Raw genomic sequence first — 57,671 nt, 5'->3', positions numbered from 1 at the left:
GGATGATGCCGGCCGCGCCGTTGGTGGGGGCGGTGACGACCCGGCCGCCGGCCGCGTTCTCCTCGTTCACCGCCATCGCGTAGAGCGTGATCCACTCCATCGCGCGGGCCGCCGGGTCGCCCTCCGCGCGCAGCTGGCGGGCGGTGACGGCGGCGCGGCGGCGCACCCGCAGGCCGCCCGGCAGGATGCCCTCGCGGGACATGCCGCGCGCCACGCACGCCCGCATCACCCGCCAGATCTCCAGCAGGCCCGCGCGGATCTCCTCCTCGGTGCGCCAGGCCCGCTCGTTCTCCAGCATCAGCGAGGAGATGGACAGGCCGGTCTCCTTCGTCAGGCGCAGCAGCTCGTCACCGGTGCGGAAGGGGTACTTCAGGACCGTGTCGTCGAGCCGGATGCGGTCGGCGCCCACCGCGTCCTCGTCGACGACGAAGCCGCCGCCCACCGAGTAGTACGTCTTCGACAGCAGTTCCGCGCCCGAGGCGTCGTACGCCCCCAGGGTCATGCCGTTCGCGTGGTAGGGGAGGGCCTTGCGGCGGTGCAGCACCAGGTCGGCGTCGAAGTCGAACGCGATCTCGTGCTCGCCGAGGAGCCGCAGACGGCCCCGGGCCTTGATCGCCTCCACCCGTTCGTCCGCCGTCTCCACGTCCACCGTGCGCGGCGAGTCCCCCTCCAGGCCGAGCAGGACGGCCTTGGGGGTGCCGTGGCCGTGGCCGGTCGCGCCGAGGGATCCGTACAGCTCGGACCGCACCGAGGCGACGGAGTCCAGGAGCCCCGCACCCCGCAGCCGGCGGGCGAACATGCGGGCCGCCCGCATCGGGCCCACCGTGTGGGAGCTGGACGGGCCGATGCCGATCGAGAACAGGTCGAAGACCGAGAGGGCCACGGTGGACTCCTGGGGACGGGGGGTGGCGGGGCGCCCGGCCGGAACGCGGGCCGGGCGCCCCGTCGGGGACTTACTTGGACAGGCCGGGGTACAGCGGGTGCCGGTCGGCCAGCGCCTTCACCCGGGCCCCGAGCGCCTCGGCGTCGTAGGACGGCTTCAGCGCCTCGGCGATGACGTCCGCGACCTCGGCGAAGTCCTCGGCGGTGAAGCCGCGGGTCGCCAGGGCGGGCGTGCCGATCCTGAGGCCCGACGTCACCATCGGCGGCCGCGGGTCGTTCGGGACGGCGTTGCGGTTGACGGTGATGCCGACCTCGTGCAGGCGGTCCTCGGCCTGCTGCCCGTCCAGCTCGGAGCGGCGCAGGTCGACCAGGACCAGGTGGACGTCCGTGCCGCCGGACAGGACGGACACGCCGTGCCCGGCGACGTCGTCGCGCACCAGGCGCTCGGCGAGGATGCGCGCGCCCTCCAGGGTACGGCGCTGCCGCTCCTTGAAGTCCTCGCCCGCCGCGACCTTGAAGGCGACCGCCTTGGCGGCGATCACGTGCTCCAGCGGGCCGCCCTGCTGGCCGGGGAAGACCGCGGAGTTGATCTTCTTGGCCAGGTCGGCCGTGGACAGGATCACCCCGCCGCGCGGGCCGCCCAGCGTCTTGTGGGTGGTCGTGGTGACCACGTGGGCGTGCGGGACCGGGTTCGGGTGCAGCCCGGCCGCCACCAGGCCCGCGAAGTGCGCCATGTCGACCATGAGGTACGCGCCGACCTCGTCCGCGATCCGGCGGAACGCGGCGAAGTCCAGCTGCCGCGGGTAGGCCGACCAGCCGGCGACGATCAGCTTCGGCCTGTTCTCCTTCGCCAGCCGCTCGACCTCGGCCATGTCGACCAGGCCGTCCTCGCCCACGTGGTAGGCGACGACGTCGTACAGCCTGCCGGAGAAGTTGATCTTCATGCCGTGGGTCAGGTGCCCGCCGTGCGCGAGGTCCAGACCCATGATCGTGTCGCCGGGCTTCAGCAGCGCGAACATCGCGGCCGCGTTGGCCTGGGCGCCCGAGTGCGGCTGGACGTTGGCGTGCTCGGCGCCGAAGAGCTCCTTGACCCGGTCGACGGCGATCTGCTCGACCACGTCGACGTGCTCGCAGCCGCCGTAGTAGCGGCGGCCCGGGTAGCCCTCGGCGTACTTGTTGGTCAGGACCGAGCCCTGCGCCTGCATGACCGCGACCGGGGCGAAGTTCTCCGAGGCGATCATCTCCAGGGTGGACTGCTGGCGGCGCAGCTCGGCGTCGACGGCGGCGGCGACCTCCGGGTCGAGCGCGTGCAGGGGCGTGTCGAGGACAGTCATCGGGGCGGGCTCCTCAGCCGGCGGTGTGGGCGGCGTACTCGTCGGCGGAGAGCAGGTCGGCCGGCTCGTCGGTGACGCGCACCTTGAACAGCCAGCCGCCCTCGAAGGGCGCCGAGTTCACCAGCGACGGGTCGTCGACCACGGCCTCGTTGATCTCGGTGACCTCGCCGGAGACGGGGGAGTACAGGTCGGAGACGGACTTGGTCGACTCCAGCTCGCCGCAGGTCTCGCCCGCGGTCACGGTGTCACCGACCTCCGGGAGCTGGACGAAGACGACGTCACCGAGCGCGTTGGCCGCGTGCTCCGTGATGCCGACCGTCGCGACGCCGTCCTCGGCGGCCGACAGCCACTCGTGCTCCTTGCTGTAGCGCAGCTGCTGGGGGTTGCTCATGGCCTGAATTCTCCTGTACGCGAGGGAGTGATGGTGAATGGAGGGCTGCAAAAAGCGCACATGAACAGGGACGATGTGCCCGACATCACCTCCGGGACGGTGTCCCGGGCGCTTACGGCGGTGTCACCGGCGCGTCACGCGCGCCGCTTGTAGAACGGCAGCGCCACGACCTCGTACGGCTCGTGGGTGCCCCGGATGTCCACGCCGACGCCGGGCGTGCCGGGGGCCGCGTGCGCCGCGTCGACGTAGGCCATCGCGATCGGCCTGCCGAGGGTGGGGGAGGGGGCGCCCGAGGTGACCTCGCCGATCACCTCGCCGCCGGCGACCACCGGGTACCCGGCGCGCGGGACGCGGCGGCCCTCGGCGACCAGGCCGACCAGGACGCGCGGGGGGTTCTCCCGGGAGCGGGCGGCGGCCCGCTCCAGCGCGGCCCGCCCCACGAAGTCGCCCTCCTTGCCGAACTTCACCACCCGGCCGAGCCCGGCGTCGAAGGGCGTCAGCGAGGCGGTCAGCTCGTGCCCGTACAGCGGCATGCCCGCCTCCAGGCGCAGGGTGTCCCGGCAGGACAGCCCGCAGGGCACGAGTCCGGCGCCCGCGCCCGCCTCGGTCAGCGCCCGCCACAGCCGCACGGCGTGCTCCGGGCTCACGAACAGCTCGAAGCCGTCCTCGCCGGTGTAGCCGGTGCGCGCGATCAGCGCCGGGACGCCGGCGACGGTGCCCGGCAGGCCGGCGTAGTACTTCAGGCCGTCGAGGTCGGCGTCGGTGAGGGCCTTGAGGACGCCCGGCGATTCGGGGCCCTGGACGGCGATCAGCGCGTAGGCGTCGCGGTCGTCGCGCACCTCGGCGTCGAAGCCGGCCGAACGCTCCGTGAGCGCGTCCAGCACCACCTGGGCGTTGGCGGCGTTGGCGACGACCAGGTACTCCGCCTCGGCCAGCCGGTAGACGATCAGGTCGTCGAGGATGCCGCCGTTCTCCTGGCAGATCATGGTGTAGCGGGCGCGGCCCGCCCCGACGCCCCCGAGGTCGCCCACCAGGGCGTAGTCCAGCAGCGCGGCCGCCTGCGGGCCGGTGACGGTGATCTCGCCCATGTGGGACAGGTCGAACAGGCCGGCCCGGGTGCGCACGGCCTGGTGCTCGTCGCGCTCGGAGCCGTAGCGCAGGGGCATGTCCCAGCCGGCGAAGTCGGTCATCGTCGCGCCGAGCTCGCGGTGCACGGCGTCGAGCGCGGTACGGCGGGGGGATTCGGTACTGCTCATCGGACGGTCGTCTCCCAGGGCGATGGGGCCCCCGCGCACGGGCGGCGCCGGGCGCGGGAAAGGGCGAGGAAAGGTCCTCCCCATCTGTCATCGGAACCTGAGAGGTTCGCCATGACCCCGCGGGGTCCTGGCTTGCACCTTGGGTGGGGCCGCCGCGGCGGCCCGCTTTTCAGATGTGCCTCGCCCGCGCGGTAACGGGGCCTGAGAGATTCAAGGGAGGGACTTGCTCCTTCGGCGCCCCGGCATTCGCGGTGCCGGGAACTCTCCCGCGCGGATTCAAACGGCCGGTATGCAGTTGGCGCGCACATCATTGCACGCATCGGACCGGCACGGCAGGGGGACCTTTCCCAGGGGGCGCGCTGTGTCCACAGGCGGACACAGCACCCTGTAGCAGGCTTGTTGCGGGAAACGCACGAAAACACGAGACATCCGGCATTACCTTCTCTTTACACTCGGCGGGGATGGGGACTCCGTACCCGGCTCCAGGGGAGGACGATCACGGTGAACAGGACCACGGCGTACGCCACCATCGCGGGCAGCGTGCGGGCCGGGCGGCACGCCGCCCTGGCCGGGGAGGCGTGTGGCCCGTCGCCGGCACCCGTCGTCCGCGATCTGCGCGACCGCGCCGGCCGCAGCCCGCACGCCCTGCTGTTCGGGCCCCGCGACATCGTCGCGGTCACCGGTCTGCCCGGCAGCGGCAAGTCGACGCTGATGCGGCGCACGGTGCGCGGCCCGCGCGTCGACTCCCAGGACACCCGCGACCGCTGGGACCGCCGCATGCCCCGCTTCGTGCCGTACGCGGTCTACCGCCCCCTGGTCCGCCTCTCCCACTACGCCGGACTGCGCCGGGCACTGCGCTCCGGCGAGGGCGTCGTCGTCCACGACTGCGGTACGCAGGCCTGGGTGCGCGGCTGGCTGGCCCGCGCGGCCCGCCGCCGGGGCGGCGCGCTGCACCTGCTGCTGCTCGACGTCACGCCCGAGCAGGCGCTGGCCGGCCAGCGCGACCGCGGCCGCGGCGTGTCGCGGTACGCCTTCCGGCGTCACCGCACGGCCACCGCCCGTCTGCTGAGCGCCGCCCAGGAGGGCCGGCTGCCCGCCGGCTGCGCCTCGGCGATCCTCGCCGACCGGGACGCGGCGGACACGCTGCGCCGCATCGGGTTCACGGGCTGAGCCGGCCGCGCGGCCGCACGGGTAGCCTTTTCAGCCCCAGCAGTGGTTCCAGGCAGGCGGTGGCAGATGGACTTCCCGGCGGGCTTCTCCGCGGACTTCCCGGCGCAGGCGCACCCTCACCCGCACGGGGGATGGCCCGGCAACGAGCTGGAGGAGGTGCTGTCGGCCTCCCTCGGCGCCGGCCCGGCGGCGGGCGGCCGGATCATCGAGGTGCTGGGCCGGAGCTTCGTGTGGGTCCCGCTGCCCAACGGCGGCGGCCCGCACAGCGGCCCCCTCGACCTGCCGGCGCTGGAGATCGAGGGCCAGGCGTACGTGCCGGTCTTCAGCTCCGAGGAGCAGTTCCGCCAGGTCGTCGGCTCCCACATGTCGTACACCGTCGCCCCGGCCGTGGAGTTCGCCCGCGGCCTGCCCCCGCAGGTCGGCATCGCCGTCAACCCGGACGGCGTCGTCGGCGTGCCGCTGCCGCCGCCCGCCGTGGCGGAGCTGTGCAGGGCCGGCCGCGGCCCGCTGGAGGGCCCGGCGAGCGGTGGCCGGGTCCGGCTGTTCGAGCCCGACTGGCAGGACGACCCGGTGGACTTCCTCTCCGCCGCCTCCGCCGAGTTCGACGGGGCCGGCGTGGTGCTGACCGCCCGCCGCTGCCTGGCCGCGATCGAGACCGCCGATCCGGTGATGTTCGTGGGCGTCGAGCTCTCCGACTGGCAGGGCGACCTGCGGGAGCGCCCCCTGGACGCGCTCGGCCGCGCCCTGGGCCGGGTGCCGGTCCGGTGGCAGGTCAACCTGATCCTCATGGACATCGCCCAGGACCCGGTGGCCGACTGGCTGCGCGAGCGGGTGCGGCCCTTCTACACGCGGGCCCGGTGAGCCGCCAAAGGGGCGCGGGGACCGCACGCCCGGCCACGGCAAGTCCCCGGCTCCCGGCCGGGCTTAAGCTGGACGTCCACAGGCACGTTTCGTGAAGGGGCGGTAAGAGGTGAGCGCGAGCGGCACCGCCGCGACCGGGCAGGTCGAGCACATGCTGCGCCAGGTCACGCCCGGGCGCTACGACGCCTACGAGGCGCTCCTGCGCGCCCTCGCGACCCCGTCCTCCGGCCAGGTCTGGATGCTGCTGTGGCACGGCCAGGCCGGCTCCCCGGACGCCCAGTACGGGACGATGGAGGTCGACGGCCACGGCTACGCCCCCTGCGTCACCTCCGCCCAGGAACTCTCGGCCAGCGGCTGGAACCGGTCGTACGAGGTGGTCGACGGCCTGGAGGTGGCCCGCGCCCTGTACCCCGACCACTACGGGCTCTGGCTCAACCCGCACGCCCCCGGCGGCGGCGTCGGCATCCCCTGGCTCGACCTGCGGCGCATCGCCACCGGCCTCGACCGCCAGCCCGCCGGGCCGCTCCGGCTGTCCGAACCGGCCATCGAGATCCCGCAGTTCTACGCCCTGCTCACGCAGAACGCCCACCGCACGCCGGCCGTGCGCTCCCTGCGCCGCGCCTGGGTGCAGCCCGCGCTCGGGGCGCCGTACCTCGCCATCGGTCTCGACGTGTACGACACCTCTCCGCCCGCCGTCGACTCGGTGCGCGCGATGATGCAGCAGTCCATCGGCGCGGTCCCGGACGGACTGCCGGTGTCGACCGTGGCGATGTCCGACGAGCACGACCCGGTCGCGATGTGGCTGCGCGCCAACGCCCGCCCCTTCTACGACCGCGAGGCCCACGCCGCCCCCGCCCAGGCTCCCGGGGCCGGGTACGGCTTCCCTCCGGCGGCGTCCGGCCGGTACTGACGGCGTCTCACACATCCGCCGTCCGCCGTCCGTCCGGGCGGTTCTTCGCGCGTAGAGAGGGCCGGATGGTCCTGATGCGCCCTCAATGCCCCAACTCGTTTGCGTCCGAACCCTGTTACCCGCTGTCCGGATAACGGATCTCCCCAGACAGCATCACGTTTACGCATCCTTTCTCCATGAAGTCTGGCAACAGATCGCCGAAGCGTTGAAGACTCCCGCAGCAGGGGGTGGTTCGCCCCTGTGTACGACGGACGGATCACGCCGCCACAGCGGCAAGTGCGGGCCGGCGACCGCCGGTTGAGAGGGGTCTCTGCCAGATGACGGCACCATTGCACGAGCCGACCGCGGAGACGGCCCCCAGTGCGGCCGAGGAAGCGGCGGTCATCGGAGCCGAGGCGAAGGCCGTCCAGGGCCGTTCCCTGGGGCGCATCGCCTGGGAGCGCCTGAAACGGGACAAGCTCGCCCTGGCGGGCGGTGTCGTGGTGCTCTTCCTCATCCTGGTCGCGGTGCTCGCGCCGGTGATCACGAAGCTGTACGGGCAGGACCCCAACGCCTACCACGAGGACCTGATCGACCCGCTGTTCGGCACGCCCACGGGCTCCCTGGGCGGCATGAGCGGCGAGCACTGGCTGGGCGTGGAGCCGGTCAACGGCCGCGACATCTTCGCCCGCATCGTCTACGGCGCCCAGATCTCCCTGCTGGTCGGTTTCCTCTCCGCGGTGGTCGCCGTCGTCCTCGGCACCGTCCTGGGCATCCTGGCCGGCTTCTTCGGCGGCTGGGTCGACTCCGTCATCAGCCGCGTCATGGACGGCCTGCTGGCCTTCCCGCAGCTGCTCTTCACCATCGCGCTGGTCTCCGTGATGCCGAACCAGATGCTGGGGCTGACCGGCACGGGCGTGCGCGTGTTCGTGATGATCCTGGTCATCGGCTTCTTCGGCTGGCCCTACATCGGACGCGTGGTACGCGGCCAGACGCTCTCGCTGCGCGAGCGGGAGTACGTCGAGGCGGCGCGCTCGCTCGGTGCCGGGCGGTTCTACATCCTCTTCAAGGAACTGCTGCCCAACCTGGTCGCGCCGGTCATCGTCTACACGACGATGATGATCCCCACCAACATCCTCACCGAGGCGGCACTCAGCTTCCTGGGCGTGGGCGTCAAGCCGCCCACGGCCTCCTGGGGGCAGATGCTCTCGAACGCGATCGACTACTACGAGTCGGACCCCATGTACATGGTCGTCCCGGGTCTGGCGATCTTCATCACCGTTCTTGCCTTCAACCTCTTCGGCGACGGCGTGCGTGACGCGCTGGACCCGAAGGGCTCCCGCTGACCTGCCGTACCGCACAAGCGTCCCGTGGCACCTGCACGGGGTCTCTCATCTAATCCGGAGGATCCGAGAATCGTGACTACCCAACGCACCTCAGGGCGGCGCAAGCAGGCTTTGGCCGCTGCCGCCGTGGTCGCCGCGCTGCTGACCACGGCGGCGTGCGGTGGCGGCGACGGCGGCGGCGACGAGGGCTCGAAGAACGGCGCGGCCGGTTTCGACGCGGCGAACAACAAGGTCGCCCAGGCCTCGCTGGCCAAGAAGGGCGGCACGCTGAAGTTCGCCGGTACCCAGGACGCCGACTCGTGGGACACCACGCGCGGCTACTACGGCTTCATGTGGAACTTCTCGCGCTACTACAGCCGCCAGCTCGTCACGAACAAGACGGAGCCGGGCAAGGCCGGCGCCGAGGTGACGCCGGACCTCGCCACCGGGCTCGCCAAGGTCTCCGACGACGGCAAGACCTACACGTACACCCTGCGGGACGGCATCACCTGGGAGGACGGCAAGCCGATCACCTCCAAGGACATCAAGTACGGCATCGAGCGCGTCTGGGCGCAGGACGTGCTGTCCGGCGGCCCGGTCTACCTCAAGGACGTGCTCGACCCCAAGGGCGAGTACCCGGGCCCGTACAAGGACAAGTCCAAGGACAAGCTGGGCCTGAAGGCGATCGAGACGCCGGACGACAAGACCATCGTCTTCAAGCTGCCGAAGCCCAACTCGGACTTCGAGTCGATGCTGGCGCTCACCTCGGCCTCCCCGGTCCGCCAGGACAAGGACACCAAGGCCAAGTACGGTCTGCGGCCGTTCTCCTCCGGCCCGTACAAGTTCCAGTCGTACGAGCCGGGCAAGTCCCTGACGCTGGTGCGCAACACGGAGTGGAAGCAGTCCTCCGACCCGGTCCGCAAGGCGTACCCGGACAAGATCACGATCAACTTCTTCTCCAACGCCAACGACCTGGACGCCCGTCTGATCGCGGGCGACTACGACCTGGACATCAACCAGACCGGCATGTCGCCGCAGGGCCGCGCCACCGCCCTGAAGCAGCACAAGGACAACCTGGACAACCCGGTCTCCGGCTACATCCGCTACGCGGTCTTCCCGCAGAGCGTGAAGCCGTTCGACAACATCCACTGCCGCAAGGCCGTGATCTACGGCGCCGACCACGTCTCGCTGCAGACCGCGCGCGGCGGCCCCATCGCCGGCGGTGACATCGGCACCAACATGCTGCCGCCGTCCGTCCCGGGCGCCGAGGGCCAGAAGTACGACCCGTACGAGCTCGCCGGCGCCAACAAGAAGGGCAACGTCGCCAAGGCCAAGGAAGAGCTGAAGGCCTGCGGCCAGCCGAACGGCTTCAAGACCACCATCGCCGTCCGCAACAACAAGCCGGCCGAGGTGGCCACCGCCCAGTCCCTGCAGGCCTCGCTGAAGAAGGTCGGCATCACCGCCGAGATCGACCAGTACGACGGCTCGCAGTCCCCCGGCATCATCGGCAGCCCCTCGAACGTGAAGAAGAAGGGCTACGGCATCATCATCATGGGCTGGGGCCCGGACTTCGCGTCCGTCCAGGGCTACGGCATGCCGCTGTGGGACAGCAACTACATCCTCGAGAGCGGCAACAACAACTACGCCCTGATCAAGGACAAGGAGATCGACGGCCTCTTCGACGAGTACGTCACCACCCTCGACGACTCCAAGAAGACCGAGATCTCCAAGCAGATCAACCACAAGGTCATGGAAGGCGCGTACTACCTGCCCTTCGTCTTCGAGAAGTTCGTCAACTGGCGTTCCAGCCGGCTGGCGAACGTCTACTCCACGGACGCGTACAACGGCACGTACGACTTCGTCAACCTCGGCCTGAAGTCCTCGAAGTAAACCCGGCACACCCGCCGTACGGCACGAAAGGCAGGTGAAGGCCGGCGCGGCGTGACCGCGGGCCACCGTGGAGGCGCCTCCCACGCCCTTGGGGCAGTGGGGGAGACCTCCGGTGGCCCGCGGTACCGCGGCGGGCCGTAGCTGTGCTCGCTTACCTCATCAGGCGGCTGCTCGCCGCCGCAGTGATGCTCGTGGTCATCGTCATGGTGGTCTTCAGCATCTTCTTCCTCGTCCCGAAGTGGGCGGGCGTCGACATCGCCGCGAGTTTCGTCGGCAAGCAGGCGGACCCCGCCGCCGTTGAGGGCGTGCGGCAGAAGCTGGGGCTGGGCGACCCGATCTACGTCCAGGTCTGGGAGTTCTTCAAGGGACTCTTCGCGGGCCGTACGTACGTGGGCGGGGGCGACGTCACCCACTGCTCCGCCCCGTGCTTCGGGTACTCCTTCCGCAGCGAACAGGCCATCTGGCCGGTGCTCACCGACCGGTTCCCGGTCACCCTGAGCCTCGCGCTGGGCGCCGCGGTGCTGTGGCTGCTGTTCGGTGTCGCCGCCGGCGTGCTCTCCGCGCTCAAGCGGGGCACCCTGTGGGACCGCGGCGCGATGCTCGTCGCCCTCGCCGGTGTCTCCCTGCCCATCTACTTCACCGGCCTGCTCAGCCTCGCGATCTTCTCCTACGGACTGGGCTGGCTCGACGCGCAGTACGTGCCCGTGGGCGACAGCTTCGCCGGCTGGCTCGGCGGCATGATCCTGCCGTGGATCACCCTCGCCTTCCTCTACGCGGCGATGTACGCCCGGATCACCCGCGCCACCATGCTGGAGATCCTCGGCGAGGACTACATCCGCACCGCCCGCGCCAAGGGCCTGCGCGAGCAGACCGTCATCGGCAAGCACGCCATGCGCTCCACGATGACGCCCATCCTCACCATGCTCGGCATGGACCTCGGCGCCCTGATCGGCGGCGCGATCCTCACCGAGTCGACGTTCAACCTGCCCGGCCTCGGCCGTGAGGTGCTCAACGCCATCAAGACCCAGGACCTGCCCGTCATCCTCGGCGTCACCCTGATCACCTCCATCGCCGTGCTCATCGCCAACCTCGTGGTGGACGTCCTGTACGCCGTGATCGACCCCCGAGTGAGGCTCGCATGACCGAAGTCAGCAAGAGCGACGCGGCCCTGGGAGAGCCCATCTCCGCCTCGCCCGCGTCGCCCGCCCCGACCGCCTTCCTGGAAGTGCGCGACCTGAAGGTGCACTTCCCGACCGACGACGGCCTGGTCAAGTCCGTCGACGGGCTCAGCTTCCAGCTGGAGAAGGGCAAGACCCTCGGCATCGTGGGCGAGTCCGGCTCCGGCAAGTCGGTGACCTCGCTCGGCATCATGGGCCTGCACACCGCCGGACAGTACGGCAAGCGCAAGGCGCAGATCTCCGGCGAGATCTGGCTGGACGGCACCGAGCTGCTGTCCGCCGACCCCGACCACGTGCGCAGGCTGCGCGGCCGGAAAATGGCGATGATCTTCCAGGACCCGCTGTCCGCGCTGCACCCGTACTACACGATCGGCCAGCAGATCGTGGAGGCGTACCGCACCCACCACGACGTCGACAAGAAGACCGCCCGCCGACGGGCGGTCGAGATGCTCGACCGGGTGGGCATCCCGCAGCCGGACAAGCGGGTCGACAACTACCCGCACGAGTTCTCCGGCGGTATGCGCCAGCGCGCGATGATCGCGATGGCGCTGGTCAACAACCCCGAACTGCTCATCGCGGACGAGCCGACGACCGCCCTGGACGTGACCGTCCAGGCGCAGATCCTCGACCTGATCCGGGACCTGCAGAAGGAGTTCGGCTCGGCGGTCGTCATCATCACCCACGACCTGGGCGTGGTCGCCGAGCTCGCCGACGACCTCCTGGTGATGTACGGCGGCCGCTGCGTGGAGCGCGGCCCGGCGCAGGAGGTGTTCTACGAGCCCCGCCACCCCTACACCTGGGGTCTGCTCGGCTCGATGCCCCGCCTGGACCGTGAGCAGCAGGACCGCCTCATCCCGGTCAAGGGCTCCCCGCCCTCCCTGATCAACCTCCCGTCCGGCTGCGCCTTCAACCCGCGCTGCCCGTACGCCGATGTGCCCAAGGACAACGTCACCCGCACGGTCCGCCCCGAGCTGACCGAGGTCGGCAGCCGGCACTGGGCCGCCTGCCACATGACGCAGGAACAGCGGGAGCGGATCTGGGCCGAAGAGATTGCGCCGAAGCTGTGAGCGAGGAAAAAGCGGTGAACGTCCCTGCGCAGAGCGCCGGCGCCACCCTCACCGAGGACGCCGCCCCCGGCGAGGTCCTGCTGAAGGTGACCGGGCTGCAGAAGCACTTCCCGATCAAGAAGGGCCTGCTCCAGCGGCAGGTCGGCGCGGTGCGCGCGGTCGACGGCCTCGACTTCGAGGTCCGCTCCGGCGAGACCCTGGGCGTGGTGGGCGAGTCCGGCTGCGGCAAGTCGACGATGGGCCGGCTGATCACCCGGCTGCTCGAACCGACCGCGGGCAAGATCGAGTTCGAGGGCAAGGACATCACGCACCTCGGCGTGAGCGGGATGCGCCCGCTGCGCCGCGACGTGCAGATGATCTTCCAGGACCCGTACTCGTCGCTGAACCCGCGCCACACCATCGGCACGATCATCGGGGCCCCCTTCCGGCTCCAGGGCGTCGAGCCCGAGGGCGGCGTCAAGAAGGAGGTCCAGCGGCTGCTGTCGGTGGTCGGGCTCAACCCCGAGCACTACAACCGCTACCCGCACGAGTTCTCCGGCGGCCAGCGCCAGCGCATCGGCATCGCCCGCGCGCTCGCGCTGAACCCCAAGCTGGTGGTGGCCGACGAGCCGGTCTCCGCGCTGGACGTGTCGATCCAGGCGCAGGTGGTCAACCTGCTGGACGACCTCCAGGCGGAGCTGGGCCTGACGTACGTGATCATCGCGCACGACCTCTCGGTCGTCCGGCACGTCTCGGACCGGATCGCGGTGATGTACCTCGGCAAGATCGTGGAGCTGGCCGACCGCGACCAGCTCTACCGGACGCCGATGCACCCGTACACCAAGGCGCTGATGTCGGCGGTGCCGATCCCGGACCCCCGGCGCCGTACGGCCAAGAGCGAGCGGATCCTGCTCAAGGGCGACGTGCCCTCGCCGATCTCCCCGCCGAGCGGGTGCCGGTTCCACACCCGGTGCTGGAAGGCGACCGAGATCTGCCGGACCACGGAGCCGCCGCTGGCGGAGCTGCGGCCCGGCCAGCGGGTCGCCTGCCACCACCCGGAGAACTTCGAGGACCAGCAGCCGCAGGACACGGTGCTGCTGTCCGCCGCCAAGGAGGCGGCGGAGCTGGTGGCCGAGGAGGTCCTCGCGGAGTCGGCGGAGACGTCGGCGGCGGTGGCGGCGGAGATCGCCAAGGATTCCGCGGAGGCCGCCGGGGCTCCCGAGAGCCCGGAGGTCTCCAAGACGTCCGGGGTCTCCAAGACCTCGGCAGTCTCCAAGACCTCGGGAGTCTCCGAGGTCTCCAAGGTCTCCGAGGACTCCGGGGACTCGAAGGGCTCCGGGGCCTCCGAGGACCCCGCAGGCTCCACCGACAAGTAGCACCTGAAGACCGGATCGGGCCCCTGCCTTCCAACGGAAGGCGGGGGCCCGCCGCTGCGTAAGAATGTAAGGGTGCTCCAGCAACTCTTCAGCCCCTCCGTCCAGCACACGCTCGACCTGGTCGGGATCTTCGTCTTCGCGATCTCCGGCGCCCTGCTGGCCGTCCGCAAGAACTTCGACGTCTTCGGCATCGCCGTCCTCGCCGAGGTCACCGCGCTGGGCGGAGGACTGATCCGGGACCTGATCATCGGGGCCGTGCCGCCCGCGGCCTTCACGGACCTGGGCTACTTCGTCACCCCGCTGCTCGCCGCCCTCCTGGTCTTCTTCCTCCACCCCCAGGTGGAGCGCATCCAGACCGGCGTCAACGTCTTCGACGCGGCCGGCCTCGGCCTGTTCTGCGTCACCGGGACGACGAAGGCGTACGAGTACGGGCTCGGCCTGACCGCCTCCGCCTGCCTCGGCCTGGCGACCGCGGTGGGCGGCGGTGTGCTGCGGGACGTGCTCGCCAACGAGGTGCCGTCGCTGCTGCGCTGGGACCGCGACCTGTACGCGGTCCCGGCGACGGTCGGCGCCGCCATGGTCGCCCTGTGCATCCGCTGGGACGCCCTCACCCCGCTCACCAGCGGCCTGGCGGTCGTCACGGCCTTCGTGCTGCGCCTGCTCGCGATGCGGTTCCACTGGCGGGCTCCGCGGGCGTGGAACCGGCGGTCGACGGTACGCGAGGAGGAGCACCTCCCGGTGTGAGGCGCGGCCCGGCCCGCCGCGGGCGCCGCCCGGGCAGGGAAGCCGCCGGCGAACGGCGGGCCCACCGGGCGGCGCCCGCCTCTCCCTTCTGCCCGCAACTCCAAGCTACCGCTTAGTAATTTTCTGTTGTACTGTGCGGCCCATGGCACAAGCAGCTACCGCCCGGGCCACGGTCGGCGACAGCGAGTTCGACCGGGACACCGCGCTCACCCGGCGCGAACCCGGCGTCTACGACATCGATCTCTCCGCCGGCTGGACCGTCTTCGGCGCGGTCAACGGCGGCTACCTGCTGGCCGTCCTGGGCCGCGCCCTCACGGACGCCCTGCCGCACCCCGACCCGTTCACCCTCTCGGCGCACTACCTGACCGCCTCCCGCCCGGGCCCGGCGATCGTCCGCACCGAGCTCGTGCGCACCGGACGCACCCTCTCCACCGGCCAGGCCTCCCTCCTCCAGTACGACGAGGAGGGCCGCGAGGTCGAACGCCTCCGCGTCCTCGCCTCCTACGGCGACCTGGACGCCCTGCCGGACGACGTCCGCACGACCGCCGAACCCCCCGCCATCCCGCCGCCGGACCAGTGCTTCGGGGCGGACGACGCGCCCGCCCCGGGCTCCGTCAGCTCGCCCATCACCGACCGGCTGATGCTCAAGCTCGACCCGGCGACCCTCGGCTGGGCGCTGGGCGAGCCGTCGGGCAAGGGCGAGATGCGGGCCTGGTTCGGCTTCGCCGACGGCCGGGACGCCGACCCGCTCGCCCTGCTCCTCGCGGTGGACGCGCTGCCCCCGACCGCCTTCGAGCTGGGGCTGACCGGCTGGGTGCCGACGGTCGAGCTCACCGTGCACGTACGGTGCCGTCCGGCGCCGGGCCCGCTGCGGGTGTCGGTCACCACGCGCAACCTGGCCGGCGGCTTCCTGGAGGAGGACGCCGAGGTCTGGGACGGCGCCGGCCGGCTGGTGGCCCAGTCCCGTCAGCTCGCGCGGGCCCGGCTCGGCTGAGCGGCCGCGGGCGCCCGCGGCCGTCGGACCGCAGGCGCGGACACGGCCGGGGCGGCGCGTCCGGTGCCCGGCGTGCCGCCCCCGCGCGCGGCCGGGCGGTCAGTCGAGCCAGTGGCGGCGGCCGAGGGTGATCAGCCGCATCCGGCGGGTCGCCAGCCGGGTGATCCGCCGCCGTTCCTCCTCCGGGGCGTCCAGCGTCTCCAGGAACTGGGAGGCCGTGACCAGCATCTGGTCGACGTAGAGGCCCGCGAGCATCAGCAGGTCGTCGTCGTTCCAGCCCTCGGCCTGCGGGTCCTTGGCCAGCTCGGTCCGCACCTCCTCGACGAACCGGTCCAGTTGGGCCCGTATGGCCTCCCGGACCGGCTGGACCCCGCCGTGCTGCTCGCGGGCGATGAACCGGACGTGCGCGGGGTGGGCGTCCACGTGACGGGCGATCAGCTCGACGGCGCGCGCGACGCGTTCGTCGCTGTCGCCCTCCGCGGACACCGTCGTCCGGATCATCGGGTGCAGGCTGCCCAGGGCCTCCTCGACCAGCGCCACGCCGAGGTCGGCCGTGGAGCGGAAGTGCCGGTAGAAGGCGGTCGGCGCGACGCCGACGGCGCGCGTGACCTCACGCAGGCCCAGGCTGCTCAGGCTCTGCTCCTCCAGCAGCCCCAACGCGGCGTCCAGGAGCGCCTGCCGGGTCTTCTGCTTCTGGGCCTGCCGGATACCGAGGGTGTGACTCATACCGTGCAGTCAACAGCCGTCCGCCGGAATGGGAAAGCCGTGCGGCGCGTTAGACTGGAAATTCAGTGAACAACTGTAACTACAAGCGTTCACCGAAAGGTTGGGGGATCCCGCCATGCTGTTCCTCGTCGCCGCGCTTCTGCTGCTGGGCGTCCTGCTCGGCACCGTGGCCCACGCCCCGCTCGGCCTCTCCGCCGCCCTCGGCCTCGTCATCGCCGTCTGGCTCGGCGTCTTCGCGCTCCGCGAGCGCCACGGCCGCCGCCGCGGCACGTCCGCGCACTGACCCCCCGTACGCCGGACCGACCCCGATCGCCGGGAGCTGATCAGCATGCGCCTCACCGCGCCGGCCGCCCACCGCACCGGCATCCGCGACACCGACGGCATGGCCGTCGCGTCCTTCGTCCTCGGCCTCGTCGGCCTGCTCGTGTTCAACGTCTTCCTCGGCCCCGTCGCCATCGTGCTGGCGGCCGTGGCCCTGCGGCGCGGCACCGCCCGCCGCGGCCGCGCCCGCCTGGGTCTCGCCCTCGGCGTGGCCGACCTGCTGGTCCTGCTGGCGCTCGTCCAGGCGGACCACACGGTGTCGTGGAGCTTCTGAGCCGGCGTGCGAACCCGCGGACGCGCACCCGGCACGGCGCCCGTGCGGCCCCCGGGCCGCCCGGCGCGCGCCCGGCACCGGCCGACGGCCCCGGCACCGGCTGGGGGTGCCGGCCGGCGGCGCCGACGGGGCGTCCCGGCCCGCGTCCGCCCCGGCCCCGTAGAATCGGCGTCACCATGGCTTACCTCGACCACGCCGCGACCACCCCGATGCTTCCCGAGGCAGTCGAGGCACTCGCCGCGCACCTGAGCGTCACCGGCAACGCCTCCTCCCTCCACGCGTCCGGCCGCCGCGCCCGCCGTGCCGTCGAGGAGGCCCGCGAGACCCTCGCCGAAGCCCTCGGCGCCCGCCCCAGCGAGATCGTCTTCACCTCCGGCGGCACCGAGGCCGACAACCTCGCCGTCAAGGGCCTGTACTGGGCCCGCCGCGACGCCGACCCGGCCCGCACCCGCGTCCTGGCCAGCCCCGTCGAGCACCACGCCGTCCTCGACGCCGTCCACTGGCTCGGCGAGCACGAGGGCGCCACCGTCGAGTACCTCCCGGTCGACTCCCACGGCCGCGTCCGCCCCGAGGCGCTGCGCGAGGCCATCGCCCGCAACCCCGACGACGTGGCCCTGGTCACGGTGATGTGGGCGAACAACGAGATCGGCACGGTCCTGCCGGTCCGCGAACTCGCCGAGACCGCCGCCGAGTTCGGCATCCCGCTGCACTCCGACGCGGTCCAGGCCTTCGGCCAGGTCCCCGTCGACTTCGCCGCCTCGGGCCTGGCCGCGATGACGGTGTCCGGCCACAAGGTCGGCGGCCCGTACGGCATCGGCGCGCTGGTCCTCGGCCGCGAGCACGCCCCCGTGCCCGTCCTGCACGGCGGCGGTCAGGAGCGGCACGTCCGCTCCGGCACCCTCGACGTCCCCGCGATCGCCTCCTTCGCGGTCGCCGGCCGGCTCGCCGCCGAGCGGCGCGAGTGGTTCGCCCGGGAGATCGGCGCCCTGCGCGACGCCCTCGTCGAGGCGGTCCGCGCGGCGGTGCCCGACGCGGTCCTGGGCGGCGATCCGGTGGACCGCCTCCCGGCCAACGCCCACTTCGCCTTCCCCGGCTGCGAGGGCGACTCGCTGCTGCTCCTGCTCGACGCGCAGGGCATCGAGTGCTCCACCGGCTCCGCCTGCACCGCGGGCGTCGCCCAGCCCAGCCACGTCCTGCTGGCCACCGGCACCGACCCCGACCTGGCCCGCGGCACCCTGCGCTTCTCCCTCGGCCACACCTCCACGCGGGCCGACGTCGAAGCGGTCGCGAAGGCCATCGGCCCGGCGGTGGAGCGGGCCCGGGCGGCGGGCCTGACGTAGGCGGCGCGGCTCACCCGGAGGAGGGGCGGGGCGCGTCCCCTCCGGCCCTCTGCGTCCGCGCCGCGCCGGCCCGCCGGACCAGCTCCATGTACCGGTCCCAGTCCCAGTGCGGCCCCGGATCGGTGTGGTCCGTCCCCGGCACCTCCACGTGGCCGATGATGTGCTCGCGGTCGACGGGGATGCCGTACCGCGCGCAGATCCCCGCCGTCAGGCGGGCGGAGGCGGCGTACATCGCGTCCGTGAAGTCCTCGGGCCGGTCCACGAAGCCCTCGTGCTCGATGCCGACGCTGCGCTCGTTGTAGGCGCGGTTGCCCGCGTGGTACGCCACGTCCAGCTCGCGGATCATCTGCGTGACGTGCCCGTCCTTGCGGACGACGTAGTGCGAGGCCGCCCCGTGCCCCGGGTCCTGGAACACCCGCACCGCGCTGTCGAAGCTGCCCTGGGTGACATGCACGACCACCATGTCTATGCCGTAGTCGTCGGGCCGGTCCGCGCGCCGCCAGTTCGCCTCCGAGGCCGCGACCCACCGGGCGCCCCGGTAGTCGACCTCGCCCGCCTTGCGCGGCTTGTCGACGCCGGGCGCCCGCCACCACAGGCGGCTCAGCTCGTCGCGGGCCAGCACGGCGGTGCCCGCGGCGGCCGCCGCCCCGCCGACGATCAGGGCCCGCCGCCCGATGCGCCGGTCCGTGCCCCGGGCACCCCCGGCGGCTCGGGTGTTCTCGGTCTTCTCGGATGCTCGTCTCGCCCCCACGTGATCGTCAACGGATACGCACGGGCTCCGGTTCCCGCCTCCCCGTACCCTGGAGGAGTTATGACTGACACCCCGCAGCGCACCCGCCCCCTCCGCGTCCTCGCCGCCATGTCGGGCGGCGTCGACTCCGCCGTCGCCGCCGCCCGGGCGGCCGAGGCGGGCCACGACGTCACCGGCGTCCACCTGGCGCTCTCCGCGAACCCGCAGTCCTTCCGCACGGGCGCGCGGGGCTGTTGCACCATCGAGGACTCCCGCGACGCCCGCCGCGCCGCGGACGTCATCGGCATCCCGTTCTACGTGTGGGACCTTGCCGACCGCTTCCGCGAGGACGTGGTGGAGGACTTCGTCGCCGAGTACGAGGCCGGCCGCACCCCGAACCCCTGCCTGCGCTGCAACGAGAAGATCAAGTTCGCCGCCCTGCTGGACAAGGCGCTCGCCCTCGGCTTCGACGCCGTCTGCACGGGCCACTACGCGAAGATCGTGACCCTCCCCGACGGCTCCCGCGAACTGCACCGCGCCTCCGACCTGGCCAAGGACCAGTCGTACGTGCTCGGCGTGCTGGACGCGAAGCAGCTCGCCCACGCGATGTTCCCGCTCGGCGACACGGTCACCACCAAGGAGGAGATCCGCGCGGAGGCCGAGCGCCGGGGCCTGGCGGTGGCCAAGAAGCCCGACTCCCACGACATCTGCTTCATCGCCGACGGCGACACCCAGGGGTTCCTGGCCCGGCGGCTCGGCCGGGCCGAGGGCGACATCGTCGACGAGTCCGGCACCAAGCTGGGCACGCACGAGGGCGCCTACGGCTTCACCATCGGCCAGCGCAAGGGCCTGCGGATCGGCACCCCGGCCCCCGACGGCAAGCCGCGCTACGTCCTCGACATCTCCCCGGTGACCAACACGGTGACGGTCGGCCCGGCGTCCTCCCTGGACGTCGGCGCCCTGACGGCGATCAGGCCCCGCTGGTGCGGCACCGCCCCCACCGGCCCCGGCACCTACACGGCCCAGCTGCGCGCCCACGGCGGCGAGACCGAGGTGCGGGCCGAACTCGTCGACGGCGAACTGCGGGTCACCTTCGCCGAGCCGGTCCGCGGGGTCGCGCCCGGCCAGGCGATCGTGCTGTACGACGGCACGCGTGTGGTGGGCTCGGCGACGATCGCGGCCACGACGCGCACGACGGCGGACGTGGCCTGACCCGCCGCACGCGCGCGTGCCCGCCGTCCGCCGCACGCGCGCGTGCCCGGCGCCCCGGTCAGCCCGCGAGGAACTCCGCCAGCACCGGCGCCAGCACCCCCGGCTCCACCGCGTGGGACTGGCCCTCCAGGACCCGGTAGGCGCCCTGCGGGACGGTCCGCGCGACCGTCCGGGCCGCCTCGCGGAACCAGCCGGGGCTCGCGCCGCCCGCCAGGGACAGGACGGGGACGCGGACCGAGGACAGCAGCGCGCGGGGGACCCGGGCGTCGCCCAGGACGGCGGCGTCGTGGGCCAGGCTCGGCGCGAGCGCCTCCAGGCCGGCCCACAGGGGGGACCGGCGGGCCCCCTGGATCATCTCCTCGCCCAGGCCGGTGAGGCGCAGGAACAGCTCCACCGCGTCCCCGCGCCGGCCCCCGGCGAGCGCCTCGGCCAGCCGCTCGGCGTACTCGGCCCAGGCCCGCGCGGCGCTCTCGTCCAGGGCGTAGGGCACCTCGTACACGGCGGCCCGGCGCACCGGCAGCCCGCTCGCCGCCGCCCGCAGCACCAGCGCGCCGCCCGACGAGACGCCGTACAGCGACGCCTCGCCGCCCACCGCCTCGATCAGCGCCGCCAGGTCCTCCACCTCGCGCTCCACCGCGTAGGGCGCCGTGTCGCCGCTCCGGCCGCGGCCCCGGCGGTCGTAGACCACGACCCGGAAACGCTCCGCCAGCGGCGCGGCCAGCGGCGCCACCGTGCCGCCCGTCGACATCGCGCCGCTGACGAGGACGACCGCCGGGCCCCGCCCGGTGCTCTGGTACGCGAGGGGGGTCCCGTCGCGCGAAAGGGTCTGCTTGTCCATGGCTGAGCAGACTGCCCTACGGCACGGGATTAGTCGCTCACGACACTTCCACGTCGTAGAAGCAGAGGTGGTCCTTGATCTGCGCCACGTCCGGCTCCGGGTCCGGGTACGCCCAGACGAGGTCCGCCGCGTCCGGCAGGGACCAGTAGGACGCCGTCCCCTTGAAGGGGCAGTGCGTCCGCGTCCCGGAGGGCGTCAGCAGGTCCAGCCGCACGTCCTCGGCGGGGAGGTAGTACCGGTCGGGACAGCCCGTCTCGCGCAGGAGCAGCGGCCGGTCGCTCTCGGCCAGGACCTGCCCGCCGTGCACCACGCGCACGTGCCGGCTGCTCCGCTCGATGGTGATGTGGTGCCCTGTGGTCACGATCGACCCTCCTTGGGTAGCCGCGTCCCCGGATACAGCGCACGCTGAAGCGGAGTTCTTCCTTCCCCGCCAGGAGGGCCCCCATGGGAGCCGCACAGCCCGCCAGGAACCGCAGCAGCCTCGCCCACCGGGTCCGGTACGCCCTGCGCCACCCGGAGCGCGTCCCCGCCCACGCGCGGCGGGCGGCGCGGGACGCCTGGCTGCGGCTGCGCCACCGCGACCACATCGCGTACTACCGGGCCGTGATGGCCTCCGACACGGCCCGCGGCGCCGAGGCGGCCGTGGGCCACAACCCGTCGCGGGAGCAGTGGGAGCGGATCGGCCGGATGCAGTTCGACTACCTGATGCGGCACGGGCTGAAGCCGCAGGACCGGATGCTGGAGATCGGCTGCGGCAACCTGCGCGCCGGGCGGCTGTTCATCGCCTACCTCAACCCCGGCAACTACTACGGCATCGACATCTCCCCGCACATCCTGCTCGCCGCGCAGGACACCCTGGTGCGCGAGGGCCTGCAGTCCAGGCTGCCCCACCTGGTGCTCGCCGACGACCTCACCCTCGCCTTCCTGCCCGAGGGCTACTTCGACGTCGTCCACGCGCACAGCGTCTTCTCGCACTCGCCGCTCCACGTCATCGAGGAGTGCTTCGCCCACGTCGGCCGGGTGCTCGCGCCCGGCGGTTTCTTCGACTTCACCTTCGGCCGCACCGAGGGCGCGGAGCACCAGGTGCTGCACGAGGACTTCTACTACCGGACCGAGACCCTGGTCCGGCTGGCCGCGCGGCACGGCCTGTCGGCCCGGCTCATGGACGACTGGGAGGAGCTTCCGCACCGGCAGTCCAAGATGCGGGTGACCGCGATGTCACCGGCGGCCCGTACGGTGGGCCCATGAACATCTGCGTCTTTCTCTCCGCCGCCGACCTCGACGAACGCTACACCCGCCCGGCCCGTGAGTTCGCCGGGCTGCTGGGCAAGGGCGGGCACACGCTCGTGTGGGGCGGCTCGGACGTCGGGCTGATGAAGGTGGTCGCCGACGGGGTGCAGGAGGCGGGCGGGCGGCTGGTGGGCGTCTCGGTGGAGTTCCTGTCGGACCGGGCGCGCCCGGGCGTCGACGAGATGGTGGTCGCCCGTGACCTGGCCGAGCGCAAGAGGCTGCTGCTGGAGAAGGCCGACGCGGTGGTGATCATGGTGGGCGGCACCGGCACCCTCGACGAGGCCACCGAGATCCTGGAGCTGAAGAAGCACGGCCACACCGACAAGCCGGTGGTGCTGCTGAACACCGCGGGCTTCTACGACGGCCTCAAGGAGCAGTTCCGGCGCATGGAGGACGAGGGCTTCCTGCCCCGCCCGCTGGCCGAGCTGGTGTTCTTCGCGGAGGAGCCGGTGGGGGCGCTGGCCTACCTGGAGGAGAGCCGGGGCGTGGTGTGAGCCGGCGTGGTGCGAGCATGGCGGGCATGGCTACACATGTGATCACCGGAGCCGGCTCCGGCATCGGCGCCGCCGTGGCCCGCCGTCTGCACGCGCGCGGGGACGACCTCGTCCTGCACGCGCGCGACGCGGCCCGCGCGAAGGAGCTGGCGGCCGCGTTCCCCGGCGCGAGGACGCTGGTGGGCGACCTGGCGGACCCCGACAGGCTCTCCTGGGCGTTCTCGCACCAGTCGCTCCCGGACCGGGTGGACTCGCTGCTGCACATCGCCGGGGTGGTCGACCTCGGCCCGGTCGGCGAGCTGACCCCGAAGACCTGGCGCCACCAGCTCGACGTCAACCTGATCGCCCCCGCCGAGCTGACCCGCCTGCTCCTGCCCCAGCTGCGGGTCAGCCAGGGCCACGTGGTGTTCGTCAACTCCGGCGCGGGCCTGAACGCCCACGCCGACTGGTCCGCGTACGCCGCCTCCAAGCACGGCCTGAAGGCCCTGGCCGACTCCCTGCGCCACGAGGAGCACGCGAACGGCGTCCGCGTCACCTCCGTCTACCCCGGCCGCACCGCCAGCCCCATGCAGGCCAAGGTCCACCAGCAGGAGGGCAGGGAGTACGACCCGTCCCGGTGGATCGACCCCGAGTCGGTGGCCACGGCCATCCTCATGGCCCTGGACCTGCCGAGGGACGCGGAGGTCAACGACCTGACGGTACGGCCGGGACGCTAGGGGACCTCGGGGGCGAGGGACGCGGGCCCGTCCGGGGCGCCCCCTGCGCCGGGGACGGGAGGACCCCGCGGACGAGGCCGCCCGGGCCGGGGCGGGGACCCGGGCGGGCGGCCCCGGGGGGCGCGGCCGCCGCGGCGCCGGGCACCGCGCGGCGGACGCGCCCCCCGGCCACCCCGCCCCTGCCCGTACGCTTCCTTCCGTGAGCGAAAACAGCCAGTTCAGGTTCGGTGCCGCCACCGGCGTCGGGTCGATGCCGGGCGGCGACGCCCGTGAGGCCGTCAAGACCGTCACCGGCACCTTCGAGGACTTCCCGTTCCTGCCCGAGCTGCCCGCCCGCGGGCCCGGCGCCGACATGATCGGGCGGACCGCCGGGATGCTCGTCGAGCTGTACGCGCGCGTGGAGCCCAGCGGCTGGCGGATCGGCGACCGGCCCGGCCGGGACACCCGGCGGGCCCGCTCGTGGCTGGTGGAGGACCTCGACGCCCTGGAGGAGTTCACCCAGGACTACGCGGGCCCGCTGAAGGTGCAGGCGGTCGGCCCCTGGACGCTCGCCGCCGCCCTGGAGCTGAGGAACGGCGAGGCCGCCCTCTCCGACCCCGGCGCCTGCCGCGACCTCGCCGCCTCCCTCGCCGAGGGGCTGCGCCTGCACCTGGCCGAGATCCGGCGCCGGGTGCCCGGCGCCCGGCTCGTCCTCCAGCTCGACGAGCCCTCCCTCACCGCCGTGCTGCGCGGCCGGGTGCGGACCGCCAGCGGCTACCGCACCCACCGCGCCGTGGACCGGCAGACCGTCGAGGCCACGCTCCGGGACGTCGTCGGGGTGCACGCAGACGGCCCGGTCGTGGTCCACTCGTGCGCGCCGGACGTCCCGTTCGCCCTGCTGCGCCGGGCGGGCGCGGCGGCGGTCTCCTTCGACCTCTCCCTCCTCACCGAACGTGACGACGAGGCGATCGGCGAGGCGGTGGAGGGCGGCACCCGGCTGTTCGCCGGCGTCGTACCGGGCACGGACGGCCCGTTGTCGGACCCTGCCGGTAGCGTCATGGGTGTCAGGACGCTGTGGCGCAGGCTGGGGCTGCCGCCGGGGCTTCTCGCGGAGACGGTCACGCTCACTCCGGCGTGCGGACTCGCGGGCGCTTCCCCGGGGTACGCGCGCAGAGCGCTCGCCCACTGCGTCCGGGCGGCGAGATCACTCGCGGACAACCCAGAGTAACGGGAGGACGACACGGTGGCCGGCGACAAGCAAGCGGAGACGACGAACGTGCCCGCCGAGGCGCGGGAGCAGCACCGGCAGCTCGCCGAACAGGTCGAGGAGCACCGCTTCCGGTACTACGTGAAGGACGCTCCCGTCATCAGCGACGCCGAGTTCGACCGGCTCCTGCGCTCCCTGGAGGCGCTGGAGGAGGAGCATCCGGAACTGCGCACGCCGGACTCGCCGACGCAGAAGGTGGCGGGCTCCTACGCGACGGAGTTCACCGCCGTCGAGCACCGGCAGCGGATGCTGTCGCTCGACAACACCTTCAACGACGACGAACTCGCCGCCTGGGCCGAGCGCGTCCACCGGGAGCTGGGCGACCAGGACTACCACTTCCTGTGCGAGCTCAAGGTCGACGGCCTCGCCGTCAACCTCACCTACGAACACGGCCGCCTCACGCGCGCGGCGACCCGCGGCGACGGCCGCACCGGCGAGGACATCACCCCCAACGTCCGGACGATCGCGGAGATCCCGGACCGCCTGGAGGGCGACCGCGTCCCCGACCTCGTGGAGATCCGCGGCGAGGTCTACTTCCCGATGGAGAAGTTCGAGGAGCTCAACCGCCGCCTGGTCGAGGCCGGCGACAAGCCCTTCGCCAACCCGCGCAACGCGGCCGCCGGTTCCCTGCGCCAGAAGGACCCGCGGGTCACCGCCACCCGTCCGCTGCACATGGTGGTCCACGGCATCGGCGCCCTGGAGGGCTTCCGGGGCCTCACCCGCCTCTCCCAGGCGTACGACCTGCTGGGGACGTGGGGCCTGCCCACCTCCCGGCACAACAAGGTGGTCGACGGCCTCGACGGCGTGCGCGAGTTCATCGCGTACTACGGCGAGAACCGCCACTCCGTGGAGCACGAGATCGACGGCGTGGTCGTCAAGCTCGACGAGATCCCGCTCCAGGGCCGGCTGGGCTCCACCTCCCGCGCCCCGCGCTGGGCGATCGCGTACAAGTACGCGCCGGAGGAGGTCAACACCAAGCTCGTCAACATCCGCGTGGGCGTCGGCCGTACGGGCCGGGTCACGCCGTTCGCCCAGGTCGAGCCGGTCACGGTGGCGGGCTCGGAGGTCGAGTTCGCCACGCTGCACAACCAGGACGTGGTCAAGGCCAAGGGCGTGCTCATCGGCGACACGGTCGTGCTGCGCAAGGCCGGTGACGTCATCCCGGAGATCCTCGGCCCGGTCGTCGACCTGCGCGACGGCACCGAGCGGGAGTTCGTGATGCCGTCGGAGTGCCCCGAGTGCGGTACGCCGCTCAGGCCGATGAAGGAGGGCGACGTCGACCTGCGCTGCCCCAACGCCCGCACCTGCCCCGCCCAGTTGCGGGAACGCCTGTTCTACCTCGCGGGCCGCAAGGCGCTGGACATCGAGCACTTCGGCTACGTCGCCGCCACCGCCCTCACCAAGCCGCTGGAGCCCGGCGAGCCGCCGCTGAAGGACGAGGGCGACCTGTTCGACCTCACCGTCGAGCAGTTGCTGCCCATCAAGGCGTACGTCCTCGACCAGGACAGCGGCCTGCCCAAGCGGGACCCGAAGACCGGTGCGGAGAAGGTCGTCACGGTCTTCGCCAACCAGGAGGGCAAGCCCAAGAAGAACGCCCTCGCCATGCTGGAGAACATCCAGGCCGCCAAGCAGCGCCCGCTCGCCCGCGTCCTCACCGGCCTGTCGATCCGTCACGTCGGCCCGGTCGCCGCCGAGGCGCTGGCCCGCGAGTTCCGCTCGGTCGAACGCATCGAACAGGCCTCGGAGGAGGAACTGGCGAACACCGACGGCGTCGGGCCGATCATCGCCGCCTCGCTCAAGGAGTGGTTCGCCGAGGAGTGGCACCAGGAGATCCTCCGCAAGTGGCGGGCGGCCGGCGTCCGCATGGAGGAGGAGAGCACCGGGGAGGACGAGGGGCCGCGTCCCCTCGAGGGCCTCACCGTCGTCGTCACCGGCACCCTCGAACACTTCACCCGCGACGGCGCCAAGGAGGCGCTGCAGAGCCGGGGCGCCAAGGTGACCGGTTCGGTGTCGAAGAAGACGTCGTTCGTCATTGTGGGTGACAACCCCGGATCGAAATACGACAAGGCGATGCAGCTGAAGGTTCCGGTACTGAACGAGGAAGGTTTCGGCGTTCTGCTCGAACAAGGGCCCGAGGCCGCGGCCGGCGTCGCACTTTCGGCCGAGGAATAGCGGTTGAAGACCACCTGATCGGCGCATATCAGATGCATATGGGTGGCTGGGGCGCATTCGGGCAACCGTCGGCGACCGCTGCCCCTGGAAGCCTTCTGCGGCCTAGTGTTGAGATGTGCGCCTGCCGTGCCCAGCTGCGGTCGGGGCATCCCCGCGCTCTCCTGGAGCGGGGGGAAGGGTTTTCCAACGCGGTGCCGTTGACGGCAGTCGGGCATCGGGCCGCGGGGCGTGGGCACCGCCGGCTGTGAGAGGGACGGGAATGGAACCGACCGAGAGCGCCGCCCCGGACTCACGGCTGCGCCTGCGCCGTATGGCCGGCGTGTGGCGCGCGAGCCGGTGGGCCGGGCGGTCTTCGGAGCAGGGCGGCGCGCGGGGGCGCGCCGGGGCGCGGACAACCCCCGCGGACGGCCGCGGCCCGGCACGGCCGGGTGCCGGGCGCGGCCCCGGACTGCCGCCGGGCGCCGATCCGGAGCGCCACCTGTCGTGGCCCGCGCTGCCCGCGGCGATCGTCGCGGCGGGCGGGTTCGTCCTGGGCGCCGGTTTCTACCGGGCGTTCACCGGCGGCCACGCCCTCTTCCCGTCCGGCGCGGTCGGCTGGTCCCTGGCCGTGCTGAGCGGCATCATCGTCGGCCACCTGGTCATGCTCGGCCGCTCCCGCTGGTGGGGCGGCACCGGCTCGGGCGCCGCCCTCACCCTCGCCGTCCTGCTGCTGTACGGCTGGGTTCCGGCCGGCATGGTCAGCCTCACCGTCGTCGTCCTGGTCGGCGTCGCCCGCCGGGGCCGCTGGCGGCAGGGCGTGCTGCACGGCGCGGTGGACATCCTCGGCATCGGCGCCGGAGCGCTGGTGCTGGCCGCCTTCGGCTCCGTGCCGTCCGTCGAGCGGCCGTCGCACCCGGACACCTGGACGGTCTACACCGCGCCCGAGGTGGTGCTGGTGGCCGTCGGCTACCTCGCGGTCACCCGCACCCTGCTGTGGTACCTGCACGCGCCGCGCGGCGGCCTGCCCACCGTCGCCCGCACCGCCCTGGTCAGACAGGGCCTGGTCGCGGTCGCGCTGCTCGGCATCGCCCCGCTGGTCTGCGTCGTCGCCGGCGCGCAGCCCGTGCTGCTGCCGCTGTTCGCCATCCCGCTGATCGCCCTGGACTCCACCCTGTGGATAGCCCGCGCCCGGGCGGAGGAGCAGTTGCGCGACCCGCTGACCGGACTCCCCAACCGCCAGTGGCTGCTGGAGCGCATCTGGACCGCGCTGGACGACGCCGAACGCATCAACGCCCGCGCCGCCCTCATGCTGATCGACCTCGATCGTTTCCGGTCGGTCAACGACACCCTCGGTCATCTGGCCGGCGACCGGCTGCTGCTGCAGACAGCCGACCGGCTGCGGCTGGCGCTGCCGCGCGGAGCGGAGGCCGCCCGGCTCGGCGGCGACGAGTTCGCCGTCTTACTCCCGGTCGCCGACTCCACCACGTCCGCGACCCGCATCGCCCGCAGCCTCGTCTCGGCCCTCAGCTCCCCCCTCGACCTCGACGGCCTCACCCTCGTCCTGGAGGCCAGCGCCGGCGTCGCCGTCTTCCCCGACCACGCCCTGGACGCCGAGGGGCTGCTCAGGCGGGCGGACGTGGCGATGTACCAGGCCAAGCGCGACCGCACGGGCGTGGAGGTCTACGAGTCCAAGCGGGACTCCAACACACCGGACCGGCTCGGCCTGCTGGGCGACCTGCGCCGGGCGCTCGACGCCCACGAGGTGCAGCTGCACTACCAGCCCAAGGTCCGCTTCGACGGACAGGTCGCCGGCCTGGAGGCCCTGGTGCGGTGGGTGCACCCGGAGCGCGGCAAGGTGCCGCCGGACGAGTTCATAGCGATCGCCGAGTCCTCCGGGCTGATGCCCCAGCTGACGGAGTACGTGCTGGAGACGGCGCTCGGGCAGGTCGCCCGGTGGCGCGCCCAGGGCCTGTTCGTGCCGGTCGCCGTCAACGTCTCCCCGCGCGACGTGCACACCCCCGGCTTCGCCGGCTCGGTGGCCGCGCGGCTGGCCCGCCACGGGGTGCCCGCGGGAGCGCTGCAGCTGGAGATCACGGAACACGTCCTCCTGGAGGACCCGCAGCGCGCCGCCGACACCCTGGCCGGGCTCACGGGACACGGCGTGAAGATGTCGCTGGACGACTTCGGCACCGGCTACTCCTCGCTGGTGCACCTGCGGCGGCTGCCGGTCAGCGAGCTCAAGATCGACCGCTCGTTCGTGGCCCGGCTGGCCGTCGACACCGAGGACGCCGAGATCGTGCGCTGCACGGTCGACCTCGCCCACTCCCTCGGCCTGCTCGTCGTCGCCGAGGGCGTCGAGGACGACGAGACCTGGGAGCGGCTGCGGGACCTCGGCTGCGACGCCGTCCAGGGCTGGCTGGTCGCGGCGGCGATGCCGCCCGAGGAGACCACGGCGTGGCTGCGGGCCCGCGGCTCACGCGGCTGGCAGCGCCCCGCCGCCGCGCTGCCCGCGGCGGCCGCCGACGAGTGACCGCCCCGCACACCCGCCCCCGGACACCCCGCCCGTCCGCCCGGACGCGCAGCGGCGCCGGCGGCCACCGGACCCCGTGAACCGCCGGGACCGGCCCGCCGGGGGACGCGCCCCGCGGCCGGGGCGCGCGGCGGTCCCGGCGAACCGTTTCACGGGCACGCGGCCCCGCCCCCTAGGATTGGGCCCAAACCGCACACACTCACCCCAGAGGATCGCTGCATGCCTGGCATCACGCGCGAGGAGGTCGCCCACCTCGCCCGGCTGGCGCGTCTGGAGCTGAAGCCCGAAGAGCTTGATCACTTCGCCGGCCAGCTGGACGACATCATCGGCGCGGTGGCCCGCGTCAGCGAGGTCGCCGACCGAGACGTACCGCCGACCTCGCACCCGCTCCCGCTGACGAACGTCATGCGCCCGGACGAGGTCCGCCCGTCGCTCACCCCCGAGCAGGCGCTCTCCGGCGCCCCCGCCCAGGAGCAGCAGCGTTTCAAGGTGCCGCAGATCCTGGGGGAGGAGTAACCGCCATGACGGACAGTCCCATCATCAAGCTCACGGCCGCCGAGATCGCCGAGAAGATCGCCGCCGGTGAGCTCACGGCCGTCGAGGTCACCGAGGCCCACCTCGCCCGGATCGAGGCCGTCGACGAGAAGGTGCACGCCTTCCTGCACGTCGACCGCGAGGGCGCCCTCGCCCAGGCCCGCGCCGTCGACGACAAGCGGGCCCGCGGGGAGAAGCTCGGCCCGCTGGCCGGCGTCCCCCTCGCGCTCAAGGACATCTTCACCACCGAGGGCGTGCCCACGACGGTCGGCTCGAAGATCCTCGAGGGCTGGATCCCGCCGTACGACGCGACGGTCACCCGGAAGCTGAAGGCCGCCGACGTCGTCATCCTCGGCAAGACCAACATGGACGAGTTCGCCATGGGGTCCTCCACCGAGAACAGCGCCTTCGGGCCGACCGGCAACCCCTGGGACCTCACCCGGATCCCCGGCGGCTCCGGCGGCGGCTCCTCCGCGGCCCTGGCCGCCTTCGAGGCCCCGCTCGCCATCGGCACCGACACCGGCGGCTCCATCCGCCAGCCCGCGGCCGTCACCGGCACGGTCGGCGTGAAGCCGACGTACGGCGGCGTCTCCCGCTACGGCATGGTGGCGTTCTCCTCCTCCCTCGACCAGGGCGGCCCCTGCGCCCGCACGGTCCTGGACGCGGCCCTGCTGCACGAGGTGATCGCCGGCCACGACCCGCTCGACTCCACCTCCATCGACGCCCCGGTCCCGCCGGTCGTCGAGGCCGCCCGCAACGGCAGCGTGGCGGGCATGCGCGTCGGCGTCGTCAAGCAGTTCCGCGGCGAGGGCTACCAGGCCGGCGTCGTCCAGCGGTTCGACGAGTCCGTCGCGCTGCTCAAGGAACTGGGCGCCGAGATCGTCGAGCTGGACTGCCCGTCCTTCGACCTGGCCCTGTCGGCGTACTACCTGATCGCGCCCTCCGAGTGCTCCTCCAACCTGGCCCGCTTCGACGGCCTGCGCTACGGCCTGCGGGTCGGCGACGACGGCAGCCGCTCGGCCGAGGAGGTCACCTCCCTCACCCGTGAGGCCGGCTTCGGCCCCGAGGTCAAGCGCCGCATCATGCTCGGCACGTACGCCCTGTCCAGCGGCTACTACGACGCCTACTACGGCAGCGCCCAGAAGGTCCGCACCCTCATCAAGCAGGAGTTCGAGCAGGCCTTCGAGCGGGTCGACGTGATCGTCTCCCCGACGACCCCGACCACCGCCTTCCCGATCGGCGAGCGCGCCGACGACCCGATGGCGATGTACCTCGCCGACCTGTGCACCATCCCGGCCAACCTGGCGGGCAACGCGGCCATGTCGCTGCCCTGCGGCCTGGCGCCGGAGGACAACCTCCCGGTCGGCCTGCAGATCATCGCCCCCGCGCTGCAGGACGACCGGCTGTACAAGGTGGGCGCCGCCGTCGAGGCCGCCTTCGTGGAAAAGTGGGGACACCCGCTGCTGGAGGAGGCACCGTCGCTGTGAGCGCACTGTCCAAGGCCAAGGGCTTCAAGAAGTCCAAGTCCGGTCTCTACGTCTCGATGGCCACCTCGGCCTTCGGCGTGATCGGCGTGGTCAAGCAGATCAAGAAGGCCCGCACCGAGAACGACACCCTGCGGCTGATCGACGCCGTCGTGACCGGCGCCGCGGTCGTCACCAACCTCGCCATCCTCTACCGCGAGCTGAAGAGCTTCGGCGACGACGACGTCCTGCTGGGCTGAGAGGGAAGTTTCACCGTGACCACCACGACCGACCTGGTGTCGTACGAGGACGCACTCGCGTCGTACGACCCCGTCATGGGCCTCGAGGTCCATGTCGAACTCGGCACCAAGACCAAGATGTTCTGCGGCTGTTCGACCGCGCTGGGCGCCGGGGCGAACACCCAGACCTGCCCCGTCTGCCTCGGCCTGCCCGGCTCGCTCCCGGTCGTCAACGCGACCGGCGTCGAGTCCGCCATCAAGATCGGTCTCGCGCTGAACTGCGAGATCGCCGAGTGGTGCCGCTTCGCCCGGAAGAACTACTTCTATCCGGACATGCCGAAGAACTTCCAGACCTCCCAGTACGACGAGCCGATCGCCTTCGACGGCTGGCTCGACGTGCAGCTGGAGGACGGCGAGATCTTCCGCGTGGAGATCGAGCGCGCCCACATGGAGGAGGACACCGGCAAGTCGACCCACGTCGGCGGCGCCACCGGCCGCATCCACGGCGCGTCGCACTCCCTGCTGGACTACAACCGCGCCGGCATCCCGCTCATCGAGATCGTCACCAAGCCGATCACCGGCGCCGGCGAGCGCGCCCCCGAGGTGGCGAAGGCGTACGTGCGCGAGCTGCGCGAGCTCATCCGGGCGCTCGGCGTGTCCGAGGCCCGCATGGAGATGGGCCAGATGCGCTGCGACGTGAACCTGTCGCTGATGCCGAAGGGCGCCGAGAAGTTCGGCACCCGCTCCGAGACCAAGAACGTCAACTCGCTGCGGTCCGTCGAGCGCGCCTGCCGCTACGAGATCCAGCGCCACGCCGCCGTGCTGAGCGGCGGCGGGACGATCGTCCAGGAGACCCGCCACTTCCACGAGGACACCGGCACCACCACCTCCGGCCGGGTGAAGGAGGAGGCCGAGGACTACCGGTACTTCCCGGAGCCCGACCTCGTCCCGGTCGCCCCCTCGCGCGAGTGGGTCGAGGAGATCCGCGCGGCCCTGCCCGAGCTGCCGCTGGTGCGCCGCAACCGGCTCCGCGAGGAGTGGGGCGTGACCGCCACCGACATGCAGGCGATCCTCAACGCCGGCGCGCTGGACCTGATCGTCGCCACGATCGACGCCGGCGCCGACGCGGCCAGCGCCCGCAAGTGGTGGATGGGCGAGCTGGCCCGGCAGGCCAACGAGTCCGGCAAGGCCCTGGACGAGCTGGCCATCACGCCGCGGCAGGTCGCCCGCGTCACCGAGCTGGTGGCCTCCGGCGACCTGAACGACAAGCTGGCCCGCCAGGTCATCGAGGGCGTCCTCGCGGGCGAGGGCACCCCGGACGAGGTGGTCGACCGGCGCGGCCTGAAGGTCGTCTCCGACGAGGGCGCGCTGACCGCCGCCGTCGACGAGGCCATCGCCGGCAACCCGGCCATCGCGGACAAGATCCGCGGCGGCAAGGTGGCCGCGGCCGGCGCCCTGGTCGGCGCGGTCATGAAGGCCACCCGGGGCCAGGCCGACGCGGCCCGCGTGAAGGAACTGATCCTGCAGAAGCTGGGCGTCGACGAGGGCTGAGCCCCGTTCGCGCACATCCCGGGGGGACGCACCGGCCGCGGTGCGTCCCCCCGGGCGCATGGAGTCACGGGCGGCGCCCCGCCGGCCGTACGAAGCCGGGGCTGCGGCCCGCGCCGGCGCGCAGCAGCTCCGCCGGGCCGCCCTCGGCGAACAGCAGGCTGTGCGCCTCGGCGCCCGGTTCGGCGGGGGGGGGCGGCGAACGTCCGGGGGGCCGAGAAGTTCCCGCGGCCGGCACCCGGTTCCGTGAGCGGTGCCACTCGGGCCCGGCGGCTCGCCTGATCGGGGTGTGAGCTGCCTCCCACTCTTGGGAAGAGCACCACGAAAGCCTCAAACGATCACTTTCACCTGCAACAGTGGCATGCGCATCACCTCGCCTTGCATTGCTCATGCGTTCTTTGCGGGTCGTTCCCTCCATGGACAACTGTTCCCGGCCAAAGATCCGCCGTAGTCACCCCTCTGGGAGCTCGTTCGTGGCAGCCCTTGCACGCTGGTGTGTCCGACGCCGCCTGATCGCCGTCCTGTTCTGGCTCCTCACCCTCGCCGGGGCCGCCGCCGCCGCATCCGTCGCCGGGACCGCGTACTCGAACGACTACGAGGTCCCGGGCACCGAGTCCGACCGCGCCGCCCAGCTGCTCGAGCGCGGCTTTCCGGACCTCGGCGGCGACAGCGGCACCGTCGTCTGGCACACCGCCGCCGGCACCGTCCGCGCGGCCGACGTCGAACAGACGATGACCCGCACCCTGGACCGGATCGGGGACCTGCCCGGCGTGGCCTCCGTCACCGGCCCGTACGACGGCCGGGACGCGGGCCGGATCAGCGAGGACGGACGCACGGCGTACGCCACGGTCGCCTTCGCCGACCGGGCCGAGGACATCACCGAGTCCGAGGCGCGGGCCCTGGTCGACACCGCCGAGGCCGCCGAGACCGACGGGCTCCGGGTGGAACTGGGCGGCGGCGCCGTCGGACTCACCGAGCCGGCGGGCGGACACCTCGCCGAGGCCGTCGGCGTGGCGGTCGCCGCCGTCGTGCTCTTCCTGGCCTTCGGCTCCCTCGCCGCCTCGCTGCTGCCCATCGCCACCGCGCTGGTCGGCGCCGGCACCGCGTACGCCGGGATCGCGCTGCTCGGGCACGCGATGACCGTCGCCGACTTCGCGCCCATGCTCGGCATGCTGATCGGGCTCGGCGTCGGCATCGACTACGCGCTGTTCATCGTCACCCGGCACCGGCGCGGCCTGAAGCGCGGCCTCGGGGTCACCGAGGCGGCCGCGGAGGCCGTCGCCACCACCGGGCGGGCAGTCGTCTTCGCGGGTGCGACCGTCTGCATCGCCCTGCTGGGCATGCTGATCCTGCGGCTGAACTTCCTCAACGGCGTCGCCGTCGCGGCCGCGCTGACCGTCGTCCTGACGGTCGCCGCCTCCGTGACCCTGCTGCCCGCCCTGCTGTCCCTCATCGGTATGCGCGCCCTCAGCCGCCGCGAGCGGCACCGGCTGGCGCAGCACGGGCCCGAACCCGAGCTGCCGACCGGGCTCGCCGCCCGCTGGTCGGCGCTGGTCGAGCGCCGCCCCAAGGCGCTCGGCGCGCTCGCCCTGACCGTCGTCGCCGTCCTCGCGCTGCCCACCCTCGGGCTGCGTCTGGGCACCTCCGACCAGGGCAACGACCCGCGGACCTCCACCACGCGCCAGGCCTACGACCTGCTCGCCGACGGCTTCGGACCCGGTGTGAACGGCCCGCTCACCCTGGTCACCGAGGTCGGCGGCGCCGAGGACCGGCTCGTGCTGGACAACCTCGACCGCACCCTGCGCGCCACCGAGGGCGTCGCGTCGGTGACGCCGGTGACGTACAGCTCCGGCGGCGACACCGCCCACCTCACCCTCGTCCCCGAGTCGGCCCCGCAGGCGCAGGCCACCAGCGACCTCGTCGACCGGCTGCGCGCCGAGGTGCTGCCCCGCGCCGAGGCGGGCACCTCGCTCGACGTGCAGGTCGGCGGTGTCACGGCGGGCTACGACGACTTCGCCGACGTGATCGTCGGCAAACTGCCGGCGTTCGTCGGCGTCGTCGTCGGCCTGGGCTGTCTGCTGCTCCTGCTGGCCTTCCGGTCCGTCGGCATCCCGCTGAAGGCCGCCGCGATGAACGTGGCCGCCGTCGCCGCCGCCTTCGGCGTCGTCGTCGCGATCTTCCAGTGGGGCTGGGGCAGCGAACCGCTCGGCCTGGGCAGCGCCGGCCCGATCGAGCCCTTCCTGCCGGTGATCATGGTGTCGGTCCTCTTCGGACTCTCCATGGACTACCAGGTCTTCCTGGTCAGCCGGATGTACGAGGAGTGGCTGGAGACCGGCGACAACCGGCGGGCCGTCCGCGTCGGCCTCGCCGAGACCAGCCGGGTGATCAATTCCGCCGCGGTCATCATGATCTCGGTCTTCCTCGCCTTCGTGCTCAGCGGCGACCGGGTGATCGCCATGTTCGGCATCGCGCTCGCCGCCGCGGTCGCCCTGGACGCGTTCGTCCTGCGCACCCTGCTCGTCCCCGCCCTGATGCACCTGCTCGGCGGCGCCAACTGGTGGCTGCCGCGCCGGCTGGACCGGTGGCTGCCGCGGATCAGCATCGAGGCGCCCGAGTGCCGCGCCGCTCATGAGAGGCTGGCCACGAAGACGGACGCCGGGGTGGCGGACGTCCTGGCGAAGGAGGGCCGGCAGCGGGATGTACGCGATACCACTGGGTGACGACGGAGCCGAACTGCGCCCCCTGGAGCCCTGGCACGCCGAGGAGTTCCTCGCCCACCTGGACCGGGGCCGGGAGTTCATCAACCGGTACGTCCCCTTCGGCTCCCGCGCCACCGACGTGCCCTCCGCGCGGCAGCTGCTCCAGGACTACGCCGACCGGCGCGCCGCCGACACCGCCTCCCTGCACGGCCTGTGGCTGGCGGGAAAGCTCGTGGGCGGCGTGCTCACGCTGAACTGCGACGCCCGGGGCGGCACCTGCGAGGTCGGCTGCTGGCTGGAGCCCGCGGGCACCGGGCGGGGCCTGGTCACGCGCGCGATGCGGGTGCTCATCGACTGGCTGGTCGAGCAGCGCGGCATCCACCGCGTCGAATGGGTCGCCGCCGCCGACAACCTGCCCAGCCTGAACGTCGCCCGCCGCCTGGGGATGACCCGCGACGGCGTGCGGCGCGAGGCCTACCTCCATCACGGCGTACGGCAGGACCTGGAGGTCTGGTCCGTGCTGGCCCCCGAGTGGCGGGCGGCACGGGCGGGTGCCGCCCGCCACGATCGTTAAGGGACCTCTCAGAGAGCGTCCGTACGGTGCGAGACATGGGAACGAAGACAGTGGACGAGACCGGAACCGAGAAGAAGACCGCCGCGGACACGGCGGACGCCACCAGGACCGACACGGCGGACGAGGTGACGGGGACGGCGGAGGCCGCGGAGGACTCCGCGCGGAGCACGGCGGACCCGGCGGACGGCACGGCGCAGGGCCCGTCCGGCGTCGGCCAGGGCGCGGGCGCCGTCGTCTCCGCCGCGCTCGGCCTGGTCTCGCTCACCGGCGGCTGGATCGGCACCGTCGCCGCCGCCCGCGAGACCCTCGTCGGCCAGCTGGAGACCTCCTCCGGCGCGAGCGTCGCGAAGCAGGTCGAGGAGGTCTACGGCGACGCCTGGCGGACCACCGCGCTGTGGGCCGGCCTGTTCGCGCTGACCGCGCTGATCGTCGGTGTCGTGGTGCTCGCCCGGCCCGCCTTCGGCGTGCCCGGCAGGCCGCAGGCCCCGTGGATCAAGTCGGTCGCCTGGGCGGGTGTCGCGCTCGGCGTCATCGGCCTGCTGCTGGCCGTCCTGAAGTACACCGGCATCCTGCTCGGACTGCCGTCCACGGGCTGAACCGCCGCGCCCGAGGGGCCCGGGCCTGCCGCGAGCGTCCCGCGGCAGGCCCGGGTCCCTTACGCGCGTTTGGCCCCGGGGCGCCGGAGGACGCGGAACCCGCCCGATGCGGCGGGCCGTCTGCCGATCACGAAGGTGTTCCGTCGCCGAGCCCGGCCGTCGCCGAGCCCGGCCGGTGGCGGGATCCGGCGGGGCGGGACGAGCGGCGCGGCGCCCGGCGGGCGGCCGGAACCGGACGCGCGTTCGGCCGGAAACCGCGCCCCGCCGCACGGAGGCGGGTTTACGCTGCAAGGGACGTCGGCCGTGGGAGGCAGCGTGTTCAACGTGTTCGAGGAACTGTTCGCGCCCGGCCGCACGCACACCCGGGACGAGCGGAACCGCCTGGAACTGACCCGGCAGGACGTGGGGGACGGCGACCCCGGACGCGGGCCCGTGGACCTCGCGTCCGGGACGGTCGTCGTACGGCTGCCGAAGCCGGCCGAGGGGCAGGACGCCGGCGACGGGACGGCCGAGGGCGAGGACTGAACGCCGCGCCGCGGGCCGGCCGCCCGCCGGACGCCGCGGCTCGCCCGGCGTCGGCCGGTCACCTCACCCGCACCTCCAGGATCCGGTCGTCCCCGTCCTTCGGGGCGCCCCGCCCGTCCGTGTTGCTGGTGACCAGCCACAGCCTGTCGCCGCCCGCCGGGACCACCGTGCGCAGCCGGCCGTACTCGCCCTCCAGGAAGGCCTGCGGGGCGGCCGCGGCCCGAGTGCCCTCCAGGGGGATGCGCCACAGGCGTTGGCCGCGCAGGCCCGCCATCCAGATCGAGCCCTTGGCGTAGGCGATGCCGCTGGGGGAGGCCTCGTCCGTGCTCCACTGGGCGACCGGGTCGTGGAAGCCGGAGTCGTCCGACCTGCCCTCCGCCTCCGGCCAGCCGTAGTTGTCACCCGGCTTGATCGCGTTCAGCTCGTCCCAGGTCTCCTGGCCGAACTCCGAGGCGAACAGGCGCTGCCGGGAGTCCCAGGCCAGGCCCTGCACATTGCGGTGGCCGTAGGAGTGGACCGGGGAGCCGGCGAAGGGGTTGCCCGGGGCCGGCTCGCCCTCCGGGGTCAGCCGGAGGATCTTGCCGCCCAGCGACTCCCGGTCCTGGGACAGGCCCGTGTCCCCGCTCTCGCCCGTGCCCACGTACAGCATCCGGTCGGGGCCGAAGGCGATCCGGCCACCGTTGTGGATCACGCCCTTGGGGATGCCCTTGAAGATCGTGTCGGGGGCGCCCAGCTGCTCGCCGGACGGCTTGTCCTCGTCGTACAGCATGCGGACGACGCGGTTGTCCGAGGCCGAGGTGAAGTACGCGTAGACCATGTGGTCCGAGGCGTAGTCGGGGGAGAGCGCCAGGCCGAGCAGACCGCCCTCGCCGGCCGGCGACACCCCCGGCACCTCGCCCAGCTCGGTCTTTCGGCCCGTGCCGGTGTCGACCTGGGTGATCGTGCCCTCGTCCCGGGAGGAGACCAGCAGGTCCCCGTCCGGCAGCGGGGCCAGGCCCCAGGGGCTGTCCAGGCCCGTGGCGACCGTGCGGACCACCTTCGCGGAGCCCTTGGCCGGGGGCGTCTCCCCGGTGGCCCGCCCGGAGGGCGACGACTGCCCGGTCGTACGGCTCGGGGAGGCGGCGCTCCCGGCTCCGTCCGGCGGCCCTCCGTCGCCGGAGGAGCAGCCGGCCGTCAGCAGGAGCGCGGCGGTGGCCAGCACGGCCGGCACGGCTCGATGATGCACGATCCCGATCCCTTCGACGCGGCGGGTTCTCCCTGTCATACACCGTCGGCGTCCCACAGGTTCCCGGGCACCGCGTCCCGAACCGCCGGGCCCGCGCCCGCCCGTACGCCCCCGCGCCCGGCCGCCTCAGTCCCACGACCCCCGCGCCGGCGGCAGCAGCGCCACCTCCGCCAGGTCCTGCGGGGTCAGCCGCAGTCCGGCGGCCCCGGCGTTCTCCACGACCCAGCGCTCCTGCTTGGTGCCCGGCACCGGGACCACGTGGCGGCCCTGGGCCAGGACCCACGCCAGGGCCACCTGCGCGGGCGTGACCCGCTCGCCGTGCCGGGCCGCGATGCGGCGCAGGCCGACCACGATCGGCTGGTTCGCGGCCATCATCTCGGCCGTGAAACGCGGGTGCCGGGCGCGCACGTCGTCCGGTTCGAAGCCCTCGCCGGGCGTCAGCGTGCCGGTGAGGAAACCGTTGCCGAGCGGCATCGCGGCGAGGAAGCCGACGCCGCGCGCCTCGCACCACGGCAGCAGCGTCCGCAGCGCCTCCGGCGACCACACCGACAGCTCCGCCTCCACCGCGCTCACCGGGAAGACCTGCTGCACCCGCTCCAGCTGCCGGATCGTCACGTCGTGCAGCCCGGTCCCCGGCCGCCGCGCCGACCGCGCGCCCACCGCGCACAACCCCAGCGCCCGCACCTTTCCGGCCTGGACGAGCTCCGCCATCGCCCCCCAGGTCTCCTCGACCGGGACCTCCGGGTCCGCCCGGTGCAGCTGGTACAGGTCGATGACGTCCGTCTGCAGGCGCCGGAGCGACGCGTCGCAGGCCCGCTTCACGTATCCCGGGCGGCCGTTGGCCACGATGTGCTGCTCGCCCACCAGCAGGCCGACCTTGGTCGAGACGAAGGCGTCGGCCCGGCGCTCCTTGAGCACCCGCCCCACCAGCAGCTCGTTGGTGAACGGGCCGTACATGTCGGCGGTGTCCAGCAGCGTCGAGCCCAGGTCGAGCGCCCGGTGCACCGCCCTGAGCGACTCCTCGCCGCGCTGCCGCGAGGTGCTGTAGGCCCAGCTCATCGGCATGCACCCGAGTCCGACGGCCCCCACCGCGAGCGCCGTCGCGCCGATCGTCCTGCGCTCCACCTGGTCGTGACCCTCCCTCTCCTGGCCACCCCAACCTAACCTCTGCGCCGGCGCGTGCCTGACATAGCCTCCGGACCATGACTGCAGACGTGTGGCTGCCCATACCGCCGGACGAGATCGAAGGGCTCCCCGAGGGGCCGGAGTACCGCTTCTGGGACGGGGAGGAGGATTTCCCCGCGGACCCGGCCGACTGCGCCTTCTACGTCGTCCCCTACATGAAGCCCGCCGAGGTCGGACAGCGCCCCCTGCCCCGGATGCGCGGTGTCCGGGTCGTCCAGACCCTGTCGGCCGGCACCGACCACATCGAGCCGGGCCTGCGCCACCTGGGGCCGGGCGTACGCCTGTGCAACGCGCGCGGGGTGCACGAGGCCAGCACCGCGGAGCTCGCGCTCGCGCTGATCCTGGCGTCGCTGCGCGGCCTCCCCGACTTCGTCCGGGCGCAGGACCGGCAGGAGTGGCTCGGCGGGTTCCGGCCCGCGCTGGCCGACCGGAACGTCCTCATCGTGGGCTACGGCTCGATCGGCGCGGCGATCGAGGACCGGCTCGTGCCGTTCGAGGTGGCGCGGGTGGTGCGCGTCGCGCGCTCCGGGCGCACCACGGCGCGCGGTCCGGTGCACCCGCTCACCGAGCTGCCCCGGCTGCTCCCCGAGGCGGACGTCGTCGTCCTGTCCACCCCGCTCACCGAGGCCACCCGCCACCTGGTGGACGCGGACTTCCTCGCCCGCATGAAGGACGGCGCCCTGCTGGTCAACGTCGCCCGCGGGCCCGTCGTCGACACCAAGGCGCTGCTCGCCGAGACGGAGAGCGGCCGGATCGCCGCCGCCCTCGACGTCACCGATCCCGAACCGCTGCCTTTCGGCCATCCTCTGTGGCGGGTGCCGGGCGTGCTGATCAGCCCGCACGCCGGCGGCCCGACGTCCGCGTTCCTGCCGCGCGCCGAACGGCTGCTGGTGGACCAGTTGACGCGTTTCGTGAACCGGGAGCCGCTGCGCAACGTGATCCTTACGACGGGCCCGGCCGGCGTGTGAACCGCGCGGCGGGCACTTCCGTCGCACCAACCGCGTCATCCACTTCGGGCACCCTCCGCGATCCTCCGGATGCGGTGGGTACCCGCATATCCGCTGGCAGTCACGGAGAGTAGAGAAGCTATGTCCCTGAGTGACGAGACTGGTGTATCGTCCCGACAGGGGCTGCGCCGCGCACCGTTCGGCGCCGGGGACGAACACGTCAGAACTGTGAGGGGGGCGACGGGCGATGCACGGCCTATGGACGAACGATCCCACGCGGCGGGTCCGCCGACGGCGACCCTGGCGCACGGTCACGCACAGGCGCGGCCGGCACGGCGACCACCACGGCCACCACGGCCATCACCACCGCGGGCACGGCAGCCGCGACAGGCAGGTCCACCCCACGCGCCGGGACCTTCGGGGCCCGGCAGCGGCGACCACCAGGAGGGCCCGGTGAACGCAGCCCCGCCCCCCACCCTCGACCGAGCGCTGCGGACCCGGCCTTCGCCGAGGACGCCGCTGCCCCGCCCGCCGGCCCCCGACAGCGGGCCGGGCCTGGTCCCCCAGCTCGCCCTGGCCCTGGTCTGCGCGGCCTACGCCGTCGGCTCCGCGTTCGGCTGGGGTTCGGACCGACTGGCACTGATCATGGGCGACTTCGGACTGAGCGCCGCGGCCGGCGCCGCGGCCGTGTCCTGCCTGCTCCACGCCCGCAGCCGCCGCGTCCGCTTCCGGGCCGCCTGGCTGCTGTTCGCCCTCTCCTCGGCGATGGCGGCCCTCGGCAACGGGGTCTGGGGGTGGTACGAGGTCGTCCTCGGGCGTCCCGTGCCCGCGCCCTCGTACGCCGACCTGTTCTTCCTGTGCTTCGCGCCGCCCGCCATCGTGGGTCTGCTGGTCCTGGCCAAGCGGCCGGCCTCCAGGGCGGGCTGGGTCCGCCTCGCCCTGGACGCCTGGCTGATCGGCGGCTCCCTGCTGACGCTGTCCTGGAGCCTCGCGCTCGCGCAGGCCGCGAAGGCCGACGGGACCAGCGTGGCGCACACGGCGCTGTCGCTGGCCTACCCACTGCTCGACATCGTCCTGATCAGCATGGTGCTCGTGCTGCACTTCCGGCGCTCGGCGGTGTACCGGCCCGCGGTCAACACCGCGATCGGCGCGCTGGCGCTGACCGTGATGTGCGACGCCCTGTTCACCTCGCCGCTGCTGCACGACAGCTACCGCTCCGGTCAGCTGCTCGACGCGGGCTGGTTCGCCGGCTCCCTGCTGCTGGCGTACGCCCCCTGGGCCGCGTCCCGGCACGGGCAGCCGCCGCAGGACGAGGGGTACACGCGCGTGGTCCACGAGCACGTGCCCGGACAGCGCGGCGCCGGCCCCCGCCCCGCACCGGCGCAGGACGGGGAGCCGGGCCGCTGTCCGGCTCCCCGGCCCATCGCCGGGTCGCTGGCCGCGCTCACGCCCTACCTCGCCGCCGCGGTCTGCACGCTGGGGATCCTCTACAACGTGCTCAACGGCCGCAGCGTCGACCGCGTGGTGCTGATCACCGGCGGCACGGTCGTCCTCGCCCTCGTGGTGCGCCAGGGCATCATGCTGCTCGAGAACATCATCCTCACCCAGGAACTGGCGCAGAAGGAGAACCACTTCCGCTCCCTGGTGCAGGGCTCCAGCGACGTCATCATGATCGCCGCGCCCGACGGCGTCCTCCGGTACGTCTCCCCGGCCGCCGCCGGTGTGTACGGCTGCCCCGCGGAGGAGCTCGTGGGCACGGAACTGGCAGGCCTCATCCACCCGGAGGACCTCGGCTGCGTCGTGCACGAGGTGCGCCGTTTCCTCGCCGCCGACCCGGTCCGGGAACCCACCACCCGCATCGAGTGCCGCTTCCGCTCCGGCGGTGGCGGCTGGCTGAACGTCGAGTCCACCGTCAACCGCCACCACGGCGGCCTCATCTTCAACAGCCGGGACGTGACCGAGAGAGTGCGCCTCCAGGCACAGCTCCAGCACAGCGCCGAGCACGACCCGCTCACCGACCTGCCCAACCGCGCCCTGTTCACCAAGCGCGTCCAGCAGGCCCTGTCCGGCCGCCGCGCCTCCGACCGGGGCGTCGCCCTGCGCAACACGGCGGTGCTCTTCATCGACCTGGACGGTTTCAAGGCCGTCAACGACACGATCGGGCACCAGGCCGGGGACGAACTGCTCGTCCAGGCCGCCCGCAGACTCCAGGACGCGGTCCGGCAGGGCGACACCGCCGCCCGGCTGGGCGGCGACGAGTTCGCGGCCCTGATCGTCGGGGACGGCACCCGCGACCGGGCCGCCCGGGAACGGCACATCCTGGAGCTCGCCGACCGCCTCAGGGTGACGCTGTCGCAGCCGTACCTCATCGACGGCAACGACGTCCGGGTCAACGCCTCCATCGGCGTGGCCTTCGCCGAACCCGGCCTCGGCGCGGGCGAGCTGCTGCGCAACGCCGACCTCGCCATGTACCGCGCCAAGGCGGGCGGCAAGGGCCGCGTCGAGCTGTACAAGCCGCAGATGCAGCAGGACGTGGTCCGCAAGGCCGAGCTGGCCACGCGGCTGCGCGCCGCGCTGCACGACGGCGAGTTCACCCTGCTGCACCAGCCGGTGGTGTGCCTGGAGAACGGCCGGATCGCGTCGGTCTGCGCCCAGGCGCGCTGGCGCTCCTCCCAGGGGGTGCTGTTCACCCCGGCCGAGTTCCTGCGCGTGGCCGAGGACAGCGACAAGGCCGCCGAGCTGGGCCGCTGGGTGCTCCAGAAAGCCGTCGAGCAGGCGGCCGAGCGGGCCGCGGCCGGCCTGTCCGTGCCCGTCGCCGTCCGCATGAGCGCCCGCCGGCTGCTGGACCGCTCGATGCCGTTCGGCTCCGTCGAGGCATTGCTGACCCGGCACGGACTGCCGCCCGGGGCGCTGCTGATCGAGCTGGCCGACGTCGATCCGCGGGTCGGCCTGGACGACCTGGAGCGCCGGCTGAACGCCCTCAGGCGGGTCGGCGTCCGGATCGCGCTCGACGGCTTCGGCAGCGGCTACGCGTCGCTCACGGCCCTCCGGCGGCTCCCCGTCGACGTGCTGAAACTCGACCGCGGCCTGGTCGAGGGCGTCGTCGAGTCCGCGCGCCTGCACAAGATCACCAGCGGGCTGCTCCGCATCGCCACCGACCTCGGGCTGCAGTCCGTGGCCGACGGCGTGGACCTGCCGGAGCAGGCCGCCGCCCTGCGCGCGATGGGCTGCACCCACGGGCAGGGCATGGCCTTCTCCGGGCCGCTGGACGAGTACCGGCTGCGCCGGGTGCTCGGCGCCGGCCGGTATCCGGTGCCGCACGGGCCGGCCGAGCCGGCGTTCGCGGGCGGCGGCGCGGGGGTGTACTCCAGCGGGATGGCCGGTGGCGTCGCCACGGGGATCCCGGCGGTCCTCGGCGGCGGCACGGCCCTTCGCTCACATGATGAGACTCCCGTCCCACCCACTTGACAGTGGGCGCGCGCCGGGGGGAGGGTCGATGCCATGCGCACCCGAATTCTCGTACTTGGACAGCGCGTCGGCTGAAGCTGGGATCCACCGGTACCACCCGGAATCCCCAGCGACCCCCACCGGCGCGCTCCCCTCGCTTGCCTGACGGCACGAGGGGTTTTTTGTTGCACGGGCGCGAGCAGCTCTCGGCCCGAGCATCAGCCGAATACCGTACAAACTTCGCACAAGCCCTCAGCACCGAGAAGAGATTGCCGATGACCGAGCAGGCCTCCGGGGCTCACCATCCGCAGCCGCGGCCCCGTCCCTCTGGACAGCAGTCCGCCTCCGTCGAGCACGTCACGGGCGCGCAGTCCCTCATCCGCTCGCTCGAGGAGGTCGGCGCCGACACGGTATTCGGCATTCCCGGCGGTGCGATCCTTCCGGCGTACGACCCGCTGATGGACTCCGGCCGGGTGCGTCACGTCCTGGTCCGCCACGAGCAGGGCGCGGGGCACGCGGCCGAGGGCTACGCCCTGGCCACCGGCAAGGTCGGCGTCTGCATGGCGACGTCCGGCCCCGGCGCGACGAACCTCGTCACCCCGATCGCCAACGCCCACATGGACTCCGTGCCGCTGGTCGCGATCACCGGCCAGGTCGCCTCGTCGTCGATCGGCACGGACGCCTTCCAGGAGGCGGACATCGTCGGCATCACCATGCCGATCACCAAGCACAACTTCCTGGTCACCAAGGCCGAGGACATCCCGCGGGTGATCGCCCAGGCGTTCCACATCGCCTCCACCGGCCGCCCCGGCCCGGTCCTGGTCGACATCGCCAAGGACGCCCTCCAGGCGAAGACCACCTTCTCCTGGCCGCCCATCATGGACCTGCCCGGCTACCGCCCGGTGACCAAGCCGCACGCCAAGCAGATCCGCGAGGCGGCCAAGCTGATCGGCTCCGCCCGGCGGCCCGTGCTGTACGTCGGCGGCGGTGTCCTCAAGGCCGGCGCCACCGCCGAGCTGAAGGTGCTCGCCGAACTCACCGGCGCGCCCGTCACCACCACCCTGATGGCGCTCGGCGCGTTCCCCGACAACCACCCGCTGCACCTGGGGATGCCCGGCATGCACGGCAGCGTCGCCGCCGTCACCGCGCTGCAGAAGTCGGACCTGATCGTCGCCCTCGGCGCCCGCTTCGACGACCGCGTCACCGGCAGGCTGGACAGCTTCGCCCCGCACGCCAAGATCGTGCACGCCGACATCGACCCGGCCGAGATCGGCAAGAACCGCGCCGCCGACGTGCCGATCGTCGGCGACGCCCGCGAGGTCATCGCCGACCTGATCCAGGCCGTCCAGAAGGAGCACGCCGACGGCCACCGGGGCGACTACGCCGCCTGGTGGAACGACCTGAACCGCTGGCGCGAGACCTACCCGCTCGGCTACGACCAGCCCGGCGACGGCTCGCTCTCCCCGCAGCAGGTCATCCAGCGCATCGGGCAGCTCGCCCCCGAGGGCACGATCTTCTCGGCGGGCGTCGGCCAGCACCAGATGTGGGCCGCGCACTTCATCGAGTACGACCGGCCGCGCACCTGGCTGAACTCCGGCGGCGCCGGAACCATGGGCTACGCCGTCCCGGCCGCCATGGGCGCCAAGGCCGGCGCGCCCGACCGGACCGTCTGGGCGATCGACGGCGACGGCTGCTTCCAGATGACCAACCAGGAGCTCACCACCTGCGCCCTGAACAACATCCCGATCAAGGTCGCCGTCATCAACAACGGGGCCCTCGGGATGGTCCGCCAGTGGCAGACCCTCTTCTACAACCAGCGGTACTCCAACACGGTGCTGCACTCCGGGCCCGACGACATCAACCCGCAGGCCAGGGGCACCCGCGTCCCGGACTTCGTGAAGCTGGCGGAGGCCATGGGCTGCCACGCCATCCGCTGCGAGGACCCGGCCGACCTCGACAAGGTGATCGAGGAGGCGAACGCCGTCAACGACCGCCCGGTCGTGGTCGACTTCATCGTCCACCAGGACGCGATGGTGTGGCCGATGGTCGCCGCCGGCACCTCCAACGACGAGATCATGGCCGCCCGGGACGTCCGCCCCGACTTCGGCGACAACGAAGACGACTGAGCCAGGAAGAGCGAAGAGGAACCCCAGACATGTCCAAGCACACGCTCTCCGTCCTGGTGGAGAACACGCCGGGCATCCTCGCCCGGATCGCCGCCCTGTTCTCCCGCCGCGGCTTCAACATCGACTCGCTCGCCGTCGGCGTCACCGAGCACCCCGACATCTCCCGCATCACCATCGTGGTGAACGTCGAGGACCTGCCGCTGGAGCAGGTCACCAAGCAGCTCAACAAGCTCGTCAACGTGCTCAAGATCGTCGAGCTGGACCCGGCGCAGGCCGTGCAGCGCGAACTGGTCCTGGTGAAGGTGCGCGCCGACAACGAGACGCGCTCGCAGATCGTCGAGATCGTCCAGCTGTTCCGCGCCAAGACCGTCGACGTCTCCCCGGAGGCCGTGACCATCGAGGCCACCGGATCCAGCGACAAGCTGTCCGCCATGCTCAAGATGCTGGAACCGTACGGCATCAAGGAGCTGGTCCAGTCCGGCACGATCGCGATCGGCCGTGGCGCCCGCTCGATCACGGACCGGTCGCTGCGCGCCCTGGACCGGTCGGCGTAGCACCCGGAACGGGCGGCCGGCGCACCGGCCGCCCGTATTCCGAGACCCGAAGACTTCCCTTCCGCCCACCGGCATACGGTGGGACGCGACACCTGCACACAAGGAGAGAACCCAAAGTGGCCGAGCTGTTCTACGACGCCGACGCCGACCTGTCCATCATCCAGGGCCGCAAGGTCGCGGTCATCGGGTACGGCAGCCAGGGCCACGCCCACGCCCTGTCGCTGCGCGACTCGGGCGTCGACGTGCGTGTCGGTCTGCACGAGGGCTCCAAGTCCAAGGCGAAGGCCGAGGAGCAGGGCCTGCGCGTGGTGACCCCGTCCGAGGCCGCCGCCGAGGCCGACGTCATCATGATCCTCGTCCCGGACCCGATCCAGGCCCAGGTCTACGAGGAGCACATCGCGCCGAACCTGAAGGACGGCGACGCCCTCTTCTTCGGCCACGGCTTCAACATCCGCTTCGGCTTCATCAAGCCCCCGGCCGGCGTGGACGTCTGCATGGTCGCCCCCAAGGGCCCGGGCCACCTGGTGCGCCGTCAGTACGAGGAGGGCCGCGGCGTCCCCTGCATCGCCGCCGTCGAGCAGGACGCCACGGGAGGCGCCTTCGCGCTGGCCCTGTCGTACGCCAAGGGCATCGGCGGCACCCGCGCCGGCGTCATCAAGACGACCTTCACCGAGGAGACCGAGACCGACCTGTTCGGTGAGCAGGCCGTCCTGTGCGGTGGCACGGCCGCGCTGGTCAAGGCGGGCTTCGAGACGCTGACCGAGGCCGGCTACCAGCCGGAGATCGCCTACTTCGAGTGCCTGCACGAGCTGAAGCTGATCGTGGACCTCATGTACGAGGGCGGCCTGGAGAAGATGCGCTGGTCGATCTCCGAGACCGCCGAGTGGGGCGACTACGTCACCGGCCCGCGGATCATCACCGACGCCACCAAGGCCGAGATGAAGAAGGTCCTCGCCGAGATCCAGGACGGCTCCTTCGCCCGGCAGTGGATGGACGAGTACCACGGCGGCCTGAAGAAGTACGGCGAGTACAAGCAGCAGGACTCCGAGCACCTGCTGGAGACCACCGGCAAGGAGCTGCGCAAGCTCATGAGCTGGGTCGACGAGGAGGCGTGAGCCGACCGCCCGAGGGGCCGGGACGTTCCGCTCCGGCCCCTTCGGCGAACCCCGGGTAACGTCGGTGGTACGGCGTTGTCCGATCCGTCCGGCCACGGACGGGTGAACCTTCCGAAGCGGCGTAAGACGACGCCACCGGCGCCACTACACTGCTGCACACATACGCGTCAGGCCCACAGCGTCGTGCGTCTTCCACGCGGCTAGCACCCCTCCACCGCCTGCGGCCGTCGGGACGGCCGTCCGCACTGGACATGTGAGGACCCACGTGAGCTCGTACCCCAGTCGAAAAGCCACGGTACTCATCGCTGAAGAGCTGTCGCCCGCCACCGTCGACGCGCTTGGGCCGGACTTCGAGATCCGCCACTGCAACGGAGCAGACCGAGCCGAACTGCTCCAGGCCATCGCCGACGTGGACGCGATCCTGATCCGCTCGGCCACCAAGGTCGACGCCGAGGCGATCGCCGCGGCGAACAGGCTGAAGGTCGTCGCACGAGCCGGCGTCGGCCTCGACAACGTCGACGTCGCCGCCGCCACCAAGGCCGGCGTGATGGTCGTCAACGCCCCCACCTCCAACATCGTGACCGCCGCCGAGCTCGCCTGCGGCCTGATCATCGCCACCGCCCGCAACATCCCGCAGGCCAACGCCGCGCTGAAGAACGGCGAGTGGAAGCGCAGCAAGTACACGGGCGTCGAGCTGGCCGAGAAGACCCTGGGCGTCGTGGGTCTGGGCCGGATCGGCGCCCTCGTCGCACAGCGCATGTCGGCCTTCGGCATGAAGGTCGTCGCCTACGACCCCTACGTGCAGCCCGCGCGGGCCGCGCAGATGGGCGTCAAGGTGCTGTCGCTGGACGAGCTGCTGGAGGTCTCCGACTTCATCACCGTCCACCTGCCGAAGACCCCCGAGACGCTCGGCCTGATCGGCGAGGAGGCGCTGCGCAAGGTCAAGCCGAGCGTGCGCATCGTCAACGCCGCGCGCGGCGGGATCGTCGACGAGGAGGCGCTGTACTCGGCGCTGAAGGAGGGCCGGGTCGCCGGCGCGGGCCTCGACGTGTACGCCAAGGAGCCCTGCACCGACTCGCCGCTGTTCGAGTTCGACCAGGTCGTGTGCACCCCGCACCTCGGCGCCTCCACCGACGAGGCGCAGGAGAAGGCCGGTATCGCCGTCGCCAAGTCGGTGCGGCTCGCCCTCGCCGGGGAGCTGGTGCCGGACGCGGTCAACGTCCAGGGCGGGGTCATCGCCGAGGACGTCAAGCCGGGTCTGCCGCTCGCCGAGCGCCTGGGCCGGATCTTCACCGCGCTCGCCGGCGAGGTCGCGGTCCGCCTCGACGTCGAGGTGTACGGCGAGATCACCCAGCACGACGTGAAGGTGCTCGAACTGTCCGCGCTCAAGGGCGTGTTCGAGGACGTCGTCGACGAGACGGTGTCCTACGTCAACGCGCCGCTGTTCGCCCAGGAGCGCGGGGTCGAGGTGCGGCTGACCACCAGCTCGGAGTCGGCCGACCACCGCAACGTCGTCACCGTGCGCGGCACGCTCGCGGACGGCGAGGAGATCTCGGTCTCCGGCACGCTGACCGGCCCCAAGCACGTCCAGAAGATCGTCGCGGTCGGCGAGTACGACGTCGACCTGGCGCTCGCCGACCACATGGTGGTGCTGCGGTACGAGGACCGTCCCGGCGTCGTCGGCACGGTCGGCCGGATCCTCGGCGAGGCCGGCATCAACATCGCCGGCATGCAGGTGTCCCGCGCGGTCGCCGGCGGCGAGGCGCTGGCGGTGCTGACCGTCGACGACACGGTGCCGCAGGGCGTGCTGTCCGAGGTCGCGGCCGAGATCGGCGCGACGTCGGCCCGGTCGGTCAACCTGGTCTGAGGCGACCGCCCCTGCGGGGGCCGTCCCCGGACCCCCGCTCAGGCCCTGAACGGGCCTCGTCCTCACACGCTCACACGCCGGACGGGCTGATCGCATCGGCCCGTCCGGCGTTCTGCGTGTCCGCGGTCTCGCGCACCCGGATGCCGCGCAGCGCGCGTGCCGCCGGTACCGCCGCGGCCAGCAGCAGCACCGCTCCGGCGATCGCCGCGCCGTGCATCCCGCTCGTGAACGCCTTCCGCGCCGCCGTCGCCAGCGCCTGGCCCGCGGACTGGGGCAGCTGCCCGGCGACCGCCAGTGCGCCGCCCAGGGTCTCCCGGGCCGCGTCCGGTGCCGAGGCCGGCATCTCGTGGTGGTAGACGGCCGTGCCGATGGAGCCGAGGACCGCCATGCTCAGGGCGCCGCCGAACTCCGTTCCGGTCTCCATGAGGGAGGAGGCCGTCCCGGCCTTCTCGACCGGGGCGGCGCCGAGGGCCAGGTCGGTTAGCTGGGACATCACGGCGACGATGCCGCCGGCCATGACACCGCACGCGGCCAGCACCAGCCACAGGGAACCGGTGTCCGCCAGGACCAGCAGCGCGTAACCGCACGCCGCGACCACGAAGCCGCCCGCGACGACGTACGCCCGCTCCACGCCCCGCTGGACCAGCCGCATGGCCAGCGGTGCCGCGAAGCCGATGAACACCGAGGGCAGCAGGGCCCACAGCGCCGCCTCCAGCGCGCTCTTGTCCAGGACGGACTGGAGGTACTGGGTGGTGAAGTACGAGGAGCCCATCAGCCCGAAGGCCGACACCAGGTTGAGGACGACCGCCGGGGTGAAGCCGTGGCCGCGGAACAGCGCCGGCGGGATCAGCGGGGACGCCGCGGTGCGCTGACGGTGCACGAACAGCGCGCCGAACAGCAGGCCGACCGTCACCGACATGACGTAGCGCACGTGCCAGCCCTCGGACGGGATCTCCTTCAGGCCGTAGACCAGGGGCAGGACGGCGGCCATCGACAGCGGCACGCTCAGCAGGTCGAAGCGGCCAGGGTGCGGATTCTTCGACTCCGGCAGCAGGACCGGGCCGAGGACCAGGAGCAGGGCCATCGCGGGCAGGTTGACCAGGAAGACCGAGCCCCACCAGAAGTACTCGACCAGGACACCGCTCATCACCGAGCCCAGCGCGATGCCCGCGGTCATCACGCCGGACCACAGCCCGACGGCCTTCGCGCGCTGCCCGGGGTCCGTGAACATCGTGCGGACCAGGGCCATCGTCGAGGGCATCAGGGTCGCGCCGCCGATGCCGAGGACCGCGCGGGCCACGATCAGCGTCTCGGCGCTGTTCGCGTACGCCGCCACCAGCGAGGCGGCACCGAAGGCCGCCGCGCCGGTCAGCAGAAGCCTGCGGCGGCCGACGCGGTCGCCCAGCGAGCCCATCGTCATCAGCAGACCGGCCAGCACGAACGCGTAGATGTCGAAGATCCACAGCTGCTGGGTGCCGGTGGGCTCGAGGTCGGCGCTGATGGCCGGAATCGCGAAGTAGAGGACCGAGACGTCCATCGAGACCAGCAGCAGCGGAAGCATCAGCACGGCGAGGGCGGTCCATTCGCGGCGCCCGGCGCGGGGTGGGTTCGTCGTCATGTCCGGGACTGTACGCACGTCTTATACTGCTGTCTAGTACGGTTGTATATGACGACTGTATAGGACCTCCGTATGGGACGGGTGTATGGACCGAGGGGTAGGGTGACTCCATGGGACACCGTGAGGATCTGCTCGAGGGCGCCAAGCGCTGCCTGCTGCAGAAGGGGTTCGCGCGGACGACCGCGCGGGACATCGTCAAGGAGTCGGGGACCAACCTCGCGTCGATCGGCTACCACTACGGCTCGAAGGACGCGCTCCTCGCGCAGGCGTACGTGTCGCTGGTCGAAGGGCTGGGCGACGCCTTCGAGGGCGACCGGTCCGTGCTGGACGGCACCGAACCCGGCTCGGTCGAGCGCTTCCAGCGGGTCTGGTCGAACATCATCGACACGATGCGGGAACCCGGCAGTGTGTGGCGGCTCAGCATGGAGATCCTGGCCATGGGCGACCGGATGCCGGACGTGCGCGACCATCTCGCGCGGGCCCAGCGGGAGGCCGGGCGGGGGATCGTCCCGCTGCTCATGGGCGGGCGCGAGGAGGACGTCTCGGACGAGACGACGGACACCCTCGGGGCGTTCTATCTGACGCTGATGACGGGACTGATCGCGCAGTGGACCTTCGACCCGAAGACCGCGCCCGAGGCCGGTCAGCTCACCGAAGGGCTGCGCCGGGTGATCGAGGCCGCCACTCGGACGTGACGCGTCCCTCGCGCAGTTCGACCACGCGGTCCGCGAAGTGCCGTACGACCGCGCGGTCGTGGCAGATGAACAGGTAGCCGAGGCCCAGCTCGTCCTGGAGGTCGGCGAGCAGGTTCAGCACGCCGGCCCGGACCGACGCGTCCAGCGCCGACACCGGTTCGTCCAGGACCAGCAGCCGCGGCTCACAGGCCAGGGCGCGGGCGATGCCGGCCCGCTGGCACTGGCCGCCGGACAGCTCGTGCGGGCGCCGGTCGCCGTACGCCGGGTCCAGGCCGACGCGTTCGAGGAGTTCCGCGACGCGGGCGGGGCCGTCGTCGGCGTTCCAGCGGCCCTGCACCTTCAGCGGTTCCGCCACGGCGTCCCGGATGCGGTGGCGGGGGCTCAGGGAGCCGTAGGGGTCCTGGAGGACGGGCTGCATACGGGGGCGCAGGGGGCGCAGTTCGCGTTCCGTCAGGCCGGTCAGCTCGCGCCCCTCGAAGCGGACCTCGCCGCCGTCGGGGCGGCGCAGCAGGAGCACCGCCAGCGCGGTGGAGGACTTCCCGCAGCCGGAGGGGCCGTCGAGGGCGAGGGTCTCGCCGGCCTCCAGCGCGAAGGAGACGTGGTCGACGGCCGTCACCGGGCCGTAGCGGACCACCAGGTCACGGACGTCCAGCAGTGGCTCGGTCACAGGAACTCCCGGATCGGGTCGGGGACGTCGGCCGCCCGGTGGCAGGCGACCAGCCGTCCGTCCAGCGGCTGCGGCTCCGGTTCACGCGTCCGGCAGGGATCCGCGGCCAGCGGGCAGCGCGGGGCGAAGGCGCAGCCGGTGCCGAGGGCGCCCGGCGCGGGCGGGGAGCCCGGGAGCGCCGGGAGGCGGCGGCGGGGCGGGCCGTCCGATGAGGGGAGCGAGGCCAGCAGGCCCGCGGTGTAGGGGGCGCGGGGGCGGGCCAGCACCCGGCCGGCGGGGCCGGTCTCGGCCGCCCGGCCGGCGTACATCACCAGCACGCGGTCGGCGTGGCGGCGGACGACGTCGAGGTCGTGCGTGACGAGGACCAGCGCGGCGCCGACCGCCTCCCGCTGCTCGGCCAGCACCCGCAGCACCTGTTCGCGGCGCTCCTCGTCCAGCGCGGTGGTCGGTTCGTCGGCGACGACCACGTCGGGCTCGTTGACCGTCGCCATGGCGATCACCGCGCGCTGCCGCATGCCGCCGGAGTACTCGTGCGGATACGCCCGCGCCCGGCGCGCGGCGTCCGGGATGCCGACCCGCTCCAGCGCCGCCACCGCCCGCGCCGCCGCCTCGCGCCGGGACACCCGCCGCACCGACCGCACGGCGGCGGCGAGCTGGTCGCCGACCGGGTGGACGGGGGAGAGCGCGGACAGGGCGTCCTGCGGGACGAGGCTGATCCGCCGTCCGCGCTCGGCGGCGAGGTCGGTGGAGCCCCGCAGCAGGACGCCGCCGCTCGTCGTCGCGCCGCGCGGCACCATGCCGAGCAGCGCCCGCGCGGTGAGCGACTTGCCGGCGCCGGACTCCCCGACGACGCCGAACGCCTCGCCGGGGCGGACGTCGAAGGAGAGCCCGCGGACGACTTCGACGCCGTCGAAGGAGACGCGGAGGTCCCGCACGGAGAGGAGGGGGGCGGGCGCCTCGGGATCCTCGCCGGGAAAGGGCGCGGGACGCGGCTCGTGGGCCGGGGCGTCAGGCTTCACCGGCGGGCTCCTTCCGGGCCGGGGCGGGGACGGGGCCGGCGCCCGGCCGGGCGCCGGGCGCGGCCGGGGACGGCAGCCGGCAGGGTCCGCCGGCCGCAGCGGGGCGTGCCGGGGAGCGCACCGGGCGTCGGCCGGCCGCTCCCGAGGTGCGGCGGGGGCGGGTGAGCGACGACGCCGAGACCGCGAGGCCCGCCAGGAGGGCCAGGGCGACGGCGGGGGCGAGGGCGGCCCAGGGGGCGCGTTCCACGTAGGCGCGGGACTCGTCGAGGAGCAGGCCCCACTCGGGCGCCGGCGGCTGCGCGCCCAGGCCCAGGAAGCCGAGGGAGGCCAGGGCGAGGGCGATGCCGGGCAGCCGCAGCAGGGCGTGCCGGGCGACCGGCGCGGCCACCGACGGCAGGACGTGCCGGGTCAGGATCCAGGCCGGCGACGCGCCGATGGCCCGCTGCGCGGTGAGAAACGCCGACGCCCGCACCTCCTGCACCAGCGCCGCCGCGTGCGCGGCCAGGGGCGGCCAGGAGATCAGAGCGACGGCGAGGGCGGCCCCGCCGGTGCCGGGCCCGGCCGCCGCGGCGACCAGAATGCCGACGATCACCGGCGGCAGGGCGTTGGCGATGTCCGCCGCGCCCGCCGCGAACCCCGGCAGGAAACCCAGGGCCAGTCCGGCCAGCAGGCTCAGCAGGCAGACCGCCGCCGCCGTGCCGACCGTCGAGGCGGCCCCGTGTCCGAGCCGCGCCAGCACGTCCCTCCCGAGTCCGTCGGTGCCCAGCGGGTACGCCCAGGAGGGCGCCGCCAGCCGGGCGGTGGTGTCGACGGCGTACGGGTCGCGCAGCAGACCCCAGCCGACCGCGGCCAGCAGCACGGCGGCGAGGACCACCGGCACCGCCGGGTGCGCGCGCACCGGCCGGGCCGGGGGCAGCGCGAGCCCGGCGTCGCGCAGGGCCGGCCCCAGCAGCCGGCGCCGTGCCAGCGCGGCCAGCGCGCCGGTGACCAGACCGAGGACGAGCAGGGCCAGGACGGCGCCCTGGAGCAGCGGCAGGTCCTGCGACTTGGCCGCCCCCAGCGCCGTCCGCCCGATGCCGGGCACCGCGAACACCGTCTCCACCGCGACCGCGCCGCCCGCCAGTCCCACGGCGACCATGCCGGACTGCGGGACCAGCGGCGGCAGTACGCGGCGCAGCGCGGCGGCCGCGATCCGGGCCCGGCTCACCCCCGCGCCCCGCCACAGCTCCACCCACCGCTCGCCGAGCACGGCGGGCAGCGCGTCCGCGACCAGGCGGCCGAGCAGCCCGCCCGCGGGGACGCCGAGGGCGACGGCGGGCAGCACCATGTGCTCCGGCCCGTGCCAGCCGGACGTCGGCAGCCACCCCAGCCACACCCCGCACACCAGCAGCGCGACCGTGGCCAGCAGGAACTCCGGCACGGCGGCCAGCATGGCGGCGAACGCCCCGCCCGAGGCGCGCCCCCGCACCAGGACGGGCGCCACCAGCGCGCAGGCCAGCAGCACCGCCACGGCGAGCGAGGCGCCCATCAGGGCCAGCGAGACCTGCAGTCCGGACACCACCGACGGCAGCACCTCGGCCCCCGACACCCAGGACGTGCCGAGATCGCCGCGCGCCGTACCGCCGGCCCACCTCCCCAGCAGGGCGAGGGGCCCGGCGTCCAGCCCGAGGTCCCGCCGTACGGCGTCCAGGGCCTCCCGCGTCGGCTCCTGCTCGGCGGAGCGGGCCCGCAGCACGGTCAGCGCCGGGTCCCGGCCGGAGAGCCAGGGCAGCAGGCCGACGGCGGCCAGGACGGCGGCGAGTGCGAGGACGCGGGTCGACCCCGCCGCGGTGGGCCTCACCCGAGGTGGGTGGCCGCCGTGACGAGCTCCCGCTCGCGCGGGTCGTGGGCGGCGCCGACCACGTCGGCGGCGTCGCCCTGGATCACCCGCTCGTGGAGCATCGGCACCGCCGCGTCGGTGGCCAGCACGGCGGCTTCGGCGGCGACGACCGCCGCGCGGCGGTCGTCGCCGGTCGGCGTCTCACCGGCCTTGCGCAGCGCCTTGTCCACCGACGCGTCGGCGAGCTGGGAGATGTTGAAGGAGCCGTCGGAGGCGAAGTCGCTGTAGAGGTAGGCGGCCGGGTCGCCGGAGTCCAGGACGGTGGCCCGGGACAGGAGGAACGCGTCGAACTCGCCGGCCAGCGCGTCGGACTCGATGGCGGCGTACTCGCGGACGTCCAGCTTCACCCGGAACCCGGCCTTCTGGAGCTGCTGTTGCAGTGCGGCGGCCACCTCGGGCAGCTCGGCCCGGTCGGTGAAGGTGCCGAGGGTGATGGTCCGGCCGGCGGGTCGGCCCGCCTTCGCGCGGGACACCGGCTCGCGCAGCTCGGCCGCCCAGGGGAGCGCCGGGCCGAGCAGCCCCTCGGCCACGTCGGCGCGTCCCTCGTACACCCCCTTCACGATCGACTCCGCGTCGATCGCCTCCCGGGCCGCCGCCCGCAGCGCGGGATCCCGGAAGGCGCCCTTCGCGGTGTTCAGGTAGAGGGTGTTGGTGCGCGGCATCGGCACCTCGGTGATCAGGTCCTCGTCGAGCAGCGCCGCCTGGGACACCGGCACCGCCTCGACGATGTCGGCCTCGCCGCTGCGCAGGGCGGCGGCGCGGGCGGTGCCGTCCGGCACGAACGTCACGTCGATGCCGGGGGCCTCGGCCCGGCCGCCCCAGTAGTCGTCGTAGCGGTCGAGGGAGGCGGAGGAGGTGCCGTCGACCTCGGTCAGCTCGAAGGGGCCGGTGCCCGCGCCGACCGGGTCCACGGTCTTCCCCCGGTACGCCTTCGCCGCGAGGATCGACAGCTGGGGGGAGCTGAGCCGCTGCGGGACGAGGGGGTCCTCGACGGCGGTGGTGACGACGACCCGGTTCCCGTCGGCCCGCGCGGTCAGGTCCACGCCGTCGAGGATGCGGGGCTTGGGGGAGGCGGTGGCGGCCCTAGTGAGGGAGCGCACCACGGCCTCGGCGGTGAGCTTCGAGCCGTCGTGGAAGGTGACGCCGTCGCGGATCGTGAACGTCCAGCTGCGGCCGGACCGGGTCCACCCGGTGGCGAGGGCGGGCCGGGCGTCGCCCTGCGCGTCCAGCTTCACCAGCGTCTCCGCCGTCGACCAGCGGGAGAGTTTGAAGGCGTCGTCGGAGAGCGGGGACAGGCCCGAGCGCGGGGGCTGCATCATCGCGACGCGGATCCGCCCGCCCTCGGCGCCGGCGTCACCGGAACCCGTCGCGGAGAAGCATCCGGTGAGCAGCGCGAGGGCCGCGGCGGACGCGGACAGGGGGAGGAAGCGGACGGGGACGCGCACGGGACACTCCGGGTAAAGGGCTGGTCAATGGTTGAGCGCGCGACGACCGTAGCACGATGACAATCGTTTTCATAAGTTGGTGTCGATCACGCCGGGCGGGGGCCGCCCGTCACAGCCGCGCCGCCTTGAGCGCCATGTGCAGCAGCAGCCGGTCCTCGCCGTCGTCCAGGTCCAGGCCGGTGAGCTGCTCGACGCGGGAGAGGCGGTAGTAGAGGGTCTGGCGGTGGATGCCGAGCGCGGCGGCCGTACGGGCGGCCTGGCCCGCGCAGTCGAGGTAGGCCTCGGCGGTGCGGGCCAGCTCGCGGTGGGCGGGGGCCAGCAGGGCGCCCGCGGCCGGATCGCGGGCGGCGCCCGGCGGCAACGCGGTGAGCAGGCGGTACGGGCCGATCGACGCCCACTCGGCGACCGGGCCGAGCCGCGGCTCGGCCAGGGCCGCGCGCGCCGCCGCCGACGCCTCCCGCCAGGCCGCGCCCAGCTCCGCGAGCCCGGCGCGCGGCACG

Annotated in this window: 51 protein-coding genes and 2 riboswitches (1 of these 53 running past the window's edge); of the genes, 35 read left to right on the top strand and 16 right to left on the bottom strand. The window is 73.1% G+C overall.

From position 1 onward, the window contains the following. From ABD363_RS21580 to gcvT, 4 genes are all read right to left on the bottom strand, one after another. On the bottom strand, window positions 1-883 hold the 5' portion of the coding sequence (locus tag ABD363_RS21580) for an L-serine ammonia-lyase (RefSeq protein ID WP_344606069.1). Its footprint begins 485 nt before the window's first position; the window shows 883 of its 1,368 coding nt (coding positions 1-883); its start codon is at window positions 881-883; its stop codon lies beyond the left edge, outside the window. A 70-nt stretch (window positions 884-953) separates the two neighbouring features. Further along, a complete protein-coding gene (gene glyA, locus ABD363_RS21575; RefSeq protein ID WP_344606066.1) occupies window positions 954-2,216 on the bottom strand; it encodes a serine hydroxymethyltransferase in 1,263 nt (420 codons plus the stop codon). A gap of 13 nt (window positions 2,217-2,229) precedes the next feature. Further along, the gene (gene gcvH, locus ABD363_RS21570; RefSeq protein WP_344606064.1) at window positions 2,230-2,607 is read right to left on the bottom strand and encodes a glycine cleavage system protein GcvH; all 378 of its coding nucleotides are present in this window, start codon (window positions 2,605-2,607) and stop codon (window positions 2,230-2,232) included. Window positions 2,608-2,741: 134 nt separating this feature from the next. Beyond that, window positions 2,742-3,863: a glycine cleavage system aminomethyltransferase GcvT gene (gene gcvT / locus ABD363_RS21565; RefSeq protein WP_344606062.1), complete on the bottom strand. Its 1,122-nt coding sequence runs from the start codon at window positions 3,861-3,863 to the stop codon at window positions 2,742-2,744. A 74-nt stretch (window positions 3,864-3,937) separates the two neighbouring features. Then, window positions 3,938-4,042: riboswitch (glycine riboswitch) on the bottom strand. After that, a riboswitch (glycine riboswitch) is annotated at window positions 4,043-4,142 on the bottom strand. 222 nt (window positions 4,143-4,364) lie between these two features. Between gcvT and ABD363_RS21560 the strand changes: the two genes are divergently transcribed. The 10 genes from ABD363_RS21560 (at window position 4,365) to ABD363_RS21515 (ending at window position 15,336) form a co-directional block, all read left to right on the top strand. After that, window positions 4,365-5,033, top strand: a complete 669-nt coding sequence (locus ABD363_RS21560; RefSeq protein ID WP_344606060.1) for an AAA family ATPase — start codon at window positions 4,365-4,367, stop codon at window positions 5,031-5,033. A 66-nt stretch (window positions 5,034-5,099) separates the two neighbouring features. Then, entirely contained in the window at window positions 5,100-5,894 is a 795-nt protein-coding gene (locus ABD363_RS21555) for an enhanced serine sensitivity protein SseB (protein WP_344606058.1), read from the top strand. A 109-nt stretch (window positions 5,895-6,003) separates the two neighbouring features. Then, complete coding sequence (locus ABD363_RS21550; protein WP_344606056.1) at window positions 6,004-6,804, top strand: enhanced serine sensitivity protein SseB C-terminal domain-containing protein; 801 nt, start codon at window positions 6,004-6,006, stop codon at window positions 6,802-6,804. Between the two features lie 317 nt (window positions 6,805-7,121). Further along, on the top strand, window positions 7,122-8,129 hold the full coding sequence (locus tag ABD363_RS21545; protein WP_344606053.1) for an ABC transporter permease: 1,008 nt from the start codon (window positions 7,122-7,124) through the stop codon (window positions 8,127-8,129). 72 nt (window positions 8,130-8,201) lie between these two features. Next, window positions 8,202-9,998, top strand: coding sequence for an ABC transporter substrate-binding protein (locus ABD363_RS21540; protein WP_344606051.1), 1,797 nt, complete (start codon window positions 8,202-8,204; stop codon window positions 9,996-9,998). Window positions 9,999-10,141: 143 nt separating this feature from the next. Further along, a complete protein-coding gene (locus ABD363_RS21535) occupies window positions 10,142-11,140 on the top strand; it encodes an ABC transporter permease (protein WP_344606049.1) in 999 nt (332 codons plus the stop codon). Further along, entirely contained in the window at window positions 11,137-12,243 is a 1,107-nt protein-coding gene (locus tag ABD363_RS21530) for an ABC transporter ATP-binding protein (protein WP_344606047.1), read from the top strand. The genes ABD363_RS21535 and ABD363_RS21530 overlap by 4 nt, the downstream gene beginning before the upstream one ends. Window positions 12,244-12,257: 14 nt before the next feature. After that, window positions 12,258-13,598 carry an ABC transporter ATP-binding protein gene (locus ABD363_RS21525; protein ID WP_344606045.1) on the top strand — a complete coding sequence of 447 codons (1,341 nt, stop codon included), beginning with the start codon at window positions 12,258-12,260 and terminating at the stop codon, window positions 13,596-13,598. 72 nt (window positions 13,599-13,670) lie between these two features. After that, complete coding sequence (locus ABD363_RS21520; protein WP_344606043.1) at window positions 13,671-14,342, top strand: trimeric intracellular cation channel family protein; 672 nt, start codon at window positions 13,671-13,673, stop codon at window positions 14,340-14,342. Between the two features lie 142 nt (window positions 14,343-14,484). After that, the gene (locus ABD363_RS21515; protein WP_344606041.1) at window positions 14,485-15,336 is read left to right on the top strand and encodes a thioesterase family protein; all 852 of its coding nucleotides are present in this window, start codon (window positions 14,485-14,487) and stop codon (window positions 15,334-15,336) included. A 99-nt stretch (window positions 15,337-15,435) separates the two neighbouring features. Here the strand turns inward: ABD363_RS21515 and ABD363_RS21510 are convergent, their stop codons facing one another. After that, window positions 15,436-16,062 (bottom strand): TetR family transcriptional regulator, encoded by a 627-nt coding sequence (locus ABD363_RS21510; protein WP_344606040.1) that lies wholly within the window; start codon window positions 16,060-16,062, stop codon window positions 15,436-15,438. 115 nt (window positions 16,063-16,177) lie between these two features. On the opposite strand from ABD363_RS21510, the gene ABD363_RS21505 reads away from it, so the two are divergent. The 3 genes from ABD363_RS21505 to ABD363_RS21495 all read left to right on the top strand — a co-directional run bounded on the left by ABD363_RS21505 (window position 16,178) and on the right by ABD363_RS21495 (window position 17,997). Continuing rightward, complete coding sequence (locus ABD363_RS21505) at window positions 16,178-16,345, top strand: hypothetical protein (RefSeq protein ID WP_344606039.1); 168 nt, start codon at window positions 16,178-16,180, stop codon at window positions 16,343-16,345. A gap of 45 nt (window positions 16,346-16,390) precedes the next feature. Continuing rightward, on the top strand, window positions 16,391-16,657 hold the full coding sequence (locus ABD363_RS21500) for a DUF4190 domain-containing protein (RefSeq protein ID WP_344606037.1): 267 nt from the start codon (window positions 16,391-16,393) through the stop codon (window positions 16,655-16,657). A 176-nt stretch (window positions 16,658-16,833) separates the two neighbouring features. Further along, complete coding sequence (locus tag ABD363_RS21495) at window positions 16,834-17,997, top strand: cysteine desulfurase family protein (protein WP_344606035.1); 1,164 nt, start codon at window positions 16,834-16,836, stop codon at window positions 17,995-17,997. Between the two features lie 10 nt (window positions 17,998-18,007). Here the strand turns inward: ABD363_RS21495 and ABD363_RS21490 are convergent, their stop codons facing one another. Next, the gene (locus ABD363_RS21490) at window positions 18,008-18,748 is read right to left on the bottom strand and encodes an N-acetylmuramoyl-L-alanine amidase (protein WP_425578010.1); all 741 of its coding nucleotides are present in this window, start codon (window positions 18,746-18,748) and stop codon (window positions 18,008-18,010) included. A gap of 60 nt (window positions 18,749-18,808) precedes the next feature. Between ABD363_RS21490 and mnmA the strand changes: the two genes are divergently transcribed. Beyond that, complete coding sequence (gene mnmA, locus ABD363_RS21485) at window positions 18,809-19,939, top strand: tRNA 2-thiouridine(34) synthase MnmA (RefSeq protein WP_344606033.1); 1,131 nt, start codon at window positions 18,809-18,811, stop codon at window positions 19,937-19,939. Between the two features lie 58 nt (window positions 19,940-19,997). Here mnmA and ABD363_RS21480 read toward each other — a convergent pair whose 3' ends face one another. Then, window positions 19,998-20,777 carry an alpha/beta fold hydrolase gene (locus tag ABD363_RS21480; RefSeq protein WP_344606031.1) on the bottom strand — a complete coding sequence of 260 codons (780 nt, stop codon included), beginning with the start codon at window positions 20,775-20,777 and terminating at the stop codon, window positions 19,998-20,000. Between the two features lie 37 nt (window positions 20,778-20,814). Continuing rightward, on the bottom strand, window positions 20,815-21,138 hold the full coding sequence (locus ABD363_RS21475) for a DUF427 domain-containing protein (RefSeq protein ID WP_344606029.1): 324 nt from the start codon (window positions 21,136-21,138) through the stop codon (window positions 20,815-20,817). Between the two features lie 83 nt (window positions 21,139-21,221). Here ABD363_RS21475 and ABD363_RS21470 point away from each other — a divergent pair, with 83 nt between their 5' ends. The 14 genes from ABD363_RS21470 to ABD363_RS21405 all read left to right on the top strand — a co-directional run bounded on the left by ABD363_RS21470 (window position 21,222) and on the right by ABD363_RS21405 (window position 37,382). After that, window positions 21,222-22,025, top strand: a complete 804-nt coding sequence (locus tag ABD363_RS21470; RefSeq protein WP_344606027.1) for a class I SAM-dependent methyltransferase — start codon at window positions 21,222-21,224, stop codon at window positions 22,023-22,025. Then, window positions 22,022-22,561 (top strand): LOG family protein, encoded by a 540-nt coding sequence (locus ABD363_RS21465; RefSeq protein ID WP_344606025.1) that lies wholly within the window; start codon window positions 22,022-22,024, stop codon window positions 22,559-22,561. Before ABD363_RS21470 ends, ABD363_RS21465 begins: the two co-directional genes overlap by 4 nt. A 26-nt stretch (window positions 22,562-22,587) precedes the next feature. Further along, a complete protein-coding gene (locus tag ABD363_RS21460) occupies window positions 22,588-23,277 on the top strand; it encodes an SDR family oxidoreductase (protein ID WP_344606023.1) in 690 nt (229 codons plus the stop codon). Between the two features lie 199 nt (window positions 23,278-23,476). Next, the gene (locus ABD363_RS21455; RefSeq protein WP_344606021.1) at window positions 23,477-24,484 is read left to right on the top strand and encodes a methionine synthase; all 1,008 of its coding nucleotides are present in this window, start codon (window positions 23,477-23,479) and stop codon (window positions 24,482-24,484) included. A gap of 15 nt (window positions 24,485-24,499) precedes the next feature. Beyond that, window positions 24,500-26,695 carry an NAD-dependent DNA ligase LigA gene (gene ligA / locus ABD363_RS21450; RefSeq protein WP_344606019.1) on the top strand — a complete coding sequence of 732 codons (2,196 nt, stop codon included), beginning with the start codon at window positions 24,500-24,502 and terminating at the stop codon, window positions 26,693-26,695. Window positions 26,696-26,954: 259 nt separating this feature from the next. Next, complete coding sequence (locus ABD363_RS21445; RefSeq protein ID WP_344606017.1) at window positions 26,955-29,204, top strand: putative bifunctional diguanylate cyclase/phosphodiesterase; 2,250 nt, start codon at window positions 26,955-26,957, stop codon at window positions 29,202-29,204. A 219-nt stretch (window positions 29,205-29,423) separates the two neighbouring features. Beyond that, entirely contained in the window at window positions 29,424-29,720 is a 297-nt protein-coding gene (gene gatC, locus ABD363_RS21440; RefSeq protein WP_289940015.1) for an Asp-tRNA(Asn)/Glu-tRNA(Gln) amidotransferase subunit GatC, read from the top strand. 5 nt (window positions 29,721-29,725) lie between these two features. After that, complete coding sequence (gene gatA / locus ABD363_RS21435; RefSeq protein ID WP_344606012.1) at window positions 29,726-31,225, top strand: Asp-tRNA(Asn)/Glu-tRNA(Gln) amidotransferase subunit GatA; 1,500 nt, start codon at window positions 29,726-29,728, stop codon at window positions 31,223-31,225. Then, window positions 31,222-31,461, top strand: a complete 240-nt coding sequence (locus ABD363_RS21430) for a hypothetical protein (protein WP_344606010.1) — start codon at window positions 31,222-31,224, stop codon at window positions 31,459-31,461. Before gatA ends, ABD363_RS21430 begins: the two co-directional genes overlap by 4 nt. Before the next feature lie 15 nt (window positions 31,462-31,476). Beyond that, window positions 31,477-32,991, top strand: coding sequence for an Asp-tRNA(Asn)/Glu-tRNA(Gln) amidotransferase subunit GatB (gene gatB / locus ABD363_RS21425; RefSeq protein WP_344606009.1), 1,515 nt, complete (start codon window positions 31,477-31,479; stop codon window positions 32,989-32,991). Between the two features lie 470 nt (window positions 32,992-33,461). Then, complete coding sequence (locus ABD363_RS21420; RefSeq protein WP_344606008.1) at window positions 33,462-35,708, top strand: MMPL family transporter; 2,247 nt, start codon at window positions 33,462-33,464, stop codon at window positions 35,706-35,708. Continuing rightward, window positions 35,686-36,261 carry a GNAT family N-acetyltransferase gene (locus ABD363_RS21415; RefSeq protein WP_344606006.1) on the top strand — a complete coding sequence of 192 codons (576 nt, stop codon included), beginning with the start codon at window positions 35,686-35,688 and terminating at the stop codon, window positions 36,259-36,261. Before ABD363_RS21420 ends, ABD363_RS21415 begins: the two co-directional genes overlap by 23 nt. Window positions 36,262-36,296: 35 nt before the next feature. Continuing rightward, the gene (locus ABD363_RS21410) at window positions 36,297-36,857 is read left to right on the top strand and encodes a hypothetical protein (protein WP_344606004.1); all 561 of its coding nucleotides are present in this window, start codon (window positions 36,297-36,299) and stop codon (window positions 36,855-36,857) included. A 315-nt stretch (window positions 36,858-37,172) separates the two neighbouring features. Further along, complete coding sequence (locus ABD363_RS21405) at window positions 37,173-37,382, top strand: DUF6191 domain-containing protein (protein ID WP_344606103.1); 210 nt, start codon at window positions 37,173-37,175, stop codon at window positions 37,380-37,382. A gap of 58 nt (window positions 37,383-37,440) precedes the next feature. Here ABD363_RS21405 and ABD363_RS21400 read toward each other — a convergent pair whose 3' ends face one another. Together ABD363_RS21400 and ABD363_RS21395 are read right to left on the bottom strand one after the other, a co-directional pair. Beyond that, the gene (locus ABD363_RS21400) at window positions 37,441-38,646 is read right to left on the bottom strand and encodes a PQQ-dependent sugar dehydrogenase (RefSeq protein ID WP_344606002.1); all 1,206 of its coding nucleotides are present in this window, start codon (window positions 38,644-38,646) and stop codon (window positions 37,441-37,443) included. Between the two features lie 87 nt (window positions 38,647-38,733). Further along, window positions 38,734-39,732, bottom strand: a complete 999-nt coding sequence (locus tag ABD363_RS21395; protein ID WP_344606000.1) for an aldo/keto reductase — start codon at window positions 39,730-39,732, stop codon at window positions 38,734-38,736. A 77-nt stretch (window positions 39,733-39,809) separates the two neighbouring features. Here ABD363_RS21395 and ABD363_RS21390 point away from each other — a divergent pair, with 77 nt between their 5' ends. The 6 genes from ABD363_RS21390 to serA all read left to right on the top strand — a co-directional run bounded on the left by ABD363_RS21390 (window position 39,810) and on the right by serA (window position 49,848). Continuing rightward, window positions 39,810-40,760 carry a 2-hydroxyacid dehydrogenase gene (locus tag ABD363_RS21390; RefSeq protein WP_344605998.1) on the top strand — a complete coding sequence of 317 codons (951 nt, stop codon included), beginning with the start codon at window positions 39,810-39,812 and terminating at the stop codon, window positions 40,758-40,760. A gap of 432 nt (window positions 40,761-41,192) precedes the next feature. After that, window positions 41,193-44,207, top strand: a complete 3,015-nt coding sequence (locus ABD363_RS21385) for a putative bifunctional diguanylate cyclase/phosphodiesterase (RefSeq protein ID WP_344605997.1) — start codon at window positions 41,193-41,195, stop codon at window positions 44,205-44,207. 254 nt (window positions 44,208-44,461) lie between these two features. Then, window positions 44,462-46,312 carry an acetolactate synthase large subunit gene (locus ABD363_RS21380; RefSeq protein WP_344605995.1) on the top strand — a complete coding sequence of 617 codons (1,851 nt, stop codon included), beginning with the start codon at window positions 44,462-44,464 and terminating at the stop codon, window positions 46,310-46,312. Window positions 46,313-46,341: 29 nt separating this feature from the next. After that, window positions 46,342-46,866 (top strand): acetolactate synthase small subunit, encoded by a 525-nt coding sequence (gene ilvN / locus ABD363_RS21375; RefSeq protein ID WP_344605993.1) that lies wholly within the window; start codon window positions 46,342-46,344, stop codon window positions 46,864-46,866. Between the two features lie 116 nt (window positions 46,867-46,982). Further along, on the top strand, window positions 46,983-47,981 hold the full coding sequence (gene ilvC / locus ABD363_RS21370; RefSeq protein ID WP_344605991.1) for a ketol-acid reductoisomerase: 999 nt from the start codon (window positions 46,983-46,985) through the stop codon (window positions 47,979-47,981). 265 nt (window positions 47,982-48,246) lie between these two features. Further along, window positions 48,247-49,848 (top strand): phosphoglycerate dehydrogenase, encoded by a 1,602-nt coding sequence (gene serA / locus ABD363_RS21365; protein ID WP_344605989.1) that lies wholly within the window; start codon window positions 48,247-48,249, stop codon window positions 49,846-49,848. A gap of 70 nt (window positions 49,849-49,918) precedes the next feature. Here serA and ABD363_RS21360 read toward each other — a convergent pair whose 3' ends face one another. Continuing rightward, window positions 49,919-51,466 (bottom strand): MFS transporter, encoded by a 1,548-nt coding sequence (locus ABD363_RS21360; protein WP_344605987.1) that lies wholly within the window; start codon window positions 51,464-51,466, stop codon window positions 49,919-49,921. A gap of 110 nt (window positions 51,467-51,576) precedes the next feature. Between ABD363_RS21360 and ABD363_RS21355 the strand changes: the two genes are divergently transcribed. Continuing rightward, the gene (locus ABD363_RS21355; protein ID WP_344605985.1) at window positions 51,577-52,161 is read left to right on the top strand and encodes a TetR/AcrR family transcriptional regulator; all 585 of its coding nucleotides are present in this window, start codon (window positions 51,577-51,579) and stop codon (window positions 52,159-52,161) included. On the opposite strand, the gene ABD363_RS21350 is transcribed toward ABD363_RS21355, so the two are convergent. The 5 genes from ABD363_RS21350 to ABD363_RS21330 all read right to left on the bottom strand — a co-directional run. Continuing rightward, entirely contained in the window at window positions 52,115-52,828 is a 714-nt protein-coding gene (locus ABD363_RS21350) for an ATP-binding cassette domain-containing protein (protein WP_344605983.1), read from the bottom strand. The two genes, ABD363_RS21355 and ABD363_RS21350, sit on opposite strands and share 47 nt — an antisense overlap. Next, window positions 52,825-53,763 carry an ABC transporter ATP-binding protein gene (locus tag ABD363_RS21345; RefSeq protein WP_344606101.1) on the bottom strand — a complete coding sequence of 313 codons (939 nt, stop codon included), beginning with the start codon at window positions 53,761-53,763 and terminating at the stop codon, window positions 52,825-52,827. Before ABD363_RS21345 ends, ABD363_RS21350 begins: the two co-directional genes overlap by 4 nt. Window positions 53,764-53,836: 73 nt before the next feature. Then, window positions 53,837-55,687 (bottom strand): ABC transporter permease subunit, encoded by a 1,851-nt coding sequence (locus tag ABD363_RS21340; RefSeq protein ID WP_344605981.1) that lies wholly within the window; start codon window positions 55,685-55,687, stop codon window positions 53,837-53,839. Then, window positions 55,684-57,171 (bottom strand): ABC transporter substrate-binding protein, encoded by a 1,488-nt coding sequence (locus tag ABD363_RS21335; protein ID WP_344605979.1) that lies wholly within the window; start codon window positions 57,169-57,171, stop codon window positions 55,684-55,686. Before ABD363_RS21335 ends, ABD363_RS21340 begins: the two co-directional genes overlap by 4 nt. A 109-nt stretch (window positions 57,172-57,280) precedes the next feature. Further along, window positions 57,281-57,671 (bottom strand): PucR family transcriptional regulator (locus ABD363_RS21330; RefSeq protein WP_344605977.1); only part of this gene is annotated, 391 nt, incomplete at its 5' end.

It is taken from the genome of Streptomyces glaucus (assembly GCF_039533365.1).
Lineage (GTDB): Bacteria > Actinomycetota > Actinomycetes > Streptomycetales > Streptomycetaceae > Streptomyces > Streptomyces glaucus.
This window is presented reverse-complemented; position numbering and strand designations above follow the sequence as displayed.

Excerpts from the sequence above, each read along its gene's own strand:
- glyA (WP_344606066.1), bottom strand. The coding sequence starts at position 2,216 with ATGACTGTCCTCGACACGCCCCTGCACGCGCTCGACCCGGAGGTCGCC.
- gcvH (WP_344606064.1), bottom strand. The coding sequence starts at position 2,607 with ATGAGCAACCCCCAGCAGCTGCGCTACAGCAAGGAGCACGAGTGGCTG.
- gcvT (WP_344606062.1), bottom strand. The coding sequence starts at position 3,863 with ATGAGCAGTACCGAATCCCCCCGCCGTACCGCGCTCGACGCCGTGCAC.
- ABD363_RS21555 (WP_344606058.1), top strand. The coding sequence starts at position 5,100 with ATGGACTTCCCGGCGGGCTTCTCCGCGGACTTCCCGGCGCAGGCGCAC.
- ABD363_RS21545 (WP_344606053.1), top strand. The coding sequence starts at position 7,122 with ATGACGGCACCATTGCACGAGCCGACCGCGGAGACGGCCCCCAGTGCG.
- ABD363_RS21530 (WP_344606047.1), top strand. The coding sequence starts at position 11,137 with ATGACCGAAGTCAGCAAGAGCGACGCGGCCCTGGGAGAGCCCATCTCC.
- ABD363_RS21515 (WP_344606041.1), top strand. The coding sequence starts at position 14,485 with ATGGCACAAGCAGCTACCGCCCGGGCCACGGTCGGCGACAGCGAGTTC.
- ABD363_RS21510 (WP_344606040.1), bottom strand. The coding sequence starts at position 16,062 with ATGAGTCACACCCTCGGTATCCGGCAGGCCCAGAAGCAGAAGACCCGG.
- ABD363_RS21505 (WP_344606039.1), top strand. The coding sequence starts at position 16,178 with ATGCTGTTCCTCGTCGCCGCGCTTCTGCTGCTGGGCGTCCTGCTCGGC.
- ABD363_RS21500 (WP_344606037.1), top strand. The coding sequence starts at position 16,391 with ATGCGCCTCACCGCGCCGGCCGCCCACCGCACCGGCATCCGCGACACC.
- ABD363_RS21495 (WP_344606035.1), top strand. The coding sequence starts at position 16,834 with ATGGCTTACCTCGACCACGCCGCGACCACCCCGATGCTTCCCGAGGCA.
- mnmA (WP_344606033.1), top strand. The coding sequence starts at position 18,809 with ATGACTGACACCCCGCAGCGCACCCGCCCCCTCCGCGTCCTCGCCGCC.
- ABD363_RS21480 (WP_344606031.1), bottom strand. The coding sequence starts at position 20,777 with ATGGACAAGCAGACCCTTTCGCGCGACGGGACCCCCCTCGCGTACCAG.
- ABD363_RS21470 (WP_344606027.1), top strand. The coding sequence starts at position 21,222 with ATGGGAGCCGCACAGCCCGCCAGGAACCGCAGCAGCCTCGCCCACCGG.
- ABD363_RS21465 (WP_344606025.1), top strand. The coding sequence starts at position 22,022 with ATGAACATCTGCGTCTTTCTCTCCGCCGCCGACCTCGACGAACGCTAC.
- ABD363_RS21460 (WP_344606023.1), top strand. The coding sequence starts at position 22,588 with ATGGCTACACATGTGATCACCGGAGCCGGCTCCGGCATCGGCGCCGCC.
- ABD363_RS21445 (WP_344606017.1), top strand. The coding sequence starts at position 26,955 with ATGGAACCGACCGAGAGCGCCGCCCCGGACTCACGGCTGCGCCTGCGC.
- gatC (WP_289940015.1), top strand. The coding sequence starts at position 29,424 with ATGCCTGGCATCACGCGCGAGGAGGTCGCCCACCTCGCCCGGCTGGCG.
- gatA (WP_344606012.1), top strand. The coding sequence starts at position 29,726 with ATGACGGACAGTCCCATCATCAAGCTCACGGCCGCCGAGATCGCCGAG.
- ABD363_RS21415 (WP_344606006.1), top strand. The coding sequence starts at position 35,686 with ATGTACGCGATACCACTGGGTGACGACGGAGCCGAACTGCGCCCCCTG.
- ABD363_RS21410 (WP_344606004.1), top strand. The coding sequence starts at position 36,297 with ATGGGAACGAAGACAGTGGACGAGACCGGAACCGAGAAGAAGACCGCC.
- ABD363_RS21400 (WP_344606002.1), bottom strand. The coding sequence starts at position 38,646 with ATGACAGGGAGAACCCGCCGCGTCGAAGGGATCGGGATCGTGCATCAT.
- ABD363_RS21390 (WP_344605998.1), top strand. The coding sequence starts at position 39,810 with ATGACTGCAGACGTGTGGCTGCCCATACCGCCGGACGAGATCGAAGGG.
- ABD363_RS21380 (WP_344605995.1), top strand. The coding sequence starts at position 44,462 with ATGACCGAGCAGGCCTCCGGGGCTCACCATCCGCAGCCGCGGCCCCGT.
- ilvN (WP_344605993.1), top strand. The coding sequence starts at position 46,342 with ATGTCCAAGCACACGCTCTCCGTCCTGGTGGAGAACACGCCGGGCATC.
- ABD363_RS21360 (WP_344605987.1), bottom strand. The coding sequence starts at position 51,466 with ATGACGACGAACCCACCCCGCGCCGGGCGCCGCGAATGGACCGCCCTC.
- ABD363_RS21355 (WP_344605985.1), top strand. The coding sequence starts at position 51,577 with ATGGGACACCGTGAGGATCTGCTCGAGGGCGCCAAGCGCTGCCTGCTG.